The sequence below is a fragment of the Amycolatopsis sp. NPDC058340 genome (assembly GCF_042723975.1).
In the GTDB taxonomy this organism is placed as follows: domain Bacteria; phylum Actinomycetota; class Actinomycetes; order Mycobacteriales; family Pseudonocardiaceae; genus Amycolatopsis.
Genome location: NZ_JBHXIB010000018.1, coordinates 1 through 57671 on the forward strand (window position 1 = coordinate 1; position 57671 = coordinate 57671).

Genomic DNA, 57671 nt, shown 5'->3' on the forward strand with positions numbered 1-57671 from the left:
GCGGGGGCGCGCCCCGGGGCTTCCCCCCTACCCCCGGGCGGCGCCGGCGGGGGGGGCCCCACCCCCCCGCGTCCGCTGTGACTACGGCAGCCGCCCCAGCCACTCCCGGACGGCGTCGGCGGTCGTCGCCGCATGCGCCTCCAGCATGGTGAAGTGATCCCCCTCGACGTCGACCGTGTCATGCGGCAACGCCCAGCCGGACCGCCATCCGTCCCGATCACGCCACGCTTCCAGCGGCTCCGCCGCCCGCACCAGCAACGTCGGCACCTCGGTCGGCGCGGGCACGTAGCCGGCGAACAGACGCAGGTAAGCGCCCATCGCGGTGAGCCGCGTGTCGTCACCGAGGTCGCCGGTGAGCCGGTCGCGGATGCCGTCCAGTGCGTGTTCGTCCTGCGGGTAGACGTCGATCAGCACGAGCGCGCGGGGCGCGGCGCCCGCCTCCTCCAGATGCCTCGCCAGCGCGTGGGCGAGCGGGCCGCCCGACGAGTGGGCCACCAGCACCACCGGGTCGCCGGCTTCGCGGAGGATCGCGTCCGCCTGCGCGTGGAGGACCGCCTCGATCGAGTCCGGCAGCGGCTGCCCGTGCCCGAATCCGGGCACCGGAACGACGGAAACGTCCTGCACGTCCCGGAACGGCGCGGCGAAGCGCGCGTATTCGTGCGCGCCCGAGCCGATCAGCAGGGAGGGGACGCAGACCAGTTCCGGGCCGGACGGGCCTTTCGCGAGCCGGACCGGTTGCAGGTTCTGGTCCGGCGCGGTGTCGACGGTGAACGACGGCCGGTAGCGCGACGCCTGCGCGGCCAGCGCGACGAATTGCGCGACCTCGCCGAGTTCGACAGCGCGGGCGAACATCGCGCCGAAGACGCCCGTGGCCGGTGTCTCGGGCTGCCGGCCGGGGGCCGAGAAGTCACCGGAGATCCGTTCCGCGACGGCGAGCGGCGTCGGGTGGTCGAAGACCAGCGACGGCGGCAGCCGCAGGCCGGTCGAGGCCGCCAGCCGGTTGCGCAGGTCGACGGCGGTGAGCGAGTCGAAGCCGAGTTCGAGGAAGGCGGCCCCGGCGTCGATGGCGCCGGCACCGTCGTGGCCGAGAACGGCCGCGACCTGGCCGCGCACCAGTTCCAGGATCTCCTTGTCACGGGCGTCCGTGTCGAGTGCGGCGAGCCGTGCGCGGAACGCGCCGCCACCGTCGGGCGCGCGCCGGGCACGAGCACGGACGAGTCCGCGCAGCAACGGCGGGATCTCCTCGGCGCGGAGCGCGGTGAGGTCGAGCCGCATCGGGACGGACAGCGTCCGCCCGGTGGCGAGCGCGGCGTCGAACAGATCCAGACCCTCCTCTGTGGACAGTCCGGTGAGCCCGGCCCTCGCCATCCGGTCGACGTCGGCGGAACCGGTCATGGCGCTGGTGGTCGCCCACAGGCCCCACGCCAGCGACGTCGCGGCGGCGCCGTCCGCCCTGCGGCGTTCCATCAGCGCGTCCACGAAGGCGTTGGCCGCGGCGTAACCGGACTGACCCGGGTTGCCGAAGACCCCGGCCGCCGAGGAGAACATCACGAACGGCGCGGCATCGGGCAGGAGTTCGTGCAGGTTCACCGCGGCGTCCACCTTCGGCGCGAGGACCCGGTCGAGCCGCTCAGGAGTCTGCGCGGTGATCAGGCCGTCGTCGAGGACACCGGCGGCGTGCACCACACCGGTCACCGGATGCGCGGCCAGCACCTGGCTCAGCGCCTCCCGGTCGGCCGCGTCGCACGCCAGGATCCGGACCTCGGCGCCCAGCCCGGCGAGTTCGTCCGCCAGCTCCGCCGCGCCGGGCGCGGACGCGCCGGAACGGCTCAGCAGCACGAGCGAACGCACGCCGTGCGTCACCACGAGATGTTTCGCGACGGCCGCGCCGAGAAGGCCGGTGCCGCCGGTGATCAGCACGACGTCGCTCTCGCTCCACGGCCGCGCCGGGCCGGGCTCGGGGACCCGGACGAGCCTCGGGACGAAGCTGACCCCGTCGCGAACCACGACCTGCGCTTCCCCGGCGGGCAACGCGGCCGGGACGTCACCGTCCACGAGCACGAACCGGCCGGGGTGCTCGGACTGCGCCGAGCGCACGAGCCCCCATACCGCGGCCGCCACCGGATCCGGGCGCTCGGTGGCGATCCCGCCTCGGGTGGCCATCACGAGCGGCCCGTCCCCGGGTTCGTCGAGCCACGTCCGGACGCGTTCGAGCGCCGCGGCCAGCACGGTGCGGAGATCCCCGGACTCGCAGTGCCACACCGTCGCGTCGTGCGGTTCGGTCGCGCCCGCGGGCACCCAGTCCAGGCCGAACAGGGACTCGCGATACCCGCCGAGACCGGAGACGGACACCGGCCGCAGCAGCAGGCCGTCCACGTCGGCGACCGGCAGGCCTTCGGCGTCGGCGACGGTCAGCGCGACGCCGTCCGCCGACGGCCGCAGCCGCACCCGCAGGGCCGTCGCGCCCCGCGACCACAGCCGGACCCCGGAGAACGCGAACGGAAGCCGAAGCCCCTCCGCGTCCTCGGGAAGCACACCCAGCGCGATCCCGTGGAGTGCGCCGTCCAGCAACGCGGGATGCAGGCCGAAGGCCGGAGCGTCGCCGGTCTGGGCCTCAGGCAGGTCGATTTCGGCGAAGACCTCGTTCTCGCGACGCCAAGCGGCGCGAAGTCCTTGGAACGCCGGGCCGTATTCGAGGCCCGCGTCCGCGAGTTCGTCGTACAGCGCCTCGACGCCGACGCGTTCCGCCCCGGACGGCGGCCACTCGGCGAGCGGCGTGGGCACGCCGTCCGTTTCGGGCAGCAGTACGCCGTGGGCGTGCCGGGTCCAGGGCTCGTCGCCGCGGCGGGAGTACACGCCGGCCTCGCGGCGGCCGTCGATGTCCGCGTCGCCGAGTTCGACCGAGAGCCGGACGTCGGTGCCTTCTTCGAGCACGAGCGGGGCTTCCAAGGTCAGTTCGTCGAGCATCGTGCAGTCCACCTGAGCACCGGCGGCCAGCGCGAGCTCCACGAAGGCGGTGCCGGGCACCAGCACCGTCCCGGACACGGCGTGATCGGCGAGCCAGGGATGGGTTTCCAGCGAGATCCGGCCGGTGTACAGCAGGCCGCCGGTCCCGGGGACCGCGACGACCGCGCCGAGCAGCGGGTGGTCCACCACGGTCTGCCCGAACGCCGACGCGTCCCCCGCGGCGGTTCCGGCTTCGAGCCAGAACCGCTTGCGCTGGAACGGATACGTCGGCAGATCGACCCATTCCGTCGCCGGGAGGATCGAAGACCACTCCGGGCTCAGACCGTGCACATGCGCTTCGGCCAGCGACAGGACGAACCGCTCCGCACCACCCTCACCCCGGCGCAAACTCCCCAACGCCACAACATCTTCACTGATCCCAGGCACCAAAACCGGATGCGGGCTCGTCTCCACGAAGAACCGGAAACCGTTCTCCACCAACCGATCCACCGTCCGCGCGAACTGAACCGTCCCCCGCAGATTCCGGAACCAATACGCCGCGTCCACAGCCTCATCGAGAGGCTCACCCGTCACCGTCGAATAAAACGGAATCACCGGAGCCTGCGGCGAAATACCGCCCAACGCCGACACCACATCGTGTTCGATCGCGTCGACATGCGCCGAATGCGACGCGTAATCCACCGGAATCCGCTTCGCCCGCACATCCAGCAGCTCACACCGCTTGATCAGCGCATCCAAACCAGCGACATCCCCCGACACCACCACCGACGCGGGGCCATTCACCGCCGCCACCGACACACCCTCGGGCAACAACTCCCGCACCCGGCCCTCCGCCGCGGCAACCGACACCATGCCACCAAGACCCGACAACGCCAGAATCGCCTTACTCCGCAAACAAACCACCCGCGCCGCGTCATCCAACGACAACGCACCCGCCACACACGCAGCAGCGATCTCACCCTGCGAATGACCCACCACCGCAGCAGGCTCCACACCACACGCCCGCCACAACCGCGCCAACGACACCATCACCGCGAACAAAACAGGCTGCACCACATCAACCCGCTCCAACGCAGCCGCATCCGACAACACCTCGGACAACCGCCAGTCCACAAAGGACGCCAAAGCCTTCTCACACTCGGCCATCGACTCCGCGAACACCGGAGCCGACAACAAAAGCTCCTCCGCCATCCCCGCCCACTGCGAACCCTGACCCGGGAACACAAAGACGGCCTTGCCCGACTGCGCGACACCTTCGGCCAGAAGGCTCGACGGCTCTCCGGCGGCGAGCGCGTCCAGTGCGGCGCGCGGGTCACCGACGATGGCCGCCCGGTGCGCGAACAGCGGCCGCGCGGCCAGCGTGGCGGCGGCACCCGGAAGCTCCACAGAGGACCGAAGCTGAGCGGCACGCGCCCGGAGAGCTTCCGGTGTCCGGGCCGACAGCAGCCACGGCGTCGCACCGGTCACCACCGGCTGCCGGGGTTCGGCCTCTTCCGCGGCCGGGGCGGCTTCGAGGACGACGTGCGCGTTCGTGCCGCTGATACCGAACGACGACACGGCGGCTCGGCGAGGACGGTCGAGTTCGGGCCACGGCCGCGCCTCGGCCAGCAGGGAGACCGCACCCGCGCTCCAGTCCACATGCGACGACGGCGTCTCCGCGTGCAGGCTCCGGGGCAGGATCCCGGTTCGCAGTGCCTGCACCATTTTGATGATCCCGGCGACCCCGGCCGCGGCCTGCGTGTGCCCGAGGTTCGACTTGATCGACCCGAGCCACAGCGGCCGATCGGCCGGCCTGCCCTTGCCGTAGGTCGCGAGCAACGCCTGCGCCTCGATCGGGTCGCCCAGGGTGGTGCCGGTTCCGTGCGCCTCGACGACGTCGACGTCCGCCGTCGTCAGCCGGGCGTCGGCGAGCGCCTCGCGGATCACCCGCTGCTGGGACGGGCCGTTCGGGGCGGTCAGGCCGTTCGACGCGCCGTCCTGGTTCACCGCCGATCCGCGCAGGACCGCGAGAACCGGATGGCCGTTGCGCCGCGCGTCGGAAAGCCGCTCCACCAGCAGCATCCCGACGCCCTCGGCCCAGCCGGTGCCGTCCGCCTCTTCGGCGAAGGGTTTGCAGCGGCCGTCCGGGGCCATTCCGCGCTGACGGCTGAACTCCACGAAGGTTCCAGGGGTGAACATCACCGTCACCCCGCCGGAGAGCGCGAGGTCGCACTCGCCCCTCCGCAACGCCTGCGCGGCGAGATGCAGGGTCACCAGCGACGACGAGCACGCGGTGTCCACGGTGAGCGCCGGACCTTCGAACCCGAAAGTGTAGGAAACCCGCCCGGACGCGATACTGCCGGAGTTCCCGGTGCCGAGATAGCCACCGACCTCGTCGGGGATCTCGGTCAGCCCGGAAACGTAGTCGTGGTACATCAGCCCGGCGAACACCCCGGTCCGGCTGCCCTTCAGCGAACCCGGATCGATCCCCGCCCGCTCGATGGCCTCCCACGACGTCTCCAGCAGGAGCCGCTGCTGAGGATCCATCGCGAGCGCCTCGCGCGGTGAGATCCCGAAGAACGCCGGGTCGAACTCGGCGACGTCGTGCAGGAAACCGCCCTGCGAAACGTAACTCGTGCCCTGCTTGTCCGGGTCCGGGTCGTACAGCGCTTCGAGGTCCCAGCCACGGTCGACGGGGAATCCGCTGATCCCGTCGCCGCCGGTTTCGACCATCCGCCACAGGTCCTCGGGCGAGGTGATCCCGCCGGGATAGCGGCAGGCCATCCCGACGATGGCGATCGGTTCGCTGCCCGCGGATTCGGTTTCCTTCAAGCGTTTGCGGGTTTCGTGGAGATCCGCGGTGACCTGCTTGAGGAAGTACCGGAGTTTGTCCTCGGTGTCTTTCATTTCCGCCCCCAAGTCAGGAGATCCCGAGTTCCTTGCCGATGAATTCGAACATTTCGTCGTCCGAGGCGTCTTCGAGCCGATCCGCCACGGATTCGGTGCCCTCGCCCGGATCGCAGGCCGCGAGCAGGGCGCGCAGCCGGTCCTTGACCTTGCCGCGGATCGCGTCGTCCGGGGTTCCCCCGGCGAACGCGGCCTCCAGCCGGTCGAGTTCCGCCAGCACCCCCAGCGGCGGTGGCGCGTCGTCCACGACGATCTCCGCGCCGACCAGTTCCGCCACCGCGGCGGTGGTCGGATGGTCGAAGACCAGTGTGGCGGGCAGCCGCAGGCCGGTGGCCTCGTTGACCCGGTTGCGCAGTTCGACCGCGGCGAGCGAGTCGAACCCGAGTTCCGTGAACGCCTTGTCCGGGTCGACCTGCTCGGGACCGGCGTGCCCAAGGACCGCGGCGACGTGGGTCGCGACGAGGTTCAGCAGTGCCGCGGCGCGTTCCTCCCCGGTCATCCCGGCCAGTTCGGCCTTGAGCGCGTCCCCGGTCGGCGAACCGGCGGTCTCGGCGCGTTTGCCGGTACCGCGGATCAGGCCGCGCAGCAGGGGCGGGACGTCGGTGCCGAGGCCTGCCCGCAGGGTGGCGAGGTCCAGCCGCATCGGCAACAGGACCGGTTCGGCCGCCGTCACCGCGAGGTCGAACAACGCCAGTCCCTCCTCTGTGGACAGTGCGCCCGCGCCGGAGGCCGTCATCCGGTCCAGGTCGCGTCCGGACATGCCGCCCGCCATCCCGTCACCGGCCCAGAGGCCCCAGGCGAGCGACGTCGCGGGCAGCCCCTGCGCACGGCGATGCCGGGCGAGCGCGTCGAGGAACGCGTTGGCCGCCGCGTAGTTCGCCTGTCCCGGATTGCCGAAGGTGCCCGCCGCGGAGGAGAACAGCACGAACTCGTCGACGTCGCCCGCCAGTTCGTGCAGGTTCACCGCGGCGTCGACCTTCGGCCGCAGGACGGCGTCGAGACGTTCCGGGGTGAGTCCGTCGAGGACGACGTCGTCGAGCACACCGGCGGCGTGCACGACTCCGGTCACCGGATGCTCGGCCAGAAGGCGTTGCAGCGCTTCGCGGTCGGCCGCGTCGCAAGCGACCACCGCGACCTCGGCACCCAGGCCGCGTAGTTCGTCGGCCAGTTCGCCCGCGCCCGGCGCGTCCGGGCCGCGGCGTCCGGCGAGCACCAGCCGGGTCTTCCCGTGCGCGGTGACCAGATGCCGGGCCAGTGCCGCGCCGAGCGCCCCGGTGCCGCCGGTGATCAGCACGGCCCCGTCGGTCGGCGCCTTGTCTTCCGCGGCCGTCACGGCCGGTTTGACCAGCCGCGGCGCTTTCACCGCTCCCTCGCGCAACTCCAGCTGCGGTTCGCCGGAGGCGAGGGCGGGCAGCAGCACACGATACGACGCGTCCTGTTCGTCGAGGTCGACCAGCACGAACCGGCCGGGATGTTCGGACTGCGCCGAGCGGACCAGGCCCCAGATCACCGCCTGCGCCGGTTCGTCGACCGCGCCGCCGGTGACCAGCACCAGCCGGGAACCGGCGAACCGGTCCTCGGCCAGCCACGCACGGACCAGCTCCAGCGCCCGGTGGGCGGCGGTGTGCGCGGCGTCGGCCAGCCCTTGGCGGTGGTCCGGCGCGCAGGACACGAAGACCAGTTCGGGCACGCGGTCCATCGCCCCGGCCAGGGCGGCGAGATCCGCGTAGGCCTGTCCGCGATAGCCGGCGGCCGTGAGCGCGGCGTCGAGTTTGTAGTCGTCGACACCGACGACGGCCCAGCTCGCGGCCACCGCGGCGGTGGGATCGAGCGCGACCGGCGCCCAGGCCAGGCCGAACAGCGACTCGTGGACGCCCTGTCGCCCGCCGATCTGTTCCAGCGAGACGGGGCGCAGCGTCAGAGCGTCCACAGTGGCCACCAGCCTGCCGGTCTCGTCCGCGGCGACCAGGGAGACCGCGTTCTCCCCCGCCGGGGACAGCCGGACGCGCAGGGCACGCGCACCGGAGGCGTGGAGCCGGACGCCGGACCAGGCGAACGGCAGGCGCACGCGGCCGGCCGCCACATCGGCCTCCTGCTGGCCACCTTCCGCGAAGCCCAGGGCGTGCAAGGCGGCGTCGAGCAACGCCGGATGCAGGCCGAAGCCGTCGGTCGTGGTGTCCTCGGGGAGGTCGACCTCGGCCCAGATGTCGTCGCCTCGCCGCCGGGCGGAGCGGAGTCCCTGGAAGACCGGGCCGTACTCGAGCCCGGCGGCGGCCAATCCGTCGTAGAGGCCGTCGGTTTCGACGGTCTCGGCGTCGGCGGCCGCCCATGCCGAGAGATCGAACGGCGCGCTCGCCGCCAGGGGCGACACGGTCCCGGTGGCGTGGCGGATCCAGTCGCCCTCGTCGGGGCGGGAGTAGACGTCCAGCGCGCGCCTGCCGGACTCGTCCGGTGCGGCGGCGACGATCCGCAGCGCCGTGCCGCCGTGGTCCGGCAGCACCAGCGGCGCTTCCAGGGTCAGTTCGTCGATGGCCGCGCAGCCGGTCAGCTCCCCGGCCCGCAACGCGAGTTCGACGAACGCCGTACCCGGCAGGAGGGTCGTCCCGGCGACGACGTGGTCGGCCAGCCACGGCTGGTCCTGCACCGACAGCCTGCCGGTGAACAGCACCGCGTCGCTGTCCGGCGCCTCGACCGCCGCACCGAGCAGCGGATGCCCGGCGGGCGACTGCCCCAGCCCGGTGACGTCGCCGACCGCGGGCGCGGCGGGCCGCAGCCAGAACCGCTCGTGCTGGAAGGCGTAGGTGGGCAGATCGATCTTCCGGCCGGGGAGCGCCTTCGCCCAGTCGACCCGGGCACCGTCGACGTGCAACCGCGCGAGCGCGGTGACGAACGACTCGACGTCGGATCGCCCGGCGCGCGCCGACGGCACGAACAGCGGAGCGTCCACTGTGGACTCGTTCGTGACGCAGTGCTCGCCGAGGGCGGTCAGCGGCGCGTCCGGGCCGAGTTCCAGATAGCGCCGGACGCCGTGCGCCTCCAGGGTCCGGACCGCGTCGCAGAACCGGACCGCGTCCCGCACGTGCCGGACCCAGTACTCGCTCGATCGTGCCTGGTCGCCGGTCAGCGGCTCGCCGGTCAGCGTGGACACCACCGGGATCTCCGGTTCGGCGGCCTGGATCCCGTCGAGCACGGCGCGGAATTCGCCGAGCATCCCGTCCATGAGCGGCGAGTGGAACGCGTGGCTCACGGTGAGCCGTTTGGTCTTGCGGCCGCGTTCGGCGAACCCGGCGGCCAGCGCGGTCACGGCGGCGTCTTCGCCGGAGACGACCACCGACACCGGGCCGTTGATCGCGGCGATCGACACGGTCTCGTCGTCGATCAGCGGCCGGATCTCCTCCTCGGTGGCCTGGACGGCGATCATCGCGCCGCCCGGAGGCAGCGCCTGCATGAGCCTGCCGCGCGCGGCGACCACGGTGCAGGCGTCCTCCAGCGACCAGACCCCGGCGACGTGGGCCGCCGCCAGTTCCCCGATCGAATGCCCCGCCAGGAAGTCCGGCCGGACGCCCCGGCTTTCGGCGAGCCGGAACAGCGCGACCTCGAAGGCGAACATCGCGCACTGGGTGTATTCGGTGCGGTCGACCAGGTCACCGGCGAGCGCCTCGCGCAGCGGACGGTCCAGCAGGGCGTCGAAACGCGCGCAGATCTCGTCGAAGGCTTGAGCGAAGACGGGGAAGGCGGCCGAGAGCTCGTCGGCCATCCCGGCGCGCTGGCTGCCCTGGCCGGTGAAGAGGAACGCGAGTTTCCCGCCCGGTTTCGCGACCCCGGTGACGAAGCCGCCCGGTTCTCCCCCGGCCAGCGCGGCCAGCGCGTCGAGCAGTCCGTCGCGGTCCCCGGCGGTGACCACCGCGCGGTGCTCGAAAAGTCCCCGTGTCGCGAGGGTGTGCGCGACGTCGGCGAGTTCGGGCGCGTCTCCGGTCAGCAACCGGGCACGCACCCTGGCCGCCTGGCCACGCAAAGCGTCCTGGGTCTTGGCGGACAACGGGAACGCGAGCACGTCCGGCCGCTCGACCGGCGCCGCGTCCTCGACGCCGTCCACTTCGAGGACGGCGTGAGCGTTGGTCCCGCTGATCCCGAACGACGACACCCCGGCCCGTCGCGGGCGTCCGGTGTCCGGCCACTCCCGTGTTTCGGTGAGCAGGGAAACGGCGCCTTCGGTCCAGTCCACATGGGACGAAGGCTCGTCGACATGCAACGTCCTGGGCAGCACGCCGTGGCGCATCGCCTCGACCATCTTGATCACACCCGCGACACCGGCGGCGGCCTGTGTGTGGCCGAGGTTGGACTTCACCGAACCCAGCCACAACGGCTCCTCACGATCCTGCCCATAGGTGGCCAGCAGGGCCTGTGCCTCGATCGGATCACCGAGTGTCGTCCCGGTCCCGTGCGCCTCGACGGCGTCCACATCGGACGGACGCAAGCCAGCCTGTGCCAGTGCCTGACGGATCACGCGTTGCTGCGACGGCCCATTCGGCGCAGTGAGCCCGTTCGACGCGCCGTCCTGGTTCACCGCCGTGCCCCGCAGGACGGCCAGCACCCGCCTGCCGTTGCGGCGGGCGTCCGAAAGCCGTTCCAGCAGCAGCATGCCGACGCCTTCACCCCAGGCCGTGCCGTCCGCCGTTTCGGAGAACGCCTTGATCCGGCCGTCGGGCGCCATCCCGCGCTGGCGGCTGAACTCGATGAAGGTGTCCGGAGTGGACATCACCGCGACACCGCCGGCCAGTGCCAGGCCGCATTCGCCCTGGCGCAGCGCCTGCGCCGCCAGATGCATCGCGACCAGCGACGACGAACAGGCCGTGTCGATGCTGACCGCCGGACCCTCCAGCCCGAAGGCGTAGGCGAGGCGCCCCGAGATCACGCTGCCCGAGTTCCCTGTGCCGAGGTATCCCTCCAGATCCGCCGGGATCTCGGTGAGCCGCGAAACGTAGTCGTGGTACATCGCCCCGGCGAAGACGCCGGTCGCGGAACCGCGCAGGGTGGCCGGGTCGATCCCGGCGCGTTCGAAGGCTTCCCAGGACGTCTCCAGCAGCAACCGCTGCTGCGGGTCCATCGCCAGCGCCTCACGCGGCGAGATCCCGAAGAACCCGGGGTCGAAGTCCCCGGCGTCGTGCAGGAATCCGCCGTACCGGGTGCAGGAGGTGCCGGGCCTGCCGACGTCGGGGTCGTACAGGCCTTCGACGTCCCATCCCCGGTCCGCCGGGAACGGCGTGATGCCGTCGCGGCCTTCGCTGACCAGACGCCAGAGGTCTTCCGGCGAGCGGACCCCGCCGGGGAACCGGCAGGCCATGCCGACGATGGCGATCGGTTCGTCGACCGGTGCCGTGGTGACGGCGGCGGCCGTTACCGTGCCGCCGGACAGTTCCTCCCGCAGCCGGGAGACCACCGCGTCGGAGCTCGGGTGGTCGAACACGAGGGTCGCGGGCAGGCGCAGCCCGGTCGCGGAGTTCAGCCGGTTCCGCAGGTCCACCGACGTGAGCGAATCGAAGCCGAGTTCGGTGAACGCCCGGTCCGACGGAACGTCCTCCGGGCCGGAGTAGCCCAGCACCGCGGCGACCTGTGTCCGCACGAGTTCGAGAAGGCGCGCGTCACGGTCCTCTTCGGACAGTCCCGCGAGCTGCCGCTTCCACGCCGACGCCCCGGCGGAGCGCCGCGCGGGCGCCTTGATCAGCCCGCGCAGCAGGGACGGCACGTCGGAGCCGAGTTCGGCGCGGAGCGCGGCGACGTCGAGCTTCATCGGCAGGACGACGCCGTCACCCGCGGTGTCGAACAGGCGCAGCCCTTCTTCGGTGGTGAGGCCGGAGCCGGTGAGCCTGGCGACGGCGGCGGAAGCGTCCATCCCGTCGTCGGTGTCCCACAGGCCCCAGGCCAGTGACCGGGCCGGGAGCCCGTTGGCCAGCCGGTGCTGTGCCAGCGCGTCGAGGAAGGCGTTCGCCGCGGCGTAGTTCGCCTGCCCGGCGTTGCCGAACGTGCCCGCCGCCGAGGAGAACAGGACGAACTCGTCGACGTCACCCGCCAGCTCGTGCAGGTTCAGCGCCGCGTCGACCTTGGGCCGCAGGACGGCGTCGAACCGTTCGGGGGTCAGGCTGTGGAGAAGGCCGTCGTCGAGGACACCGGCCGCGTGCACCACGGCGGTGAGCGGATGCCCGGGGTCGATCCCGGCCAGCAGCTCCGCTAGGGCTTCCCGGTCGGCGACGTCGCAGGACTCCAGTACCGCGGAGGCGCCGAGCCCGGCCAGTTCGGCCAGCAGGTCCTCGGCGCCGGGGGCGGTCGCCCCGCTGCGGCTGACCAGGAGCAGGTGCCGCACGCCGTGTCCGGAGATCAGGTGCCGGGCCAGCGACCGGCCCAGCGCGCCGGTGGCCCCGGTGAGCAGGACGGTCCCCGCCGGGTCGAAACGCGGTGTGGCACTGGAAGGCACGCTCTTCACCAGACGCGGCGCCCACAGCTTCCCGTCCCGGACGGCGAGCTGCGCTTCGCCGGTGGCGACGGCCTCCGCCAGGTCCGCCGTGTCTGTGTCGGTGTCGGTGTCGACGAGTACGATCCGGCCCGGGTGCTCGGACTGCGCCGACCGCACCAGCCCCCAGACGGCGGCGCGGGCGAGATCACGCGGGTCCTCCCCCGCCACCGACACGGCGCCGCTGGTAAGGACGACCAAGGTGGCGTCGCTTTCGTCGGCGAGCCAGGATTGGAGCGCCGCAAGCGTTTGCGCGGTCGCTTCATGCACGTCTGACGCAGTGTCCACTTCGGACCGGACGACATATGCGCTGTCCGCGGCACGGGCGCGGACCGGGACCCACTCCACCCGGAACAGCGAGTCGGCGCCGCCACCGAACGCGGCGGGGTCGACCCGGCGGACGGTCAGCCCGGCGACGGTCGCCACCGGCGCCCCCGCCCCGTCCGCGATCGCCAGGGAGAGCGTGTCGTCCTTCGCGGTGAGCCGGACGCGCAGGCTCGTGGCGCCGAGCCCGGTGAACGAGACACCCGACCACAGGAAGGGCAGCCGGGCCCCGCCTTCGGTGCTCAGCGCGCCGAGCCCGGCGGTGTGCAGGGCAGCGTCCAGCAGCGCCGGGTGCAGGCCGAACCGGGCGGCGTCGCCGTGGTGACGTTCGTCGAGGTCGATCTCGGCGTACACCGTGGTGCCGTCGCGCCAGGCGGCGCGGACACCTTGGAACACCGGGCCGTAGTTCAGGCCCGCACCGGCGAGCGCGTCGTACAGGCCGTCGACGTCGGTCTCCTCGGCGGCGGGCGGCCACGACGTCAGGTCGGTGGGGGCGGCGCCGGTGTCCTCGGTCAGCGTCCCGACCGCGTGGCGGATCCAGGGTTCGTCGTCGTCGGCGCGGGAATGCACGCTGACCGCGCACGCGCCGGTGTCGTCCGGTTCGCGGACCCACACGCGCAGCTCGACACCGCCGTGCTCCGGCAGGACCAGCGGGCTCTCCAGGGTGAGTTCGTCGAGGACGACGTGGCCGTGCCGCCGTCCGGCGGCGAGCGCCAGATCGACGAACGCGGTTCCGGGCAGGAGCACGGTCTCCCCGACGGCATGGTCGGCGAGCCAGGGCTGGGCCGAGAGCGACAGCCTGCCGGTGAAGACGGTCCCGCCGGAATCCGGCAGGGTCACCGCGCCACCCAGCAGCGGATGCCCGGCGTCGGCCAGTCCCGCCGCGGTCAGATCGCCGGCCGCGGCGCCCGCGTCGAGCCAGAACTCCGTGCGCTGGAAGGCATACGTGGGCAGATCCACCCGGCGGGCACCGGCGCACAACGGGCCCCAGTCGACGTCGGCGCCGTGGACGTGCAGTCCGGCCACCGCCGTCAGCAGGGTCGTCACCTCGGGTTTGTCGCGTCGCAGGGCGGGGACGACGACCGCGTCCTCCAGGCTGTCCTGGGCCATCGCGGTCAGCACGCCGTCCGGACCGATCTCCAGGAACCGCGTGACACCCTCGGCTTCCAGGAACTTCACCGAATCGTGGAACCGCACCGCGTCACGGACGTGACGGACCCAATAGTCCGAAGTGGACACATCGACAAGAGCACCCGACACGATCGGAATCCGCGGCGCCGCATACGACAGGCCGTCGGCGATCACGCGGAACTCTTCCAGCATCGGCTCCATCAACGGCGAGTGGAACGCGTGACTCACCACGAGCCGTTTGTGCTTCCGGCCCTCGAACCGAGAGACCACAGCGGCGACGGCGTCCTCGTCACCCGAGACGACCACCGACTCCGGACCGTTGATCGCCGCCAACGACACCCGATCGGTAAGGAAAGGTGTCACCTCGGCCTCGGTCACCCTCAGCGCCACCATCGCGCCGCCCGTGGGCAAGGCCTGCATCAACCGGCCCCGCGCCGACACCAGCTTGGCGGCATCGTCGAGGGAAAGCACACCCGCGACATGAGCCGCCGCGATCTCCCCGACCGAATGCCCGGCCAGGAAGTCCGGCCGGATGCCCCAGCTCTCCACCAGTCGGAAGAGCGCCACCTCGATCGCGAACAACGCGCACTGCGTGTTCGCGGTCTGATTCAGCTCCTCGGCCGTCAGTTCCTTGATCGGCCGCTCGAACCGCGACGAGACCTCATCGAAGACCTCGGCGAACACCGGGAAACGCTCGGCCAGCTCACGACCCATCCCGAGCCGCTGGCTGCCCTGACCGGTGAACAGGAACGCCGTCCGGCCGGTGTGCCGCGCCGTTCCCCGGACGATCCCCTCGGCGGTCTCGCCGTGCGCGAGCGCGTCCAGGGCGGCCAGGAGACCGTCGCGGTCACCGGCCACGAGCGCGGCCCGGTGCTCCAGGTCCGCCCGCGCCGCGAGGGAGAGCGCGACGTCCGCCGCGCTCAGGCCGGGAGTGGCCAGCAGGTGGTCGTGGAGGCGGGCCGCCTGCGCGCGCAACGCTTCCTCGGTCTTGCCGGACAGCGGCCACGGCGCGACATCCGGGCTTCCGGACGCGGCGGCTTCCGGCTCGACGGCCTCGATGATGGTGTGCGCGTTGGTCCCGCTGATCCCGAACGACGACACCCCGGCGCGTCGCGGGCGTCCGGTGTCCGGCCACTCTCGCGGTTCGCTGAGCAGGGAGACCGCGCCATCGGACCAGTCCACATGGGACGAAGGCTCATCGACATGCAGCGTCCGGGGCAGGATGCCGTGACGCATCGCCTCGACCATCTTGATCACGCCCGCGACACCGGCGGCCGCCTGCGTGTGCCCGAGGTTCGACTTCACCGAACCCAGCCACAACGGCTCCTCACGATCCTGCCCGTAGGTGGCCAGCAGGGCCTGCGCCTCGATCGGGTCCCCCAGAGTCGTTCCCGTACCGTGCGCCTCGACGGCGTCCACATCGGACGGACGCAAGCCAGCCTGTGCCAAAGCCTGACGGATCACGCGCTGCTGCGACGGCCCGTTCGGCGCCGTCAAGCCGTTCGACGCGCCGTCCTGGTTCACCGCCGAGCCGCGGACCACGGCCAGCACCCGGTGGCCGTTGCGGCGGGCGTCCGACAGACGCTCCAGCAGGAGCATGCCGACGCCCTCGCCCCAGCCGGTGCCGTCCGCGGCCTCGGCGAAGGATTTGCACCGGCCGTCGGTGGCCATCCCACGCTGTCGGCTGAACTCGACGAAGGTGTTCGGTGTCGCCATCACGGTCACACCGCCGGCGAGCGCGAGCGAGCATTCACCCTGCCGCAGCGCCTGCCCGGCGAGGTGCATCGCGACCAGCGAGGACGAACAGGCCGTGTCGATGCTCACCGCGGGGCCTTCCAGCCCGAACGTGTAGGCCAGCCGTCCCGAGATCACGCTGCCCGAGTTGCCCGTGCCGAGATAGCCCTCGACGTCCTCCGGCACGGAATTCAGCCGCGCCGCGTAGTCGTGGTACATCACCCCGGCGAAGACGCCGGTCTTGCTTCCCCGCACCGCGTGCGGATCGATCCCGGCGCGTTCGAAGACCTCCCACGACGTCTCCAGCAGCAACCGCTGCTGCGGATCCATCGCCAGCGCCTCGCGCGGCGAGATCCCGAAGAACGCCGCGTCGAATTCGCCCGCGTCGTGCAGGAACCCGCCCTCGCGGGCGTAACTCTTGCCCGCCTTGCCGGGGTCCGCGTCGTAGACGTCGTCCCAGCCCCGGTTGACCGGGAACGACGAGACCCCGTCCCGGCCGGCGGCCACGAGATCCCACAGCTCTTCGGGAGAAGTGACCCCGCCCGGGTAGCGGCAGGCCATGCTGATGATCGCGATCGGCTCGTCGACCGGGCTCGTGCGCACCGGCACGTCGGGTGCCTCGGCGAGTCCGCCCCCGGCGAGCCCCTCCAGCAGGTGCTCGGCGAGCACGAGCGGTGTCGGGTAGTCGAAAACAAGGGTCGCGGCCAGCCGCAGGCCAGTGGCCTCGGTCAGCCGGTTGCGCAGTTCGACCGCCGCCAGCGAGTCGAAGCCGAGCTCCTGGAACGGTTTCCCGGCATCGATCGCCTCCGAACCGAGGTGGCCCAGCACGATGGCGACGTGCGTCCGCACGATCTCCAGCAGTTCCCGGCTCCGTTCGGCCGGGGCGAGCGCGGCCAGCCGGTCGGCGAGCGCGCCGGCCGAACCGGTGACGGCGGCGCGGCGGGTGGGCCGGATCAGGCCGCGCAGCAACGGCGGCACGTCGCCGCCGAGCCGCGCACGCAGCGCGGGCAGATCGAGCCGGATCGGGACGAGCGCGGCGTCGCCGAGCGCCGTCGCGGCGTCGAAGAGCGCCATGCCGTCCTCTGTGGACAGAGCAGGGAAGCCGGGGCGGGAGGCGAGCGAGTCGCCCATTCCGGCGGCCCACATCCCCCACGCCAGTGCCGTGCCGGGCAGGCCGTTCGCGTGCCGATGCCGGGCGAGGGCGTCGAGGAAGGCGTTCGCGGCGGCGTAGTTCGCCTGTCCTTCGTTGCCGAACACTCCGGCGGCGGAGGAGAACAGGACGAGCTCGGTGTCGCCGAGCAGCTCGTGCAGATGTACGGCGGCGTCCACTTTGGACTTCAGGACGGCGGTGAGCCGATCCGGCGTCAGGTCACCGAGGAGGCCGTCGTCCAGCACACCCGCCGCGTGCACGGCGAGGGCGATCGGCTGATCGGCGAGCAGGGCGGCGAGCGCGTCCCGGTCCGCAGCGTCGCAGGCTTCGATCCGGACGTCGGCGCCGAGCGCGGTCAGCTCACGGACGAGGATGTCCGCACCGGGGGCCGCCGCACCGCGACGGCTGGTGAGCAGCAGCCGCCGCACACCGCGCGACCGCACCAGATGCCGGGCGAGGTCCGCGCCGAGCGCGCCGGTGCCGCCGGTGACCAGCACCGTCCCCGCGATGTCGCCGGGTTCGGCGGAGGCACGCGAGGCGCGGACGAGCCGGGCACCGGACAGGACGCCTTCGCGGAGCATGAGTTCGGGTTCACCGGTGGCGACGGCGGCCGCGACGAGTTCGGACGTGGGCTCGGTGTCGATGTCGAGGAGGACGAACCGGTCCGGGAACTCTTCCTGCGCGGTGCGGACGAGACCCCACACGGTGGCCTGCGCCGGATGCGGCACGGCGTCCCCGACGGCACCGCTGGTCAGGAAGACGAGTTTCGGGCCGCCTTGATCGGCACGCACCAGTTCGAGCGCGCGGACCGCGGCCGCGTGGGCGTCGCCGAGCAGGTCGCCGGTGTACCCGGTGAACGAGGCCACGACGTGTTCGGCCGCTTCGGCGGGCATGGCGAGCGGCTGCCAGTCCACCCGGAACAACGCGTCGCGTACCGGGTTCCGGGAGGTGAGAGCGCCCGACGGGACCGCGCGGACGAGGAGGCCGTCGGCGGTGAACACCGGCCGCCCCTCCGGATCCGCGACGGCCAGCGCGATCGTGTCCGGCCCCGCGGGGGTCAGCCGCACGCGGATCGTCGTCGCTCCGAACGCCCTCAGGCTCACGCCGGACCACGAGAACGGGAGCCGGGCTTCGGTGGCGTCCAGTGCGCCGAGTCCGGCGGCGTGCAGGGCCGAGTCGAGCAGGGCCGGGTGGATCCCGAAGCGGGCCGCGTCGGTCTTCTCGGCATCGGCCAGCTCGATTTCGGCGTAGACGGCCGATTCATGGGTCCAGGCGGCGCGGACGCATTGGAAGGCGGGCCCGTAGTCGAGGCCGACCTCGGCGAGCGCGCCGTACAGGCCGTCGATCGCGACCGGCTCCGCGCCTTCGGGCGGCCACGCGGCGAGGCTGAAGTCGGTGTCGGGGAAGCCGGGGGCGAGGACACCGGTGGCGTGGCACGACCATTCGGCGTCGGCGGCCTCGGGGCGGGAGTGGACGCCGACCGTGCGCCTGCCGGTCTCGTCCGGCGCGCCGACGACGAGTTGCAGGCTGAGCGCGTCGTGTTCGGGCAGGACGAGGGGTTCGCGCAGGGTCAGTTCCTCCACGATCCCGCAGTCGACCTTGTCCCCGGCGTGCAGGACGAGGTCGACGAACGCGGTGCCCGGCAGCAGGACGTGTCCCGCGACCACGTGCCCGGCCAGCCACGGCTGCGCGGCGAGGGAAAGCCGCCCGGTGAGCAGCACACCGTGCGCGTCGGCCATCGTGACGACGGCGCCGAGCAGCGGGTGATCGGTGGCGCCCAGGCCGAGGCTCGCCGCGTCACCCTCGGCGTTCAGCGGGCCGTCCAGCCAGAACCGGCGGTGCTGGAAGGCATAGGTGGGCAGGTCGACGCGGCGGGCACCGGCGAGCAGCGGCGTCCAGTCGACGGCCGCCCCGTGGACGTGCAGCGTGGAGACCGCGGCGAGCAGCGTGACGTCTTCCGCGCGGTTGCGGCGCGTGGCCGCGACGACGACCGCGTCCCCCGCGCTTTCCTTGGCCATCGCGGTCAGGACGGCGTCCGGCCCGATCTCCAGGAACCGGGTGACCCCTTCGGCCGCCAGGAACTTCACCGAATCGTGGAACCGCACCGCGTCACGGACATGCCGGACCCAATAGTCCGAAGTGGACACATCGACCTTGCCACCGGACACGATCGGAATCCGCGGCGCCGCGTACGACAGGCTTTCGGCGACCGCGCGGAACTCGTCGAGCATCGGTTCCATCAGCGGAGAATGGAACGCGTGACTCACGGCGAGCCGCTTGTGCTTGCGGTCCCCGAACCGGGACACCACGGCGGCGACAGCGTCTTCGTCGCCGGAAAGGACCACGGACTCCGGGCCGTTGATCGCCGCCAGCGAAACCCGGTCCGTCAGCAGCGGGACGACCTCGGCCTCGGTCGCCTGCAACGCCACCATCGCGCCGCCGGTGGGCAAAGCCTGCATCAGGCGGCCTCGCGCCGACACCAGCTTCACGGCGTCATCGAGACTGAACACGCCCGCGACATGGGCCGCCGCGATCTCGCCGATCGAGTGGCCGGCCAGGAAGTCGGGCTTGACGCCCCAGCTCTCCACCAGCCGGAACAGCGCCACCTCGAAGGCGAACAACGCGCACTGCGTGTTCGCCGTCTGGTTCAGCTCCTCGGTGGACAGTTCGTCGACCGGCAGCTCGAACCGGGCACACAGCTCGCGGAAGGCCTCGGCGAACACCGGGAACCGCTCGGCCAGTTCCCGGCCCATCCCGCGCCGCTGGCTGCCCTGACCGGTGAACAGGAACGCCGTCCGGCCGTCGGCGGCGGCGCCCTGGGCGACCCCGGACGTGGTGGCGCCGGCGGCGAGGATGTCCAGCCCGGCCAGTAGCTGGTCCCGGTCGGCCGCGACGATCGCGCCCCGGTGCTCGTGCAGGACACGGGTGGTGGCGAGCGAGGCGGCGATGTCGGCGACGCTCAGCTCCGGCCGGGCGAGGACGTGCGAGCGCAACCGCGTGACCTGGTCACGCAGCGCGTCCGCGGTCTTGGCGGACAGGATCGCGGGCAGGGCGCCAGTGGGCGGCACGCCCGCGACGTCTTCGCTCTCGGGGGCCTGCTCGATGATGGTGTGCGCGTTGGTGCCGCTGACCCCGAACGAGGAAACGCCGGCGCGGCGGGGCTGCCCGGTCTCGGGCCACTCGCGTGCTTCGGTGAGCAGTTCGACGGCACCGGCCGACCAGTCCACTTTGGACGAAGGATCGTCCGCGTGCAGCGTGCGCGGCAGGACTCCGTGCCGGATCGCCTGCACCATCTTGATCACGCCACCGACGCCGGCGGCGGACTGGGAATGCCCGATGTTCGACTTCAGCGAACCCAGCCACAGCGGCCGGTCCGCGGATTTCTCCCGGCCGTAGGTGGCCAGCAGCGCCTGCGCCTCGATCGGGTCGCCCAGGGTGGTCCCGGTGCCGTGGCCCTCCACGACGTCGACCTGCCCGGCCGAAAGCCGCGCGTTCTCCAGGGCCTGCCGGATGACCCGCTGCTGCGACGGGCCGTTCGGCACGCTGAGACCGCTGCTCGCCCCGTCCTGGTTGACCGCACTGCCGCTGACGACAGCGAGCACCGGGTGGCCGAGCCGCTGCGCGTCGGACAGCTTCTCCACCAGGAGCATCCCGACGCCCTCGGCCCACGACGTGCCGTCCGCTCCGTCCGAATAGGACTTGCAGCGGCCGTCCGCGGCGAGCCCGCGCTGGCGGCTGAAGTCGACGAAAGTGTCCGGTGTGGACATCACCGCGACGCCGCCGGCGAGCGCCATCGTGCATTCGCCCTGCCGCAGCGCCTGCGCCGCCAGATGCAGCGCGACGAGCGAGGACGAGCACGCGGTGTCGATCGTCACCGCCGGGCCCTCCAGCCCGAAGGTGTAGGCGACCCGCCCGGAAACGACGCTGCCCGAGTTCCCGGTGCCGAGGTAGCCCTCGAGCTCCTCCGGGATGGCGGCGAGCCGGGAGACGTAGTCGTGGTACATCACCCCGGCGAACACCCCGGTCCGGCTGCCCCGCAGCGAGCCGGGGTCGATACCCGCGCGTTCGAAGGTCTCCCAGGAGATCTCCAGCAGCAGCCGCTGCTGCGGGTCCATGGCGAGCGCTTCCCTCGGCGAGATCCCGAAGAAGGCCGGGTCGAATTCGCCCGCGCCGTCGAGGAAACCGCCTTCGCGGCAGTACGAGGTGCCGGGCTTCTCCCCCGCCGGGTCGTACAGCGCGGACAGGTCCCAGCCCCGGTCGGCCGGGAACCCGGAGATCCCGTCGCGACCCTCGGCGACCAGCTCCCACAGATCCTCCGGCGACCGCACGCCACCGGGGAACCGGCAGGCCATCCCGATGATGGCGATCGGCTCGTGGCCGCGGTCCTCGGCCTCCTTCAGCCGTCGCCGGGTCTCCCGCAGGTCGGCGGTCGCGCGCTTGAGGTAGTCGAGGTACTTGTCTTCGTTCGCCACGGAAGGGTCTCCCAGTATCAGGCGGGTCAGGACGCGCCGAGTTCGTGATCGAGCAGGTCGAACAGTTCGTCCGCGGTGGCCGACTCCAGCGAGTCGTCCGCCTCGGCGGCGGGCTCGCCGGTCCACGCCGCCAGCAGCGTGCGCAGGCGCGCGGTGACCCCGGCGCGGTCCCCGTTCGCCGGGGCCGCGGTGGCCAGCAACGCTTCGAGCCGGTCGAGCCCGGCGTGCACCGACGCGGTGGTGGCCACCCCTTCGGCGGGCAGTTCGGCCGCGAGGTGCCCGGCGAGCGCGGCCGGGTTGGGGTGGTCGAACACCACCGTCGTCGAGAGTTTCAGCCCGCTCAGCGCGCACAGCTGGTTGCGGAGTTCGACCGCGCTCAGCGAGTCCATCCCGAGTTCGACGAAACCCTTGCCCGGATCGATCGCACCGGCGCCCGGATGACCGAGCGCGGCGGCGACCTGCTCGCGCACCACTTCGAGGACCGCGTCGCCGCGTTCGGCGCCGGTCAGGCCCGCAAGCCTGTCCTGCAACGCCGGACCGGTGGGGGCGGATGCGGCACGCCGGGACGGCGTCCGCACCAGTCCGCGCAGCAACGGTGGCAACGACACGGGATCCACGTCGCGGAGCGAGGACGGCGTCAACGCCATCGGCAGCACCACCGGACCGGCGCCGGAGGCCGCGTCGAACAGGGCGAGCCCGGCTTCCGGGGTCAGCGCGGCGATACCGGTGCGGCCCATCCTGGCCAGGTCGGTGTCGCTCAGTTCGCCCGTCATGCCGCCGTCGGTCGCCCACAGACCCCAGGCGAGCGACGTGGCCGGAAGCCCCTGGGCATGGCGGTGCCGGGCGAGCGCGTCGAGGAACGCGTTGGCCGCCGCGTAGTTCGCCTGCCCGGGGTTGCCGAACGTGGCCGACGCCGAGGAGAACAGGACGAACTCGTCGACGTCGCCCGCGAGTTCGTGCAGGTTCAGCGCCGCGTCGACCTTCGGCCGCAGCACCTTCGCCAGCCGCTCCGGGGTCATCGAGGCGACCAGACCGTCGTCGAGCACGCCGGCCGTGTGCACGACGGCGGTCAGCTCGTGCCCGGCGACGGCCGCTTCCAGCGCCGCGCGGTCGGCGACGTCGCAGGCTTCGACGGTGACGTCGGCACCCGCGGCCGTCAGGTCCGCCACCAGGTCCTTGGCGCCCTCGGCTTCCAGCCCGCGCCGGGACACGAGCAGCAGACGGGTCACGCCGCGCGCGGTCACGAGATGCCGGGCCACCAGCGCGCCCAGCGCTCCCGTGCCGCCGGTGACCAGCACCGTTTTGGCGGGATCGAGCGCGATCGGAGCGGCCGCGGCGGTCTTGCGGACCAGCCTCGGCGCGTACGCGACACCGTTCTCCAGCCGCAGTTCGGGATCGTCGGCCGACACCCGCACCGGCTCCCCGGCGGTCTCGGCGATACCGAACCGTCCGGGGTGTTCGGACGAGGCCGACCGGAACAGTCCCCGCACCGCGGCCTGGGCCAAATCGGTGCCGTCGGTCAGCAGGACGAGCCGGTGCGCGTCGAGGCGTTCGTCGGCGAGCCAGTCCCGCACCTGGCGCAGCGCCCACGTGGTCGCGTCATGCACCGCCTCGGCGGTCTCGCCGGGCGGGCAGACCAGCAGCGCGACTTCGGGTGTCTTGGCGGCAAGCAGCGTCGCGACGTCCACATAGGACTCTCCCGCGCCAACCCGGACGTCCTCTGTGGACACTTCGTCGGCGGGCACCTCGGTCCACTCGACGTGGAACAGCGAGCTGCTCCCCTGCCGGTTTCCGAGCTGCTCCGGCGAAACCCGCCGGAACACCAAGGAATCCACGGTGGCCGCCGGGGAACCTTCGCCGTCGGCGAGCAGCAGCGAAATCGTTTCCGGGGCGGGCGAGGACAGCCGCACCCGCAGCGTCCGGGCACCGGTCGCGGCCAGCGAGACACCCTTCCACGTGAACGGCAGGAAAGGTCCCTCGCTGTCACCGTCCAGCCGCAGCTTCGAAGCGTGCAGCGCGGCGTCCAGCAGCGCGGGGTGGACGCCGAAACCTTCGGCGTCACGGAAACGGTCCTCAGGCAACGAAACTTCGGCGTAGACGTCGTCCCCGGCCTTCCATGCCGCGCGCAGGCCCTGGAACAACGGCCCGTATTCGAAACCGGTGCCGTCGAGCCGGTCGTAGAAGTCCTCGACCGGGATCTCGGTGCCTTCCGGCGGCCAGCTGTCCAGATTCCCCTTGTCGGCGGGGTTTCGGGCGGCCAGGAGGCCGGTGGCGTGCCGCGTCCACGGCTCGTCGTCCGCGGCGTTCCCGGCGCGGGAGTGGATCTCGACCGTGCGCTCGCCGTCCTCGCCAGGCTCGCCGACGGTGACGTGCAGCCGGACGTCGCCACTTTCCGGCAACGCCAGCGGGGCTTCCAGGGTCAGCTCGGCGACGGTTCCGCAGCCGGCGCGGTCACCCGCGTGCAACGCGAGGTCGACGAAAGCGGTGCCGGGCAGCAAGGCCGTTCCGAGCACGACGTGCTCCGCGAGCCACGGCTGAGCCCGCAGGGAGAGCCTTCCGGTGAAGGAGATCCCGCTCCCGCCGGGAACCGGGACAGCCGCGCCGAGCAGCGCGTGCCCGGCCTCGCCGAGCCCGAACGCGGCCGCGTCACCAGCCGTCGCGCCGGTGCTCGCCAGCCAGAAGTGCTGATGCTCGAAGGGATACGTGGGCAGGGTGACCCGGTTCGCCGGGACGCCGTCGAACACGCCGGTCCAGTCGATCCCGACGCCGTGGACGTGCAGGCGGCCGAGTGTGGTGGCCAGCGCGGCGACCTCCGGACGTTCCCCGCGCAGGGTCGGGATCAGCACGGTGTCGTCGTCGAGGAAGTCACGGGCCATGGCGGACAGGACACCCTCGGGGCCGAGTTCGACGAAGGCGCGCACGCCCTCGGCTTCGGCGAACCGGATCGCGTCGTGGAACCGCACGGCCTCGCGCACGTGCCGCACCCAGTACCCGGGTGAGGCGATCTCGGGATCGGGACGGCCGGTGACCGTGGACACGACCGGGATCCGCGGCTCGGCGAAGGAAAGCCCGGACACGACACGGCGGAAGTCCGCGAGCATCGGTTCCATCAACGGCGAGTGGAACGCGTGGCTGACCACGAGCCGTTTGTGCTTGCGGTCCGCGAACCGGTCCACCACGGCGGTGACGGCGTCCTCGTCCCCGGACAGCACCACCGCTTCCGGGCCGTTGACGGCGGCGAGCGACACGAGCTCGGTGAGCAGCGGGGACACCTCGGCTTCGGTGGCCTGCAAGGCGATCATCACACCGCGGGAGGGCAGAGCGCCCATGAGCCTGCCGCGTGCCTCGACGAGCGTGGCGGCGTCCGGCAGCGACAGGACCCCGGCGACATGCGCGGCCGCGATCTCGCCGACCGAATGCCCGAGCACCAGTCCCGGCCGGACTCCCCAGCTCTCCAGCAGCCGGAACAGCGCGACCTCGACGGCGAACAGGGCACACTGCGCGAACGCCGTATCGTGCACCCGCTCGGTTTCGAGGACTTCGCGCAGCGGGAGTTCGAGGTGCGGGTCCAGATGGGCGCACACCTCGTCGAACGCGGCGGCGAACACCGGGAAACGGGCCGCGAGTTCCCGGCCCATCCCGGGTTTCTGGCTGCCCTGCCCGGTGAACAGGAACCCCGGCGCCCCGGCCGTGAGCGCGCCGCGCAGCACGGCCGCGCTCGGCGTCCCCTCGGCGAGGAGGGCCAGTTCGCGCAGACGGTCCGCGCCGGTCACCGCCGCCCGGAACTCCAGTCCCGCGCGGGCGGTCGCCAGCGTGTACGCGACGCCGGAATCGTCCTCGGGGTGCTCCTCCAAGTGCGCGTGCAGCCGGGAAGCCTGGGCCCGCAACGCTTCCTCGGTCTTGGCCGAGAGCACCCACGGAATCCACGTGTCTCCGGCGGAGGGCGGTGCCGCGCTCTCCGGGACCTCTTCGATCAGCGTGTGCACGTTGGTCCCGCTGACGCCGAAGGAGGAGACGCCCGCCCGGCGCGGACGGCCGGTGTCCGGCCAGTCCACCGGTTCGGTCAGCAGCCGGACGTCGCCCGCCGTCCAGTCCACCTCCGTGGTCGGCGCGTCGACGTGCAGGGTCGGCGGCAGGACGCCGTGCCGGATCGCCTGCACCATCTTGATCACGCCCGCCACACCCGACGCCGACTGCGTGTGCCCCAGGTTCGACTTGACCGAACCGAGCCACAGCGGATGATCGCGTTCCCCGCCGTACGCGGCGAGCAGGGCCTGTGCCTCGATCGGATCGCCGAGACTGGTACCGGTCCCGTGTGCCTCGACGGCGTCCACATCGGACGGTGCCAGACCGGCGTTCGCCAATGCCTGCCCGATCACCCGCTGCTGCGACGGCCCGTTCGGCGCGCTCAGCCCGTTCGACGCGCCGTCCTGGTTCACCGCCGAACCGCGCACCAGCGCCAGCACGGGATGGCCGAGGCGGCGCGCGTCGGAAAGCCGTTCCACCAGAAGGATCCCGGCGCCCTCGGACCACGCGGTGCCGTCGGCGGCGTCGGCGAACGCCTTGCAGCGCCCGTCCGGCGCGAGCCCGCGCTGACGGCTGAACTCCACGAACGCCGCCGGGTTCGCCATCACGGTCACCCCGCCCGCCAGCGCCAGCGAACATTCGCCGCGCCGCAGCGCCTGCGCCGCGAGATGCAGCGCCACCAGCGACGACGAACAGGCCGTGTCGATCGTCACCGCCGGGCCTTCCAGCCCGAAGGTGTAGGAGAGACGGCCGGAAACGACGGCGGTGGCGGTTCCGGTGAGGAAGTAGCCCTCGGTGCCTTCGGGCGCGTCGGCGGCGTCCAGCCCGTAGTTCTGGAAGGAAGCGCCGACGAACACGCCGGTCGCGCTCCCCCGCAGGGTCGCCGGGTCGATGCCTGCCCGCTCGAACGCCTCCCACGACGTCTCCAGCAGAAGCCGCTGCTGCGGATCCATCGCCAGCGCCTCACGCGGCGAGATCCCGAAGAACGCCGCGTCGAAACCGCCCGCGTCGTCGAGGAAGCCGCCTTCACGGGCGTAGGTGGTGCCGAGATGCGCGGGGTCCGGGTCGTACAGCGCGTCGAGGTCCCAGCCGCGGTCGTCCGGGAACGCGGCCATCGCGTCCCCGCCGCCCGCGACGAAGTCCCAGAATTTCTCCGGATCGGTGATCCCGCCGGGGAACCGGCAGCTCATCGCGACGATCGCGATCGGCTCGTCGTCGGTCACCGCGACGGCCGGGGCGGCCGGGGTGCCGGTGACGTCGCCGGTGAGTTCGGCGACGAGGTGCCCGGCGAGCGCCGAGGCGGAGGGGTGGTCGAAGACCAGGGTCGCGGGCAGCCGCAGACCGGTGGCGGCGGCCAGCCGGTCGCGGACCTCGACCGCGGTCAGGGAATCGAAACCGAGGTCGCGGAAGGCCCGGTCCGGCTCGACGGCGGCTGCGCCACCGTGGCCGAGGACGGCGGCGGCCTGCGCGCGGACCAGGTCGAGCACGATCCGGGCCCGGTCGGCCTCGGGGGCGGCCAGCAGTCCGGCGGCGAATTCGGAACCGCCTTGTCCGGCGGTGTCGGCGGACAGGGCCTCGCGGACCTCGGGCAGCGCGTCCAGCAGCGGCCGGGGCCGGGCGAGGGCGAATCCGGGGGCGAAGCGCGCCCAGTCGACGTCGGCGACCGCGACGAAGGTCTCATCGTGCGAAACGGCCTGGACGAGCGCGGAGACGGCGAGCGCCGGGTCCATCGCGGCCAGCCCGAGCCGGCGCAACCGGTCGACGTCGTCCTGACCGGCCAGCCCGCTGCCACCGCCCCACAGGCCCCACGCCACCGAGGTGGCGGGCAGTCCCCGGGCACGACGACGTTCGGCGAGCGCGTCCAACGCGGCGTTCGCGGCGCCATAGGCCCCCTGCCCTGCGCCGCCCCAGACACCCGCGTTGGAGGAGAAGAGCACGAAGGCGTCCAGTTCGGTGCCTTCGAGAAGTTCGTCGAGGTGGATGGCGCCGCCCGCCTTGGCGGCAAGCGCGTCGGCGAGTTCCGCCGGGCCCGTCTCGGCGAGCGACGCGGTGGTCCCGACCCCCGCCGCGTGCACGACGGCGTTCGGCGGATACTCGGCCAGCACCACGGCCAGTGCCTCGCGATCGGCGACGTCACAGGCGGCGAACGTCACCCTGGCGCCGAGCCCGGCGAGTTCTTCGCGCAACTCCGCGGCGCCTTCGGCCGCCGCACCGCGCCTGCTGGTGAGCACCAGGTGTTCGGCGCCGTTCCCGGCGAGCCATCGCGCGACATGGGCGGCCACCGCGCCGGTGCCGCCGGTGACCAGCACCGTCCCGCGCGGCCGCCATTCCGGCGCGACCGCGTCCCCGAGCGGCGCCCGTACGAGCCGTCGCAGGTAGACACCGGACGACCGCACTGCGACCTGGTCCTCGTCGCCGGTGGCGAGCACTCCGGCGAGCCTGGCCGCTGCGCGTTCGTCGAGTTCCGCGGGAAGGTCGACGAGGCCGCCCCAGCGTTCGGGGTGTTCGAGACCGACGGCCCGGCCGAGCCCCCAGACCGCGGCCTGCGTGTTCGGCGCTTCCGACCGGCCGACGGCGACCGCGCCGAAGGTGGCGATCCACAGTGGAGCATCGAGCCCGTCGAGCTTTCGGACGAGATCCGCGGTCGCGGCAAGTCCGGCGGGGACCACCGGATGCTGCCGTTCGTCCAGCGCCAGCAGGGAAAGCACGCCGTCGACCGGCTCGCTCGGCAGTTCGTCATCGGCGCCTGCGACCAGGACACGGGCACCGAGGCGGGTGAGCCCCTCCGCGACGGGCGGCACCGGACCGGACGGGACCACCAGCAGCCACGTCCCGTCGAGGGTTGCCGCTGATGTCCCGGTGGCCGGGATCCAGTCGATCCGGTACCGCCAGCTGTCCACTGTGGACTTTTCGAGGCCGGAGCGGCGCCAGGCCGAAAGCGCGGGAAGCACCGCGTCCCAGGCGCCTTCCCCGGCGGGGACGGCGGCGTCCAGCGCTTCGGTGTCTGCCTGGTCGACGGCTGCCCAGAAGCGCAGTTCGGCCGCCGTCCCGCCCTGCCTGGCGACGACGGCGTCGAGCCAGTACGGCACCCGCTGGAAGGCGTACGTGGGCAGGTCGATCCGGGTGGCGCCGGGCCACAACGCGGCCCAATCCGGGCGGAGGCCACGCACATGCGCCTCGGCCAGCGAGGTCAGGAACCGTCGGACGCCGCCCTCGTCGCGACGCAGCGAACCGAGCGCGACCGCGTGGGCGCCGCGTTCCTCGATGGTTTCGGTGACGCTGCCGGTCAGCACCGGATGCGCACTGGCTTCGACGAAGAACCGATGGCCGTCGTCGAGCAGCCGCTGGACGGACCGGTCGAACCGGACGGTGGCCCGCAGGTTCCGGAACCAGTACTCCGGGGTCAGACCGGCCGTGTCGAGGGGTTCGCCGGTCACCGCCGAGTAGAACGGCACCGTGGACGCGCGGTGCTCGACGCCGGCGAGCAGGCCGAGCAGCTCCTCGCGCAGAACGTCCACCTGCGGCGAATGCGAGGCGTAGTCCACCGGGATCCGGCGGGCGCGCACGCCGTCCGCCTCACAGGCGGCGATGAGACCGTCGAGCGCCTCGGGGTCGCCGGAGACCACGACCGACGCGGGTCCGTTGACCGCGGCCACGGCGACCCGGTCGCCCCATTCCGTCAGCCGAGGGAGCACGTCGTCGCGACCGAGCGCGACCGCGACCATGCCTCCGTCCCCGGACAGCGCGAGGATGGCCTTGGCCCGCAAGGCGACGACTTTGGCGGCGTCGGCCAGCGACAGCGCACCGGACACGTACGCGGCGGCGATCTCGCCCTGGCTGTGCCCGGTCACCGCGTCGGGTTCGACCCCGCACGCCCGCCACAACGCCGCCAGCGACACGTTGACCGCGAAGAGCGCGGGCTGGACGACGTCGACGCGCTCCAGCGCCGTCGCGTCGCCGAGCACGTCGGTGAGCTTCCAGTCCACAAAGGACGAAAGAGCGCGCTCGCAGTCGAGCAGCGCGGCCAGGAAGACCGGCGAGGAGTCCTTGAGCGCCAGGGCCATTCCGGCCCATTGCGAGCCCTGCCCGGGAAAGACGAACGCGACCTTGCCCGGCGGCAGGGCGACACCTTCGACCAGCCCCGCCGCTGGCGCCCCGGCGGCCAGGGCGTCGAGCGACGCGTCCGCTTCCGCCACGACGACGGCGCGGTGCTCCAGCGCGGCGCGGGACGTCGCGAGCGAGAAAGCGGTGTCGGTCAAGGACTCCGTACGGCGAAGGTGCTCACGCAGCCGGGCGGACTGCGCGCGCAGAGCCTCGGCGCTCCGGGCGGACAGGACCAGCGGTGTCACCCCGTCGCCGACCGGTGATCCGCCGCCGCGCTCGGCGGGCTCGATCTCCGGCGCCTGTTCGACGATCACGTGCGCGTTGGTGCCGCTGACCCCGAACGAGGAGATCCCGGCGCGACGTGCTTCACCGGTTTCCGGCCACGGGTGGGCCTCGGTGAGCAGTTCGACCGCACCGGCTTCCCAGTCCACTTTGGACGTCGGAGTGTCGATGTGCAGGGTCTTCGGCGCGATCCCGTGCCGGATCGCCTGCACCATCTTGATCACGCCGCCGACCCCGGCGGCCGCCTGGGTGTGCCCGACGTTCGACTTCAGCGAACCGAGCCACAGTGGACGGACGCGCTCCTGCCCGTAGGCGGCGATCAGGGCCTGCGCTTCGATCGGGTCGCCCAGCGTCGTTCCCGTGCCGTGCGCCTCGACGACGTCGACCTGGTGCGGCGCGAGCCCGGCGCTGTCGAGCGCCTGCCGGATCACCCGCTGCTGCGACGGGCCGTTCGGCGCGGTGAGCCCGCTGCTCGCGCCGTCCTGGTTGACCGCGGTGCCGCGGACCACGGCGAGTACCGGATGCCCGTTGCGACGGGCGTCGGAGAGCCGTTCGAGCAGCAGGATCCCGGCGCCCTCGGCCCATCCGGTGCCGTCGGCCGCGTCGGCGAAGGGTTTGCAGCGGCCGTCGGGCGCCATCCCGCGCTGACGGCTGAACTCCACGAAGGTCTCCGGTGAGGCCATCACGGTCACCCCGCCCGCCAGCGCGAGCGTGGATTCCCCGCGCCGGAGCGACTCGGCGGCGAGATGCAGCGCGACCAGCGAAGACGAACAGGCGGTGTCGATGGTGACGGCGGGACCTTCGAGGCCGAAGGTGTAGGCGACGCGGCCGGAGGCGACGCTCCCGGCGCTGCCGTTGCCGAGGTAGCCCTCGAACTCACGCAGTTCCTCGGCGCGGGGGTCGAGCCTGGAGCCGTAGTCGTTGTACATCACCCCGGCGAACACGCCGGTCCGGCTGCCGCGCACCGAAAGCGGGTCGATCCCGGCGCGTTCGAAGACCTCCCAGGCGGTCTCCAGCAGCAGGCGCTGCTGCGGGTCGACGGTGAGCGCTTCGCGCGGGCTGATGCCGAAGAACGCGGCGTCGAACTCGTGCGCGTCGTAGAGGAAGCCGCCCTCGCGCGTGTAGGTCTTGCCGTGCCGGGCGGGGTCGGGGTCGTACAGGGCCTCGACGTCCCAGCCCCGGTCGGTCGGGAAGCCGCCCACCGCGTCGGTGCCCGCGGCCACGAGGTCCCACAGCTGCTCCGGGCCGCGGACCCCGCCCGGGTACCGGCAGGCCATCCCGATGATCGCGATCGGCTCGTGCTCCCGGGCCTCGGCCTCACGCAACTGGGCACGAGTCCGATGCAGGTCGGCCGACACCCGCTTGAGGTAGTCGCGCAGCTTCTCCTCGTTCAGCATCAGTAGCCAACCTCTTCGCGCCGGGAAAAACGAAATGCCACTCGAAGAAAAGCTAGGTGAGCTGCGAAGAGACGGACAACCCCTAGCCGCCCCTAGGTCCCCTTAGGCGAAGGCGGCGTGTTGCGAAAGCCACTTTCGCAACGTTGAAGGTTGCGAAAGTGGCTTTCGCAACGTCGGGCGACAGGCGGGTCAGGCCAATCGCAAACCGTGCAAACGGGACCATTCCGTAAGTGTCCTTTGTGGACAGTGGGGCTTCGCCGCCTGCCCGAACTGTGAGTCGCCGCGACGAGTTGCCTGTTCGGCTTCTTTCGCTTGCCCGAACGGGCCTCGACGCGGCGAAAACGACCCACGGACCCGTGCGATCACTACTTTGGTGTTCGTCGCACAAAAAGCGCGACGCCGGCAGCGGAAGGCTGCTCGGGCCCACGGTGTGGGAAGGAATCCCGATGGTGTCGGCTACCGCGAGCCATCCGTCCATGTCGCCGAGACGGGCGCGGTTCGTGCGGAACTGGACCGGCCGGCTGGTCGCGTTCGGCGAGTTCATCGACGGTTACGACCTGCTGGTCATCGGAGCCGCGGTCCTGTTCCTCAGGCCGTCGTTCCACCTCACCACGTTCCAGGTGGGGCTCGTGACCGCGGCGGCGTTCGTGGGTACGGCGCTGGGCCTGGTGGTCTTCGGCGACTTGTCCGACCGGTTCGGCCGTCGGCTGATCTTCATGGTCAACCTGGCGTTCTTCGTGGTGGCGTCGTTGGCCGCCGCGTTCGTCCAAGACGTGTGGCAGCTGGTCGCGGCCAGGTTCGTGCTCGGTGTCGCGGTGGGGATGGACATCCCGACCTCGCACGCGTTCCTCGCCGAGATCGCGCCCAAATCCCGCCGGGGCCGGATCGCGGGCAGCCTGCCCAACCTGATGTGGCTGAGCGGCGCGATCACGTCGGTGCTGCTCGCACTGGCGCTCCAGCCGGTGTTCGGCGACGAGACGTGGCGCTGGCTGTTCGGCCTGGCCGCGCTGCCCGCGGCCGCGGTGCTGGTGGCGAGGCAGTTCCTGCCGGAGTCGCCCCGCTGGCTGAGTGCGCGCGGTCGCGTCGAGGAGGCGCGACGGATCTACGACGCACTAGGACTGGAACCCCCGAAACGCGAGGTCTCGGAGAAGCGGAGCTACCGGATGCTGTTGGCCGGCGGTGCGTGGCGCCGGCTGGCGACGGTCACGGCGTTCTTCGCCATCCAGGCCTTCGGCGGCGCGGTGGCGACGGTCGCGGGACCGTTGATCATCAGCAGCACCGGTATCGGGGTCTCCAACACCTTGTACTTCTCCCTGCTGGGTTTCGTGGTGGGGCTGATCGCCGTGGTGGCGGGCGCCGCGGTCATCGACCGGATCAACCGCCGCTGGCTGGGCGTGTGGACCTGCCTCGGGGTGTTCGCCGCCGGCTTGGGCATCGCGTTCACCGGCGAGCGGGCGGGCGTCGGGCTGGTCGCCTTCTGGGTCGTGTACGCCATGCTGACCTGGTTCGGCCCGGGCGTGTTGTCCTGGGTGTGGAGCACCGAGGCGTTCCCCACTTCGTTGCGGGGCCTCGGCTCCGGTATCGCCCAGTGCGTGACCCGTCTCGCGATCGCGCTCAACGTGTTCCTGGCGCCCATGCTGGCGCAGAAGCACGGGATCACGGTCGTGGCGTGGTACGCCTGCGCGTTCCTGGTCAGCGCGGTGATCGTGCTGGCGGCGCCGTGGCTGGCCACGACCGGCGTCGAACTCGAGGAGACCAACAGCGTCGAGTCCGGGAAGCCGGCGTGACGATGAACCGACCAGGCCTCAGCGGAACCCAGCCGCGCCGTGCCCGGCAGGCCAACACGGCCGCCGTGCTCCAGTTGCTCGTCCAGCGTGGCCCGCTGGCGCGCAGTGACATCGCGAAGGAGCTGTCCCTCAACCACGGCAGCGTCAGCAGGATCATCGAGCCGTTGCTGGCCGTCGGTATCGTCCGTGAACTCGTCGGGCGGTCCACGCGGCTCGGCAGGCCACGGGTCCCGGTGGAGCTGGACCCGTCCAGCCGGTACGCGGTCGGCGTGCATCTCGGCCTCGAACGAACCACGGTCGGGCTGATCGACCTGGCGGGTCACAGTGTCCGCACCTACGCCGAAAACCGTGATCCGGCGGACAGCGCCGCCACCGTGGGGCGCGCCGCCGAATTGGCCGCCGAGATGGCGGGTTTCGCGCCGGGGCCGGTGCTGGGCGTCGGAGTGGCGGTCGGCGGGGAGGTGGACCGGGCGGGCGGCCGGGTCGTCCGCAACGAGGTACTGGGGTGGGCCGACGTCCGGATCGCCGGCCCGTTGCGCGACCGGACCGGGCTCGAAGTCATGGTGGACGCCAACGTGTGCGCGCTATTGGGCGCCGAGCTCACCTTCGGCACCGGGCTGAACGGGCACAGCGCGCTGTACCTGTTCATCGGGAACGTGGCGGAAACCGGGTTCCTCGGCAGGCCGGAGACGGGACCGGACGGCGTCGTCCAAGGCACCTTCGACCGCATCCTCGTACCCGGTCTCGCCGGCCGCGGTCACGCGCGCTTCGGTGAGTGCGGGACGGATGTGGCACTGCTCGCCGCGGCCCGGGCCGCCGGGCTCACGGTGTCTTCGCTGGCGGACCTGATCCGGCTGGGGGACACGGATCCCGTCGCGATCGGGCTCCTCGAGGCGCGCAGCGCCCAGGTGGCACTGGTGGCGGACACGGTTCACGACCTGATGCGCCCGCACACGATCGTCCTCGGCGGCAGCGGCGCGCCATCGGAGCGATGGCTCGAAGCGGTGCGCGACAAGGTCGAGACGACGCCGCCGCGGTCTTTGATTCTTCCACGTTCCGGCGACGACTCGCTGGTCGTCGCGGCGGCGGGACTCGTCGTGCGTGCTTTCCTCACCGCCGGGACCGCCCGATGAGAAAGGGGAAGTGGCCATGAGTGGTGTGGTGGTGCTCGGCGGCGCGGGCGGTATCGGCTCGGCCGTGGTACGAGCGCTGTCGGAGGAGGGAAGGCAGGTCGCGGTGGTCGACATCGCGCCACCGCCGCCGGAACTGGCAGGTCTGCCGTGGATCTGTGGTGACGCGACCGATCCCGCCACGGTCGGCGCCGCGTTCGACGCGCTCGGCGGCGTGACCGGGCTGGTGCACTGCCTGCTGAGTGAGCATCGGGCCCCGTTCGCCGAGCAGACGGCGGACGCGCTGCGCAGGGTGCTGGACATCGGCGCGGTGTCCGCGTTGGAGCCGTTGCAGCAGCTGGCCGCGCGTGCCGGGGGAAAGCCGTGCGCCGCGGTGCTGGTCAGTTCGATCCACGCGGGTCTGGCCTGGGGCGGGCAGGCGCCGTACGCGATGGCCAAGGCCGCGTTGGAGGCGCTCGGCCGCGCGGCCGCGGTGGAACTGGGACCGCGCGGGCTCCGGTGCAACGTCGTCCGGCCCGGGTTCGTCATGGTGCCGCGTAACGCGCATCGCTGGCAGGACACGGCGACTCGCGACGCGCTGACCACGCTTCAGCCGCTCGGCGAGCTCGCCCGGCCGGACGACATCGCGCGGGTGGTCGCCTTCCTGCTCGGCGATCAGGCGCGGTTCGTCTCCGGTGAGACCGTCACCGTCGACGGCGCGATGACCGCGGTCCTGCCCGAGCCGTCCGCGTAATCCACCTTCACGCCGTCACGGGCACGCATTCGGCGAGAAGGCCGACGATGTCGCGCCAAGCCCGCTCCGCGTGCCGCGCGTGGTAGGCGACGCCGGGGAGCACGGCGTGGCCGACCGTCGGATGGTGGAACGCGTGCTGCGCACCGCCGTAGACCACGAACCGCCAGTCGACGCCAGCCTCCTGCATTTCGGCGGTGAACGCTTCCCGTTGCGCGGGCGCCATGATCGGGTCTTCCGAACCGACCCCGGCCCAGACCGGGCAGCGGATACGTGCCGTTTCGCCCGGCAGGCCGGTGGAGAGCCCGTTGACCGTTCCGATCGCGCGCAGGTCGACGCCGTCCCGGCCGAGTTCCAGCGCGATGATGCCTCCGGTGCCGTAGCCGATGGCGGCGATCCGGCCCGGGTCGGTCCGCGGCTCGGCGCGCAGCACGTCGAGGGCCGCGTGGCCGATTTCCCGCATCCGGCCGGGGTCGTCGAGCAGCGGCATCACATACGCCAGCATCTCGTCGGGGTCGCCGAACCAGCGCCCGCCGTTGATGTCGAAGGCCAGCGCCACGTAGCCCAGTTCGGCGAGGGCGTCGGCCCGGCGACGCTGGAAATCGTTCAGCCCCGGCCCCTCGGGGCCGATCAGGACCGCGGGCCGTCGTCCGGTCCCGGAGGGGAGCGCGAGGTGCCCGACCATCGTCAGTCCGTCGGCGGGGTATTCGACCGTGCGTGTGGTGACCGGCATGGACCGGACTCTAATGATCGTCGAGCCCCGTCGGGCCGGTGTTCACGGACAGCGGAACGGCGTTCTCGCCGCGCGATCCGTCCATTGTGGACTCGGTGGGGCGGGAGGGGACCAGCCGGAACAGGGCCATCGCGCTGACCATGCTGACGCCGCAGATCGCGGCCAGGTACCAGGTGATGCCGGTGGTCGAGCCGGTGGCGTTGAGCACCGCGGTGGCGATCATCGGGGCGAGCCCGCCGCCGAGGATCGCGCCGCCCTGCAGCAGCAGCGACATACCGGAGAACCGGACGTTGACCGGGAAGGTGTCCGCGATGATCGCGCCCTGCACGCAATGCGTGATCGGGACGACCAGTCCCATCCCCGCCAGCGCGAGCATCGCGAACCCGGTCTCGCCGGTGTTCAGCAACGGGAAGAAGGCGAGGCACCACAGCAGGAGCGCGGCCGACCCGGCGACGAACATGGTGCGCCTGCCGTGGCGGTCGGCGATCCGGGTCCAGAGCGGGATGGTGGCGAACCACAGCACCGCCGATCCGGTCACCGAGAGGATCAGGAACTGACGGTCGTAGTGGAGGCTCTGGGTTCCGTAGGACAGGGTGAAGACCATGAACACGTAGGCGACCGCCGAGTTCGCCACGCCGACCAGCAGGGTCAGCGCGAGCCTGCCGAAACCGACCTTGAACGCGGCGCCGAGCGGGAACCGGACCACCTTGTCGTCCTGGGCGACCCGCGTGAACGAAGGTGATTCGGTGATCCGCAGCCGGATCATCAGGCCGATCGCGACCAGCACGAAACTCAGGAGGAACGGGATCCGCCAGCCCCAGGCGGCGAACGCGCTCGCGGGCATCACCGCGCTGCTGCCGAGGAACAGCAGATTCGCCAGCACCAGCCCGGCGGGCGTGCCCATCTGCGGGAACCCGGCGTACCGGTTCCGCTGGCCGGCGGGCGCGTGCTCCATCGACATCAGGGTCGCGCCCGCGCCTTCGCCGCCGAGCCCGATGCCCTGCACGATCCGCATCGCGACCAGCAGGACCGGCGCCCAGATGCCGATCGCCTGGTAGTTCGGGATCAACCCGATCAACGTCGAGCCGACGCCCATCAGCATCAGCGAGACCACCAGCGTGGACTTGCGGCCGATCCGGTCGCCGAAGTGGCCGAACACCAGACCGCCGAGCGGGCGGGCGATGAAGCCGACGGCGAAGGTGCTGAAGGCGGCGAGGGTGCCGACCGCGGGGCTGAGCGAGGGGAAGAACTGCTTGTTGAAGATCAGCGCGGACGCGGTGCCGTAGAGGAAGAAGTCGTACCACTCCAGGGTGGTTCCGGCGAGGGTGGCGGCGGCGATCTTGCGGGGCGCGGGTGCGTTCATCTGCGATAACCCAATCGAGTCGGGCGACAGCCGAGCGCGGCTGCTGGCGATTGGGCAGAAGCCTGACACCGTGAGGCATAGGCCACAAATGCCGAATCGCCGGTCTGTTATGTCCATTTGGGTATAGCTGGTCGGGTCGCCTCTCGTTCGGCGCGTGAAGGCGGCCTTGCGATGCCGCGGCGCGTTGCGAAAGCCACTTTCGCAACGTTGAAGGTTGCGAAAGTGGCTTTCGCGACACGATGGCTGGGTCGGTTGCCCGCCCTCCGGACTTTGATCAACGGAAGATCGCGGACGTCGAGTGTTCCCAAACCTCCGTTGATCAAGGTGCGGGGAACCCAGGCGCGGGAGGGTGGCGAACCTGGCACAGTCCCCTTGTGGCGTTGGACGATCTGCCGGGCTGGCTGCCGGTCTGGTGTGCGGGGCAGTTGGGAGCCGAGCCCGTCGGCGTCCGGTTCGAGCTGCGGTCGATGTCGGCGGTGTTCGGGCTGCGGCTGGCAGACGGGCGGGACGTCGTGGTGAAGGCGCGAGAGGACGACGGGCGGGCCGCGTCCTGTGTCGCCGCGCAGACCTGGCTGGCGGACAAGGGGTTTCCCTGTCCGCGGCCGCTCACGGCCCCGGTCGGGGTAGGTGTGCTGGCCGTGCACGCCGAGGAGTTCCGGCCCGGCGGCGAGCCGCTGCCCGGTGACTCGCCGGACGTCGCCGTGGCCTACGCCGAGGTGTTCGCCGGGCTGATGAGTGGGCTGGCAGGTTCGGCCGTCCCGCCGCCGTTGCCGAATCCGCGCTGGTCGCGGTGGGATCACCGGGATTCCGGGGTGTGGCCGTCGATCGGCTCTCTCGACGAACTGGATCAGCGCGCGGTGCCCGCTTACGTCGTCGATACGGCACGCCGGGTGCGGGAGCGGTTGCTGGCCGCGGATCTGCCGTGCGTGCTGGGCCACGCCGACTTCGAAGCGCAGAACCTCTGCTGGCACGGCACGGAGGTGTGGGCGGTGCACGACTGGGACAGCCTGGCGTGGCAGCCGGAGGCGGCGCTGGTGGGCGCGGCCGGCGGCGCGTTCCCCAAAACCGGGCCCGCCACGCTGCCGCCGATCGAGAGCTCCGCGGCGTTCCTGGCGGCCTACCAGGATCACCGCGGGCGCCGGTTCAGCGAGGAGGAGCAGGAGGTGGCATGGGCGGCCAGCCTGTGGACGGCGGCGCACGACGTCCGCTGGGAAGCCCTGCACGGCAAGGCGCCGAACGCTGACGACGCTCTCCGTACACAGGCGGCCGAACGTCTTCGGCGAGCGAACGCCTGACCCTGGGATATGTTCATTTCGCTATAGCAGGGGAGCGGATACGCATTTGTTCCGCATGGCCCGGCGGGCCACAGTGGACGGCATGACAGAGCCAGTGCGGTGGATCCGCAACTTCGTGGACGGTGGGTTCGCCGAGCCGGACGGGCCGGGGTTCCCGGCGATCGATCCGGCGACCGGTGCGGAGTTCGCCCGGGTGCACGAGGCGGACCGGGAGCTGGTGCACCGCGCGGTCACCGGCGCCCGCGCCGCGCTGCACGGCGGCTGGGCGGACACGCCGGTGCGGGAGCGGACGGCGTTGCTGCGCCGGGTGGCCGACCGGATCGAGGCCCGGTTCGAGGAGTTCGTCGCGGCCGAGGTCGCGGACACCGGAAAACCGGTCACGCAGGCCCGTGAGCTGGACGTCGCCCGCGCGGTGGCGAACTTCCGCGCGTTCGCCGACGTGATCGCGGCCGCCGGACAGGAATCGTTCGTCACCGATCTGCCGGGCGGGGCGCAGGCGCTGAACTACGCGGTGCGCAAACCGCTCGGCGTGGTCGCGGTGATCGTGCCGTGGAACCTGCCGCTGCTCTTGCTGACCTGGAAGGTCGCGCCCGCGCTCGGCTGCGGCAACGCCGTCGTGGTCAAGCCGAGCGACCAGACCCCGTCCACCGCGACCCTGCTGGCCGAGGTACTGGCCGAGGCCGGGTTGCCCCCGGGTGCCTACAACGTGGTCCACGGGTTCGGCGGCGGCTCGGCGGGGCAGTATCTGACCGAGCATCCCGGTATCGACGGGGTGACGTTCACCGGCTCGTCGGCCACCGGCACCCAGGTGATGCGCACGGTCGCGCCCCGGGTCCGGCCGGTGTCGTTCGAGCTCGGCGGGAAGAACGCCGCCATCGTGTTCGAGGACGCCGATCTCGACGAGACGCTGGCCGGGCTGACCCGGTCGGTGTTCGCGAACACCGGGCAGGTGTGCCTGTGCACCGAGCGGGTGTACGTGCAGCGCTCGGTGTTCGAGGACGTGGCGGCCGGGCTGGTGGAGCGGGCGCGCGGGCTGCGGCTCGGCGACCCGAAGGCGGAGCGGACCACCACCGGCCCGCTGATCTCGCCGGAGCACCGGCGCAAGGTGCTGGACTACCTCGCGCTGGCCGAGGAGGCCGGAGCAAAGACCCTGACCGGCGGCGGGATCCCCGAGCTGGGGCCGGAGCTCGACGGCGGCTCGTGGCTGGAGCCGACCCTGTGGACCGGTTTGACCAACAAGGACCGGCCGGTGCGGGAGGAGATCTTCGGCCCGGTGGCCGCGCTGATCCCGTTCGACACCGAGGACGAGGCGATCGCGCTGGCCAACGACACCGAATACGGGCTGGCGTCCTCGGTGTGGACTCGGGACCTGAGCCGGGGACACCGCGTCGCGCAGGCCATGCACGTCGGCATGTCGTGGGTGAACACCTGGTTCCTGCGCGACCTGCGCTCGCCGTTCGGCGGGATGGGGCTTTCCGGTATCGGCCGGGAGGGCGGCGCGTCTTCGCTGCACTTCTACACCGAGCCGACGAATGTGTGCGTGCGGCTGTGACCCCGCCGATCGAGGCGGCCGCCGCGCGGCTCACGACCGCGGCGAGCACCACGACGCCGTGCCCGCCGGTCCGGGAATTCCTTGGCACACAAGACATCGATGCGGCCTACGCGGTGCAGCGCAGACTGTGCGACGAGCGCGTCGCGGCGGGTGCCAGGGTGGCCGGGGCGAAGATCGGGCTGACCGCGCCCTCGGTGCAGCGCCAGTTCGGCGTGTACCAGCCGGATTTCGGCGTGCTGTTCGGCGACATGCTGTACGCGCACACCGAGCCCGTTCCGTACCGGCGGTTCCTGCAACCGCGGGCCGAGGGCGAGATCGCGTTCGTGCTCGGCCGCGATCTGGACGTGCCGGGTGCTTCGGTCGCGGACGTGCTCCGGGCGACCGAGTTCGTGCTGCCCGCGATCGAGATCGTGGACTCCCGGATCGACGCCTGGGACCTGTCCATTGTGGACACTGTGGCGGACAACGCGTCCAGTGGCGCGGTGGTGCTGGGGTGCACGCCGTTCTCGTTGACCGGCCGGGATCTCGCCTCGACCGGGATGACGTTGGAGCTGGACGGTGAGCCGGTGTCCTTCGGCGCGGGCCACGCCTGCCTCGGGTCGCCGGTGGCCGCGGTGGCCTGGCTTGCCCGCGAACTGGCCGCCCGCGAACAGCCGTTGCGCGCCGGCGACGTGGTGATGTCCGGGGCGCTCGGTCCGATGGTGCCGGTCACGGGCGGCGGCCGGTTCCGGCTGCGGCTGGACGGGCTCGGCGAGGTCGACGCGGTGATCGAGGAGGAAACTCAGTGACCGCAACGGTTCCGGTGGCCGTCATCGGCTCCGGCAATATCGGCACCGATCTGATGATCAAGGTGCTGCGGTTGTCGAAGACGTTGCGGATGGCCGCGATGGCGGGTATCGATCCCGCGTCGGACGGGCTGGCCAGAGCGGCCAGGCTGAAGGTGGCCACCACCCACGGCGGTATCGACGGCCTCACCCGCCTGCCAGAGTTCGCCGACGTGCGGGTGCTCTTCGACGCGACCTCCGCCGGCGCGCACCGGCGGCACGCCGAGGTGGCCGAGGCGCACGGCAAGCTGATGATCGACCTGACCCCGGCCGCGCTCGGCCCGTTCGTGGTGCCGCCGGTGAACCTCGACGAGCATCTCGCCGCGTCGAACGTGAACATGGTGACCTGCGGCGGACAGGCGACGATCCCGATGGTGGCAGCGGTGTCCTCGGTCGCTCCGGTCGCGTACGCGGAGATCGTCGCCTCCATTTCGTCCCGCTCGGCAGGGCCCGGGACCAGGGCGAACATCGACGAGTTCACCGAGACCACCGCGGCCGCGATCCGCGAGGTCGGCGGCGCCGCGACGGGCAAGGCGATCATCGTGCTGAACCCGGCCGACCCGCCGATCGTCATGCGGGACACGGTGTACTGCCTGGTCGAAGGCGAGCCGGACCGGGAGAAGATCGCGGCGTCGGTCCGGCAGATGGCCGAACGGGTGCGCGAGTACGTGCCGGGCTACACGCTGAAACAGGAAGTGCAGTTCGACCCGGTGGACGGGCAGTGGGTGCCCGAAATCGGCCGGGAGATCTCCGGGCTCAAGGTCTCGGTGTTCCTCGAAGTGCTCGGCGCGGCCCACTATCTGCCGGATTACGCGGGAAATCTCGACATCATGACCTCGGCTGCGCTGCGCACGGCCGAGCGGATCGCCGCATTGAGGGGGTGGCTCGGATGAAGGTCTACCTGCAGGACGTGACCTTGCGCGACGGAATGCACGCGATGGGGCACGCGTACACAGTGGACCAGGTCCGGCGGATCGTGTCCGCCGTGGACAAGGCCGGCGTGGCGGCGATCGAGGTCGCGCACGGCGACGGGCTCGGCGGGTCCAGCGCGACGTACGGTTTCGGCGCGCACAGCGACGAGGAGTGGATCACCGCGGCCGCCGAGGTGATCGAGAACGCGACGCTGACCACGTTGCTGCTGCCCGGGATCGGCACCATCGGCCGGCTGCGCCGCGCCCGCGACCTCGGGGTGCGCAGCGTGCGGATCGCCACCCACTGCACCGAGGCCGACGTGGCCGCGCAGCACATCGCCTGGGCCCGCGAACACGGTATGGACGTGTCCGGATTCCTGATGATGAGCCATCTTTCGCCACCGGCCGCGCTCGCCGAACAGGCCAGGCTGATGGAGTCCTACGGCGCGCAGTGCGTGTACGTCACCGATTCCGGCGGGCGGCTGACGATGAACGGGGTCGCCGAGCGGATCGACGCGTACCGGCAGGTGCTCGACCCGCGGACCGAGATCGGCATCCACGCGCACGAGAACCTTTCGCTCTCGGTGGCCAACAGCGTGACCGCGGTCGAGCACGGCGCGTACCGGGTGGACGTCGCGCTGGCCGGGCAGGGCGCCGGGGCGGGAAACTGCCCGGCCGAGCCGTTCGTCGCGGTCGCCGACCTGCTCGGCTGGGAGCACGGCGCGGACCTGTTCGCGTTGCAGGACGCGGCGGACGACCTGGTCCGCCCCCTGCGGGAGCGGCCGGTCCAGGTGGACCGGGAGACGCTGACCCTCGGCTACGCGGGGGTGTATTCGAGTTTCCTGCTGCACGCCGAGCGCGCGGCGGCCCGCTACGGGCTGGACACGCGGCGGATTCTCACCGAGGTCGGCAGGCGGAAGCTCGTCGGCGGGCAGGAGGACATGATCGTGGACATCGCACTCGACCTGGTACGGAGCGGCACATGACGGCCATCGCGGCGCTCGCCGAGCGCCTGGACACCGCGCAGACGACGCGTGTGGACACGCCGAGCCTCGCCGACGACCACGCGCTGGACATCGCCGACGCGTACGCGATCCAGGCCGCGCTGGTGGCTCGCCGGGAGGCGCGTGGCGAGCGGGTGCTCGGGGTGAAGCTGGGGCTGACCAGCAAGGCGAAGATGGCACAGATGGGCGTGTCCGAGGTGATCGCCGGCAGGCTCACCGACGCGATGCGGGTCGCCGACGGCGGGGAGGTCTCGCTGTCGCGCTTCATCCATCCGAAGGTGGAGCCGGAGGTCGCCTACCGGCTGGCCCGCGATGTCGACCTCGCCGACCCCGTGTTCGACGTGGAGTCCATTGTGGACGCGATGGCCCCGGCGATCGAGATCATCGATTCCCGGTACCGGGATTTCCGGTTCACCCACACCGATGTGGTCGCGGACAACACTTCCGCCGCGGGATATGTGCTCGGGCCGTGGCGCGCGTTCGGCGAAGTGGCGAACCGTGCGGTGCTGCTGCGCTCCGGGGACCGGGAGGCGATCGGCTCGACGTCGGCGATCCTCGGCGATCCGGTGCGCGCGCTGCACGCGCTGGTCGAGCTGTGCCGGAAACGGGACATCCCGTTGCGGGCCGGGCAGGTGGTGCTGGCCGGGGCGGCGACCGAAGCGGTGCCGTTCGCACCCGGCGTCGCCGAGGCGGACATCGCCGGGCTCGGCCGGGTTTCGGTGCGGGGGCTGGTATGAACGGGCGCGTGATCTCCGGGTTGGCCAGGCCGAGGGGCCGTTTCCCGCATGTGAAGGTCGCGGGAGAGCTGATCTTCGTGTCCGGGACCAGTTCCCGGCGCCCGGACAACACGTTCGAGGGTGTCGAGGTGGACGAACTCGGCACCACGAACCTCGACATCCGCGCGCAGACCCGCGCGGTGATCGAGAACATCCGCGGCATCCTGCACGAGGTCGGCGCCGATCTCGCCGACATCACGCAGATCACCACGTTCCTGGTTTCGATGAACGATTTCGGCGGCTACAACGAGATCTACGGCGAGTACTTCGACGAAACGGGCCCTGCCCGCACCACGGTCGCCGTGCATCAGCTGCCGCATCCGCATCTGCTGATCGAAATCCAGGCGATCGCCCATCTACCGAAAGACACGGAGGTTCCGCGATGACCGGCATTCCCGAGGTCGTCAATTTCCAGGCCTGGATCGCCGAGCACGAGCATCTGCTCAAACCGCCGGTGAACAACCGGACCATGGCACTGGGCAAGGATTTCATCGTGCAGATCGTGGGTGGGCCCAACCAGCGCACCGATTTCCACGTCGACCCCTACGAGGAATGGTTCTACCAGCTCAAGGGCAACATGCACGTGAACATCATGACCGAAGAAGGTCAGAAGACCGTTCGCATCTCCGAAGGCGACACCTGGCTGCTGCCGGGTGACATCCCGCATTCGCCGCAGCGCCCGGAGGCGGACTCGATCGGCCTGGTCATCGAGCGCGTCCGCGAGGAGGGCACGCTGGAGAAGTTCCAGTGGTACTGCCTCGACTGCGCGTCGCTGGTGCACGAGGTGGAACTCCAGGTGCGCGACATCGTCGAGGATCTGCCGCCGGTCTTCACCGCGTTCTACGGCGACGAGCAGGCCCGCACCTGCGGAAACTGCGGCGCGCTCCACCCCGGGAAGGGCTGAGATGACCGGCCTGATCGACATCCACACGCATTACGTGCCGAACGGCTGGCCGGATCTGCGTGCGGACGCCGGACCGGAAGCGCCGTGGCTGCGCGCGGAAACCGAGTCCGAGGCGATGATCATGATGGGGGACAAGGAGTTCCGCCGGATCGGCGCGGACTGCTGGAACGCGGAGACCCGGCTGCTGGACATGGACGCCGACGGTGTGCGAACCCAGGTGGTCTCCCCGACACCCGCTTTCTTCAACTACGGCCGGACCGGCGAGCAGGCGGCCCGGATCGCCCGGATCTTCAACGACCTGGCGCTGGAGATCGTCGCACCGGCGCCGGAGCGGCTGATCCCGTTCTGCCAGGTTCCGTTGCAGGACACCGACGCCGCGTGCCGTGAGCTGGAACGCTGCCTGGCGGCGGGGCATCGTGGGGTGGAGATCGGCAACCACGTCGGCGACCACGATCTGGACAGTGCCGGGGTGGAGACCTTCCTGCAGCACTGCGCGTCGCTCGGGGTCCCGGTGTTCGTGCACCCGTGGGACATGGACGGTTCGCCCCGGCTGGACCGGTGGATGGCGCGATGGCTGACCGCGATGCCGGCGGAAACGCATCTGTCGATCCTGGCGCTGGTGCTCGGCGGCGTCTTCGACCGGATCGACGCGAGCCTGAAGATCTGTTTCGCGCACGGTGGCGGATCGTTCGCGTTCTGGCTCGGCCGGATGGAGAACGCCTGGCACCGGCGGAACGACGTGATCGGCACCTCGGAGTTCCCGCCGTCGCACTATCTCGACCGGTTCCACGTCGATTCGGTGGTCTTCGACGAGCGGGCACTGCGGCTGCTCGTGGACACGCTCGGCGCCGAGCGGGTGATGGTCGGCAGCGACTACCCGTATCCGCTCGGCGAACGCCCGGTCGGTGAGGTGGTGCGCAAGAGCGGCTTCCTCACCGAGGCCGAGCGGCGGCTGATCACCAGCGGGAACGCCGAACGCTTCCTTTCCCTGCCGTGACCGTCCTAATGCGACATCCCGGTGGCGACGTCGGTCAGGCTGCGGATCAGCGCGTCCACCGACGGGCTGAGCGTGCGCTGGGCGGGCAGGGTGAGCCCGACGCTGTGCCCGATGGGTTCCAGCGCCAGCGCGACCCGGGTGATCCTCGGATCGTCCTTGGTGATCAGGCTCGGCAGCGCGGCGATCACGTCGGTCTCCAGCAGGAGCTGCCGCACGGTGAGGAACGACGTGGTCTCCACCCGGTTCGCGGGCAGCGGGAAGTCGTTGCGGGTGAACAACTGTTCCAGCTCGCGGCGCAGCGCGGTCTCCGCGCCGGGCAGGATCCACGGGTACTGGGCGAGGTCGGCCAGCGCGACCTCGGTCGCGCCCGCCAGCGGATGCGCGGTGCGCACCACCAGATCCACCGACTCGTCGTACAGTTTGCGCCGCTCGATCCGCTCGTCCGACGGCGCGGTCAGCCTGCCGATGATCAGGTCGACCCGGCCCGCCTCCAGCTCGACCAGCAAGGCTTCGGGAGAACCCTCCCGTACCACGATGGTGAGGTACGGCCGCTCGGTCTTGATCGCGGCGATGGCGCGCGGCAGCAACATGTTCGACCCGGCGAGATGGGTGCCGACCACGACCGTGCCGCGTTCCGCGTCGGCCAGCTCGGCGACGTGCCGTCCGGCCTGTTCGAGCTGGGCGAGTACCGCGCGGGCATGTCCGGTGAACGCCTCGCCGAACACGGTCGGGGTGACGCCGCGCGGGCCGCGTTCGAACAGCCGCACGTCGAGGATCTCTTCGAGCTCGTGCAGACTTCGGGTCGCGACCGGCTGCGTCACGTGCAGCTCGGCGGCGGCCCCGACCACGGTGCCCTGCCTGGCCAGCGCGTCCAGCAGGACGAGATGGCGGAATTTCAGTCGGCCGTCCAGCAGGCGAGGCAAGATCACCGGCCGATCCTACCCGTGAGGTGCGTATGACCACGATTGTCCGAACCGGACCGATCCGCTACGCCACGGCCGGGCGGTTCGCGCCGCCGGTCGCCGTTTCGGCGGAGACGCCGTCGAGCGGGGAGATCTGCCCGCAGCCGCCGTCGCGGCTGGACCACGTGATGGGACCACCGCGCGACCGGCTCCCGCAGGGCGAGGACTGTCTCAACCTGACGATCAGCACGCCGGGCCTGGATGACGGACGCAGGCCCGTGCTGGTGTGGCTGCACGGCGGCGGATTCTCCAGCGGTGGCGGGTTGCTGGACTGGTACGACGGAGGCGCGCTGGCCGCCGAGGGCGACCTCGTGGTGGTCGGCGTCAACTACCGGCTCGGCGCGCTCGGCTACCTGTACCTGGACGGGGTCAGCCCCGGCAACCTCGGGCTGGCCGACCAGCTGGAGGCGCTGCGCTGGGTGCGGGCCAATATCGCGGCCTACGGCGGGGATCCGGAGAACGTGACGGTCGCCGGGCAGTCGGCGGGCGGTATCTCCATCCGGCTGCTGATGGACCTGCCCGAGGCGCGCGGCCTGTTCCGGCGGGCGATCCTGCAGAGCGCGCCGCTCGGCCTCGCCACCCGCGCACCCGAAGAGGCGGCCAAACTCGGCCAGGTGTTCGCCGACGCGCTCGGCACCGATCCGCGCACCGCCGGGATCACGGAAATCCTTGCCGCGCAGAGGGAAACCGCGCTGACCAACCTGCGGCTCAGCGGCGACCCGATGGCACCCGCGTTCGTTCCGGTGGACACCCTCGACAAGGCGATCTTCGCGGACAACGTGCGCGACCTCGATGTGCTGTACGGCTGGAACGCCGACGACATGACCGCGTTCCCCGGCGCCGCCGGGACCGACGAGATCTACGTCGGACCGCTGGCCGATTTCGGCGACCGGCTGCGCTCGGCGGGAGCCGGTGTCTCGTCGTATCGCCTGGACTGGCGGCCCGAAGGCGCCGAGTTCGGTGCGACCCACTGCCTGGAGCTGCCGCTGCTGCTCGGGACCAGGCAGGCCTGGCAGGACAGTCCGATGCTGGGCGAGGTCCCGTGGGAGGAGGTCGACGCCTTCGGTACCGCGCTCCGCGCCGTCTGGTCGACCTTCGCCCGTACTGGGACGCTCGACCCGGCTCCGGTCTCGGGCCGGCCGATCGGGTTCGGTCTGTGACACCTATCCGGTCCCGGTGGTGATCGCAGTCGGCGACGATGGGGGAATTGGGACACTGAACGTCCTGATTCCTGCATTGTCGGGTGCTGGACGCGACCGTGACCGGGTCCGGGCCTTGATCGACGGAGGATCGGGGAGACCCAACGTCCGAAATCTTCCCTGCGCGTGGGTATCGGTTCCGCGACGCGGCACGGCCGGGTTTCCTTTGCCGCGTCGGATGGGGTGAAGGGAGCCTTGGGCGTCGTCGGTGACGATGTGGGAATTGGGACACTGAACGTCCTGATTCCCACATCGTCGGGTGCTGGACGCGACGTGACCGGGTCCGGACACGACGTAGCCGCCCCAGACGGGCGCAGTGAAGGAGTCCCCGTCTTGAAGCTTCGGCCCCGACACGAACCACCGGACTTGCGGCGCTAGGGGACCAGGTCCGGCCGGACTCTCGCGATCTCCTGGGTCAACTGCCGGACGATGGTGCTGTTCGGCAGTCTCAGTTCCACGTCGGGACCAGGTGTGGGCGGGCGCGTGAACAGCTTCGTGTGGCGGTTTTCGAAGTGCGGGTTCTTGGGGGTGAACACCAGGGCCGGCAGGACGGCCTTCGAGTTCGGGTCGCTCTGGTCCCGCGGGACCAGTTCCTGGCCGCGAACCGCACGCAGCTCGTCCCACGCGATCAGGTCGGATTTGCGACCGGCTCGCCACCACAGACCACGTTCATCGGCCGCGAAGCGAATCATGTGGGGGACCGAGCCGATCGCCGTCAGCAGACCGCCTACCGCGAGCGCGCCGAAGATGAAGGCCGCGGGTTCCGCGGGCATCTTGACTTTGCGCGACGACGACGAGTTCCCGGCCTCCGGGAAGAGGGCGGCCAAGCCGAAGAAGACCAGCATGGCCAGTCCTCCGAAGAACAGCCATCGGCTGGACCGGTACTCGACTTCGGGCGTCCCTGGCTTGGGTGACCATGTCTGTTCGGGCACGACCGGCACTGTAACCGACGACGCGTCCGGCGACGGCGATGCGGGTGCGGCCAGGTGTGTTGCCCGTACGGGCAGCCTGGCGTACCCGAAGGTCTGCCGCTGCGCGGCTGGCCGGTCGGCGCGGCCGCGATCATCGTGGGGAGACCGCTGTCCGAGGAGGTCCGCAGTGATCCATGAGGTCGACGAGGCGCTGCGGCGGCTGGTGCGGGGCGAGACCCGGCGCGGCAGCGAGATCGAGGTCGCGTTCGACGCGCCCAACAAGGAATGGGCGTCGCGGCGCAACGCCCCCACGGTGAACGTCTATCTTTACGACGTCCGCGAGGATCTGCGACGCCGCTCGCGGGGCCTGCTCAACGAGTACGACCAGCTCGGCAAGGTCTCCGCGCGGCACCTCCCGCCGCGGCACATCAAGCTGTCCTATCTGGTCACCGCGTGGACGCAGCGCCCGGAGGACGAGCATCGCGTGCTGTCCGACCTGCTGCTCGGCCTGCTCGCCCACGACGCCGTCCCGGAGTCGGCGCTCACCGGGTCGCTGGCCGAGATGGGCCTGCCGGTGCCGATGACGGTCGCGTTGCCACCGCCCGAGGACCGCGCCTTCGCCGACGTCTGGACCGCCCTGGGCGGCGAACTGAAACCGTCGCTGGACGTCGTCATCTCCGCACCGGTCCACAGTGGACGGGTGTACCCGGCCGAACAGCCGCCGAAGGAAGGCCTGAAACTCGACACCCACGAAGGCGACCTGATCGGGCACCACGTGGCGGAGAGCGGGGCGGTCGAAGGTCAGCGCCGGGTCGCGATGGCGCGCACCCGCCGGAAGCCCCGATGAGCCTGGAGTACCTGTTCGAGCGGCTGGCCCGGCTCGAACAGCGGATCCGGGACGCGGTCGAGAGCCGCCGGGCGGCCGACCCGAACCCCGACGACCCCTTCCGCGGGCTGTACCTGTCGAACGAGACGATCGACGCGCTGCTGGAGGGCCACCGTGAGCCGTTCCCGCCGTTCACGGATTCGGTGCCGGGAGGCCGTCTGTATCCGCTGGCGGAGCGCGCGGGACTCACCGGTGTCGACGTCGAACTGCTGCTCGTCGCGCTCGCGCCCGACCTCGACAGCCGGTTCGAACAGTTCTACGGCTACCTCAACGACGATGTGACCCGCCGCCGGGCGACGGCGGGGCTGGCCTTGCGCCTGTGTGGCGTCCCCGAAGCGTCGGCCGCCGGCCGGGCGCGGCTCGACGCCGACGCCCCGCTGGTCACCTGCGGCCTGCTCACCATGGAAGAGGAGGAACGCCCCTTCCTGTCACGCACGCTCCGGGTACCCGACCGGGTGGTGAACCACCTGCTGGGCGACGACCGGCTCGCCCCGGAACTCGCCGGGTGCGCACGGCTCGGCACGGAGTTCACCGACGTGGCCGGTGCCGATCGGCTCGCGCGGGCGATCAGGGGCAAGGTCGGGCTGGTCTATCTGAAGGAGCATCCCGGCGGAGGCGCCGAAGAACTCGGTGTCGCGGCACTGGCGGGCGCGGGCTTTCCCGCGCTGGTGGTCGACGCGGCACGATGGCAGGCGGAATCCCGCCACGGCGAGCTCACCGGTTCGCTGGTGCGGGAGGCGTTGCTGCGGGGTGCCGGGCTGGTGCTGGGCCCTGTCGACGACTCGCCGCGGCTGGAGCGGCTCGCTCATCCGGCGGTCCCGTTCGTCGTGCACGGCACCGGGGCCTGGGACCCGCGGTGGAGCGCCGTCCCGCCGTTGCAGCTCGACGCGTTCCCCCTGCCCGCGGCGAGCAGGGTGGATCTTTGGCGCGGCCATCTCGACGGCAGGCTCGCTCCGGACGTCGATCCGGGGGAGGCGACCGCGCATTTCGTGCTGGGGCCGGGGCAGATCGCCCGCGCGGCGAAGGCGGCGTCGGTGACGGCGCTCGCCGACGGCGGGCCGGTGCGGACGTCGCACCTGCGTGCGGGCGCGCGGAGCCAGAACGCGGCCGGTCTGCAGCGGCTCGCCCGGCGGATCGAACCCGCGGTCGGCTGGAGCGACCTCGTGCTGCCCGCGGGCGTACTGTCCCTTTTGGACGAACTGGCCGCGCGGGCCCGCTACCGGGACCAGGTGCTCGACGAGTGGCGGATGCGGCCGGGCGGCGGCCGCGGCCGGGGTGTGACGGGGCTCTTCGCCGGGGATTCGGGCACGGGCAAGACGATGTCCGCCGAGGTCATCGCCGCCTCGCTGGGGCTGGATCTCTACACCGTGAACCTCGCGACGGTGGTCGACAAGTACGTGGGCGAGACGGAGAAGAACCTGGAACGGATCTTCACCGAGGCCGCCGGGGTCAACGGAGTACTGCTGTTCGACGAGGCCGACGCGATCTTCGGCAAACGGTCCGAGGTGCGCGACGCGCACGACAGGTACGCGAACATCGAGAGCGCGTACCTGCTGCAGCGGATGGAGACCTTCGACGGTATCGCCGTGCTGGCCACCAACCTCCGCGCGAACCTCGACGACGCGTTCACCCGGCGGCTGGACGTGATCGTCGACTTCCCGTTGCCGGACGTCGAGTTGCGGCGTCAGCTGTGGGACCGCTGCCTCGGCGATCGGATGCCCCGCGCCGGCGACCTGGACCTCGGGTTCCTCGCGGAGGCGTTCGAGCTGGCGGGCGGGCATATCCGCTCGGCCGCGGTGACCGGCGCGTATCTGGCCGCGGAAGCGGGCCGCCCGGTGGCGATGACGGATCTGGTCGGCGCGGTCGCGCGGGAGTACCGCAAGCTGGGCAGACTTTGCCTCGACCGCGAGTTCGGCCCGTACCTGGCGATGGTGACCGATGGCTGACCTGCCCGTTCGGGCAGCCGATACCGCCCTTCCGGCCGCGCATCGCAGCCTGGCGCGCGGCGCGGCGACGGCGCAAGCTGGACGGGCGGCGTAGCGACCGAGGGAGCGGACCATGCGCGGGCACAGTCACGAAAACGACCTTGAACCGAGCCTGCGGCCGAAGGGCGACCGGGCGGACCGGGACGAGGGCGGTCTCCTGGGCCGCGCCGCCGCGGCCGGGCGCACCGACGTCCTCGGCGCCGCCGGCCTGCTGGACCTGCAGCGCGCGGTGGGAAACGCGGGAGTGGGCACGCTGCTCGAAGAGGAACGTTCGCCGGTGCACGACGTCGTCGGCTCCGGCGGCGGCGCGCCGCTGGACGCCGCGACGCGCGCGGACATGGAGGGCCGTTTCGGGCACGACTTCGGCGACGTCCGGGTGCACACCGACGGCGCCGCGCACGATTCGGCGAAGTCCGTGAACGCGCAGGCCTACACGGTGGGTTCGAACATCGTGTTCCAGCGGGACAAGTACGACCCAGGTTCCGACGCGGGCAAGCATATGCTCGCGCACGAGCTGACCCACGTCGTCCAGCAACGCAGCGGCCCGGTCGAGGGCACGGACGCCGGTGGCGGGGTGAAGGTTTCGGATCCCTCGGATCGGTTCGAACGCGAGGCCGTCGCGAACGCGGACCGGCTGATGTCGGCTCCCGCCCCAGCCCCGGCCGTGCAGCGCTGCGAGGACGGCGGCGAGGCGCACGTCCAGCGTGAAGAAGCTCCTGAAGCCGAGGAAGGCGAAGCGGAGACGATGGCGCAGACGTACGTGCAGCGCGAAGAGGAAGCCGAAGAAGAGGCTTAGGCGGCGGCGTGAGGCCGGCCGGCACCTCGCTTCACGGAACTCGCGTGATCGGAGCCGGGACTCGCGTGATTGGGGCCGGAACTCGCCCGGTCAGTCGACTGGCCGCCACGGCAGCCGGTTCGCGAGCGTGCGCTTTTCCCACTCCGGCAGGTGGACGTCCCAGCGGTCGATCGCGATGGTGTCGTCGGCGTCGACGCGCCAGGTGCAGAAGGCCAGTGAGCCCTTGGTTTCGGTGACCGGGGCGGTGAGGCCGTCGATACCCGCCGCGGCTCCGGGGCCCACGACGCGGTCGAGTTCGGCGACGTCGTCCAGAAGGTGCGCTGGGCCGCCGTGGTAGCGGGTCAGCAATGAAGCGATGTCTCGTGCCGCCAGCGACATGCCGACGAGACGGAAGAACTCCGACAAGCCCGGACGGTCGTCCAGCCGCAGCACCCGTCCGTCCGTGTCGACGGCGAAGCCGTAGGGCGCCATCGGCGGGTCCGTGAAGAGATCGAGTTCCACGTCGTAGAGCTTCCAGTCCGATGTGGACACCGGCGCGGGTGTCATCCGCCAGCGCCACTCGTGGCTCTCGACGAGGACGCCGTCCGAGCCTTCGCGGACGCTCTCGATCTCATCGCCCGCTGACAGGAGATGCTCGGCCACGACCCGGCGCGCGTGCTCGACGGTGCTCAAAGCCCGAACTCCCGTTTGACGAGCCGCTTGATCAGCTGGACGTTCGCGCGTTGGTCGAGCATGCCCTTGACCTCGAAGTTGTATTTGCCCTGCACGAAGTCTCGGAGTTTCTGGTCCGTGTCGCAGCGGAGCAGGGCCTTGTAATTGTCGGACAGTTTTTCCTGGGCTCCGGGGCTCAGGCGCAGCAGGAAGGTCCGCTGCACGCTGAAGGCCTGGAATTCCTTCTCGAACCGGGCCATGTCGCCGCCGAACCGTTCCTGCAACGAGTGAGTGCTCTCGTGGATGATGCTGGACGACACCTCGTTGATCGACCGGCCCATCTTGACGAACATCTGGTTGCGTTTGCCATCGTAGAGCCCGTTGCCCTCCAGCGGCTTCGCCGGGTGGTTGATCAATCGTGTCGCCTCCTCCCGGCCGTAGACGGCGATCAGCGATTCGCGGCTCAACGTCCAGATGTTGGGGCCGAGCGTGACGACGAACTCACGCCACGCCGGTCCCATGTGCCGCTCGATCTGCATCCGGATGAGCGCGATGTCGATGGCGGCCAGACGTTTCTGGTTGGCCGCGACCTCCGCGGCGCGGACGGTCGCCTCCACGTCGTTGGCCGGGTCGAGGTCGTCCAGATCGCGTGCGTTGAACCGGTTTGCGTACTCGACCACCATGGTCCCGAGCTGCGCCAGCTGGCTTTCGAGCTTTTTGGCGGCGGCGTTGTCTCCTCGCGTCGCCCGGACGCCGGTCTTCTCGACCATGATCGCGAATTCGCGCAGCTTCGCGAGCGCGTCGAGCTGGTCGGTGGCCTGCGGCGCGCGACGCCGGAGCTGGGTGGCGGCGAAGTCGATGCGGCCGACCATGCGGCCCGGGTTGTCCGACGCCATCGTCAGCTGGAACGGGGGCCCCGGCGCCGCGGTGAGTTCGTGGGAAGCGCCTTTCATGCCGGCGTTCTTCTTCACCGGCGCGAACAGTGACATGACCTTGTCCTTGGCGTCGCGCCCGGCGCCTTTGACCTTCGACCAGATCTTCTTGCCCGCCTTGACGATCGTCCCGACCACCGTGTCGATCACCTTGGCGACCGGGGCCTGGACCTTCTCCAGGATCGACTTGATCTTCTCCGAGATCCCGCCCAGCCCGAGCAGGCTCGCGAGGAACCCGAGCACCATCGGCAGCGCCTTCGCCAGCGTGCGCTCGATCAGCCCGGCCACCGCGCCCGCGCCGCCCCGGGCGATCGACTCGACCGAGTCCAGCACCGACGAGACGAACTCCTTGATCTGCGCGGCCTTGTCGACGAAGAACATGACGATGTCGTAGATCGCCTTGCAGGCCTTGATGAACGCGGCCGCCGGGTTGAGCATCGAGATGATCCAGGTGATCCCCGCCTTGACGATCTTCTCGATCACGAATTCCTTGATCTGGCCGAGCACCAGTTCCTTGAGGTCGCCCAGCTTCTCGACCACCCAGCGCCAGAGCCCCGGAACGCCTTCGGTGATCAGGATCTTGACCACCTCGAACGTCTGCTCCAGCTTGGCGAGCACGGGTTCCGGGATGAAGCGGAGGATCCGTGCGCGGACACTCGCCCAGGTGAGCCCGAGAAGCGACATGATCATCTTCAGGATGCCCTTGGCGTCCAGCGTCTCCGGGATCTCGATACCCGCGCTGGCCAGGTTTCCGAGCAGCCAGGCCTTCAGGCCGTCTTTGAGGTGCTGCACGATGTTCGCGCCGAAGTTCACCACGCCGGTCTTGACCGCGCTGACCAGGTTGCCGAGGAATTCGATCGGTTTGGCGATGATCAGGCCGACCGCGTTCGCCGCCCGGGACAGCACGCCCAGCAGCATGTCCTTCAGCTTGAGGATCGTGTCGATCGCGCCGCCGATCGCCTCCTTCGCCTTGTCCCACAGGCCTTTGTTCTCCGCCTGAAGTGCCTTGATCTCCTCGTCGACCGCGTTGCGGGCCTCGCTGTACTTCTGTGCCAGATCCTCGACCAGCGACTGCTGCTTCTCGTCGACGGAGCTCTCGAGTTCGTCGAACTGGCTCCCGAACTCTTTGGCGGCCTCGCCCGCGATCTTGCGCAGGGCGGGGGACTGCGAGTCGACCTTCTGCCGCACGCGCTCCCGGCCTTCGGCGATCAGCCGTTTCGCCTCGGTCAGCTGCTGCCCGACGAAATCGGCGATCTCGCCGATGACGGTCTGCATCTTCGACTCGTAGACCTTCTTGGCTTCGAGGAAGAGGTTGTTCGCCTCGGCGGGCAGGCCGGCGAACAGGTCGTAGGTCCAGCGGGCCGCACCGGTGACGCCGTCGTAGCGTTCGTCCTTGTACTTCTTCATCCGGGCCTGGTGGTCGGCGGTGAACGCGGCCTTCGCCGCCGCCTCGCCGGTCTCGAACCGTTTGGCCACCTGGTCGTCGAGCGCGCCGAGGACCCCTTCGACCTTCGTCTTGGTCTCGTCGAAGATCGTCTTGATCTCCGCGATGATCCGCGCCCGGTCCTGTTCGTCCTTGGCCTTCGTGGCCGACTTCGCCGCCTGCCCGCGTTGCCCGGCGGACGACCGCGCGCCGGTCATACCCGCCATCGCGGCCTGCCCGGACGCCTGCGCCGCGCCCGTGACGGATGCCAACCGGCCCGCCTCCGATTCCCGGACCGCGGCGGGCGCCGACGCCGTGTGCTGTTCGCCTTCCTGTTTCGCCGCGAGCGCGCCGGTGAACTCGGGTTCGTTGGACTGCGCCAGCTGCTGGTCGGTGACCCCGGCCTCGGCCATTTTGCCGTGGGTTTCGCACTGGTCGGCGCGAAGATCGGTCTGAGCGGGCGGGGCCTTGTCCGGCGTGGCCTTGCGTGGGTCCGGCGGGGACAACGCGGGCGGCGGCGGGGTTTCCGGCAGGGGTTTCACCGGTTTCTCGGTGGCCCTGCTGGTGTCCGGCGCTTCTTTGGTGCGGTCGGTGACGTCCTTGGCGGAGGTGTCCTTGCCGCTGGTGACCTTGCCCATCACTTCGGACTTGATCTGGTCCGCCTTGCCGGAGGAGGCGAACTTGTCGGCCTCGTCGAGATTCTTCGGCGCCTGCTTGGCCACCGCGGCGTTCACCGCGGCGATGAAGGCGGCCTTGTCGAACCCGGCCGGTTTGGCGGCGGCCATCTTGTCCGCCTGCGCCGCCTTGGCTTGGGCTTCCTTGTCGTCGGCGGGCGCGACCGCGGCGTCCTGCGCCTTCTTGACCTCCGCGGAGGCGGGCGGATGCGCTTTGGCCGCCTTCGCCTGCCCGCCGACGTCCTTCTTGAGCGACCCGAATTTCGGGTCCGACGCGGGCGTCACGCCGGTGGGCGCGACCGGGGGAGCGGGGCAGCTGCTGCGCTGCAAACCGACGAGCCGGGTCACCGCCGCGTTGCCCGCGGCGGCCTGTAGCCGCAGCAGCGCCGGCGGGGTGGCCCGGCGCGCGGGTCTGGCCGGCCGCGCGGGTTGCGTGGCCGGGGTCTGTGCCACCTTGTCCCGGCCCGACGGCATGTCTTCACTGTCGGCTTCGCCGGGCCGGTTGCCAACAGCCGGAGGGGCGGGCCCGGCTGCCCGAACGGGCAGCTGCCTTTTCGGGCAGAGATTGGTTCCCGCCGACCTATCCGCTTGGTCGTTTCGCCGCGCGCGCCCACACCGGAGCATCGCCGATGACAGAGAGTGCGCCGACAAGGGGAGGCACGCATGCCCACCTATCTCACGCCGGGTGTGTACGTCGAGGAGATCGAGGCCGGCGCCCGGCCGATCGAGGGTGTGGGCACCGCCGTCGCCGCCTTTGTCGGCTTCGCGGCGGACGGCCCCTTCAACACGCCCACCCTGGTGTCCAACTGGACCCAGTTCACGCAGACCTTCGGCGATTTCGTCGAAGGCTGCTATCTGGCCCAGTCGGTCTACGGCTATTTCCTCAACGGTGGCGCCAACTGCTACATCGTCCGCATCGGTGGCCCGCGGGGGCAGGAGAACGGTGCGGCGCCGAAGGCACAAACGCGCCAAGCGGTGCTCGGCGGCTACCGGTTCGTCGCGAAAGAGCTGGAGAGTGGCGGACAGACCGGGGAGCTCACCGTCGAGGTCGCCGAACCGGCCGGCGAGAACCCCGGCGACGACCGGTTCACCGTGCTCGTCAAGAAGGACGGCAAGGTCGTCGAGACCCATAACGTGACCACCAAGCGCACCAAGGAGAACGTCGTCACGCTGGTGCGCGAGAAGTCGAGCTTCATCACGATCGAGGAGCTCGCGACCGGTGGCGCGGTGGCGAAACCGGACCGTGGCACCGCGGTGCTCACCGAGCCGCCGCAGCCACCGCCCGTCCCGCGTCGCATCGCGGCCGACGACTACGTCGGCGACGTCGCCGACCGCACCGGTTTCGGTGGCCTGGAGGCGATCGACGAGATCACCATGGTCGCGGTGCCGGATCTGATGGCCGCCCACCAGCGCGACCTGATCGACCTCGACGGGGTCAAGGCCGTGCAGCTGGCGATGATCGCGCACTGCGAGCTGATGGGCGACCGGATGGCGATCGTCGACCCGCCGCCCGGGCTCAACCCGCAGGAGGTCCGCTCCTGGCGCATGGACCAGGCCGGGTACGACTCGAAGTACGCGGCGATGTACTACCCGTGGGTCCAGGTGCTCGACGCCGCCAGCGGGACCAACACCTACGTGCCGCCGAGTGGCTACATGGCGGGCGTCTGGGCGCGCACCGACGCGACCCGCGGTGTCCACAAGGCACCGGCGAACGAGGTCGTCCGCGGCGTGCTGGCGCTCGAAACCCATCTGACCAAGGCGGAGCAGGAGCTGCTCAACCCGATCGGCGTGAACTGTGTCCGCTCCTTCGCGGGCAAGGGGATCCGGATCTGGGGCGCGCGTACGTTGTCGAGCGACCCGGCGTGGCGCTATCTCAACGTGCGGCGGCTGTTCAACTACCTCGAGGAATCGATCCTCAACGGCACCCAGTGGGTCGTGTTCGAGCCGAACGACGACGCGCTGTGGGCCCGCATCCGGCGCACGATCAGCGCGTTCCTGGTGATGGAGTGGCGCAAGGGCGCGTTGTTCGGCCTCACTCCCGACGAAGCCTTCTTCGTGAAGTGCGACCGGGAGACCAACCCGGCCGAGGGGATCGATCTCGGCCAGGTGATCTGCGAAGTGGGCATCGCGCCGGTGAAACCGGCGGAGTTCGTGATCTTCCGGCTGGCGCAGATGTCCGGCGGCACCAGCCTGGTCAACGAGTAGTGAAAGGGCTCCGAAATGGCACTTCCCGATCTTGACAAGGCCGTCGGCCACTCCTTCGGA

General features: G+C 71.3%; 26 protein-coding genes and 4 pseudogenes (1 of these 30 running past the window's edge). 18 read left to right on the top strand and 12 right to left on the bottom strand.

Annotation, left to right across the window (positions count from 1 at the left end; genetic code table 11):
* Positions 1-81 precede the first annotated feature (81 nt).
* The 6 genes and pseudogenes from ACFWIW_RS21170 to ACFWIW_RS21195 all read right to left on the bottom strand — a co-directional run.
* Positions 82-804 (bottom strand): alpha/beta fold hydrolase, encoded by a 723-nt coding sequence (locus ACFWIW_RS21170; RefSeq protein WP_378370071.1) that lies wholly within the window; start codon positions 802-804, stop codon positions 82-84.
* Positions 793-5865: pseudogene (locus tag ACFWIW_RS21175) on the bottom strand (type I polyketide synthase); the annotation flags it as partial. The gene ACFWIW_RS21170 and the pseudogene ACFWIW_RS21175, both read right to left, overlap by 12 nt.
* Position 5866: 1 nt before the next feature.
* Positions 5867-21964 (bottom strand): SDR family NAD(P)-dependent oxidoreductase, encoded by a 16098-nt coding sequence (locus tag ACFWIW_RS21180; protein ID WP_378369997.1) that lies wholly within the window; start codon positions 21962-21964, stop codon positions 5867-5869.
* Positions 21965-21969: 5 nt separating this feature from the next.
* A pseudogene (locus ACFWIW_RS21185) lies at positions 21970-26421 on the bottom strand (SDR family NAD(P)-dependent oxidoreductase); the annotation flags it as partial.
* A gap of 66 nt (positions 26422-26487) precedes the next feature.
* Positions 26488-30861 (bottom strand): annotated as a pseudogene (locus ACFWIW_RS21190) (type I polyketide synthase); the annotation flags it as partial.
* Positions 30862-30930: 69 nt separating this feature from the next.
* A pseudogene (locus ACFWIW_RS21195) lies at positions 30931-30981 on the bottom strand (polyketide synthase docking domain-containing protein); the annotation flags it as partial.
* A gap of 446 nt (positions 30982-31427) precedes the next feature.
* On the opposite strand from ACFWIW_RS21195, the gene ACFWIW_RS21200 reads away from it, so the two are divergent.
* Genes ACFWIW_RS21200 through ACFWIW_RS21210 form a run of 3 tightly spaced genes read left to right on the top strand, consistent with a single transcriptional unit; the run spans position 31428 to position 34631 of the window.
* Positions 31428-32768 carry an MFS transporter gene (locus ACFWIW_RS21200; protein ID WP_378369998.1) on the top strand — a complete coding sequence of 447 codons (1341 nt, stop codon included), beginning with the start codon at positions 31428-31430 and terminating at the stop codon, positions 32766-32768.
* Between the two features lie 2 nt (positions 32769-32770).
* A complete protein-coding gene (locus ACFWIW_RS21205; RefSeq protein ID WP_378369999.1) occupies positions 32771-33901 on the top strand; it encodes an ROK family protein in 1131 nt (376 codons plus the stop codon).
* A 16-nt stretch (positions 33902-33917) separates the two neighbouring features.
* Positions 33918-34631, top strand: coding sequence for an SDR family NAD(P)-dependent oxidoreductase (locus tag ACFWIW_RS21210; RefSeq protein ID WP_378370000.1), 714 nt, complete (start codon positions 33918-33920; stop codon positions 34629-34631).
* Positions 34632-34638: 7 nt separating this feature from the next.
* Here ACFWIW_RS21210 and ACFWIW_RS21215 read toward each other — a convergent pair whose 3' ends face one another.
* Positions 34639-35361 carry a dienelactone hydrolase family protein gene (locus ACFWIW_RS21215; RefSeq protein ID WP_378370001.1) on the bottom strand — a complete coding sequence of 241 codons (723 nt, stop codon included), beginning with the start codon at positions 35359-35361 and terminating at the stop codon, positions 34639-34641.
* A gap of 10 nt (positions 35362-35371) precedes the next feature.
* The gene (locus tag ACFWIW_RS21220) at positions 35372-36724 is read right to left on the bottom strand and encodes an MFS transporter (protein ID WP_378370002.1); all 1353 of its coding nucleotides are present in this window, start codon (positions 36722-36724) and stop codon (positions 35372-35374) included.
* A gap of 374 nt (positions 36725-37098) precedes the next feature.
* Here ACFWIW_RS21220 and ACFWIW_RS21225 point away from each other — a divergent pair, with 374 nt between their 5' ends.
* The 9 genes from ACFWIW_RS21225 to ACFWIW_RS21265 all read left to right on the top strand — a co-directional run bounded on the left by ACFWIW_RS21225 (position 37099) and on the right by ACFWIW_RS21265 (position 44987).
* Positions 37099-38019, top strand: a complete 921-nt coding sequence (locus ACFWIW_RS21225; protein ID WP_378370003.1) for a hypothetical protein — start codon at positions 37099-37101, stop codon at positions 38017-38019.
* A gap of 82 nt (positions 38020-38101) precedes the next feature.
* Positions 38102-39571 (top strand): 2-hydroxymuconic semialdehyde dehydrogenase, encoded by a 1470-nt coding sequence (locus ACFWIW_RS21230; protein ID WP_378370004.1) that lies wholly within the window; start codon positions 38102-38104, stop codon positions 39569-39571.
* The gene (locus tag ACFWIW_RS21235; protein ID WP_378370005.1) at positions 39568-40359 is read left to right on the top strand and encodes a 2-keto-4-pentenoate hydratase; all 792 of its coding nucleotides are present in this window, start codon (positions 39568-39570) and stop codon (positions 40357-40359) included. Before ACFWIW_RS21230 ends, ACFWIW_RS21235 begins: the two co-directional genes overlap by 4 nt.
* On the top strand, positions 40356-41288 hold the full coding sequence (locus tag ACFWIW_RS21240; protein WP_378370006.1) for an acetaldehyde dehydrogenase (acetylating): 933 nt from the start codon (positions 40356-40358) through the stop codon (positions 41286-41288). Before ACFWIW_RS21235 ends, ACFWIW_RS21240 begins: the two co-directional genes overlap by 4 nt.
* Complete coding sequence (gene dmpG / locus ACFWIW_RS21245) at positions 41285-42292, top strand: 4-hydroxy-2-oxovalerate aldolase (RefSeq protein ID WP_378370007.1); 1008 nt, start codon at positions 41285-41287, stop codon at positions 42290-42292. Before ACFWIW_RS21240 ends, dmpG begins: the two co-directional genes overlap by 4 nt.
* The gene (locus ACFWIW_RS21250; RefSeq protein ID WP_378370008.1) at positions 42289-43047 is read left to right on the top strand and encodes a 2-keto-4-pentenoate hydratase; all 759 of its coding nucleotides are present in this window, start codon (positions 42289-42291) and stop codon (positions 43045-43047) included. The genes dmpG and ACFWIW_RS21250 overlap by 4 nt, the downstream gene beginning before the upstream one ends.
* A gap of 8 nt (positions 43048-43055) precedes the next feature.
* Positions 43056-43472, top strand: coding sequence for a RidA family protein (locus ACFWIW_RS21255; protein ID WP_378370009.1), 417 nt, complete (start codon positions 43056-43058; stop codon positions 43470-43472).
* Positions 43469-43990, top strand: a complete 522-nt coding sequence (locus ACFWIW_RS21260) for a 3-hydroxyanthranilate 3,4-dioxygenase (RefSeq protein WP_378370010.1) — start codon at positions 43469-43471, stop codon at positions 43988-43990. Before ACFWIW_RS21255 ends, ACFWIW_RS21260 begins: the two co-directional genes overlap by 4 nt.
* Position 43991: 1 nt before the next feature.
* Positions 43992-44987, top strand: coding sequence for an amidohydrolase family protein (locus ACFWIW_RS21265; protein ID WP_378370011.1), 996 nt, complete (start codon positions 43992-43994; stop codon positions 44985-44987).
* Between the two features lie 5 nt (positions 44988-44992).
* Here ACFWIW_RS21265 and ACFWIW_RS21270 read toward each other — a convergent pair whose 3' ends face one another.
* On the bottom strand, positions 44993-45916 hold the full coding sequence (locus ACFWIW_RS21270; RefSeq protein ID WP_378370012.1) for a LysR substrate-binding domain-containing protein: 924 nt from the start codon (positions 45914-45916) through the stop codon (positions 44993-44995).
* A 26-nt stretch (positions 45917-45942) separates the two neighbouring features.
* Here ACFWIW_RS21270 and ACFWIW_RS21275 point away from each other — a divergent pair, with 26 nt between their 5' ends.
* Positions 45943-47109 carry a carboxylesterase family protein gene (locus ACFWIW_RS21275; protein WP_378370013.1) on the top strand — a complete coding sequence of 389 codons (1167 nt, stop codon included), beginning with the start codon at positions 45943-45945 and terminating at the stop codon, positions 47107-47109.
* A 413-nt stretch (positions 47110-47522) separates the two neighbouring features.
* On the opposite strand, the gene ACFWIW_RS21280 is transcribed toward ACFWIW_RS21275, so the two are convergent.
* Positions 47523-48080, bottom strand: a complete 558-nt coding sequence (locus ACFWIW_RS21280) for a hypothetical protein (protein ID WP_378370014.1) — start codon at positions 48078-48080, stop codon at positions 47523-47525.
* Between the two features lie 166 nt (positions 48081-48246).
* Between ACFWIW_RS21280 and ACFWIW_RS21285 the strand changes: the two genes are divergently transcribed.
* The 3 genes from ACFWIW_RS21285 (at position 48247) to ACFWIW_RS21295 (ending at position 51726) form a co-directional block, all read left to right on the top strand.
* Complete coding sequence (locus ACFWIW_RS21285) at positions 48247-48906, top strand: DUF4255 domain-containing protein (RefSeq protein ID WP_378370015.1); 660 nt, start codon at positions 48247-48249, stop codon at positions 48904-48906.
* The gene (locus tag ACFWIW_RS21290; protein ID WP_378370016.1) at positions 48903-50891 is read left to right on the top strand and encodes an ATP-binding protein; all 1989 of its coding nucleotides are present in this window, start codon (positions 48903-48905) and stop codon (positions 50889-50891) included. The genes ACFWIW_RS21285 and ACFWIW_RS21290 overlap by 4 nt, the downstream gene beginning before the upstream one ends.
* A gap of 112 nt (positions 50892-51003) precedes the next feature.
* Positions 51004-51726 carry a DUF4157 domain-containing protein gene (locus ACFWIW_RS21295; protein ID WP_378370017.1) on the top strand — a complete coding sequence of 241 codons (723 nt, stop codon included), beginning with the start codon at positions 51004-51006 and terminating at the stop codon, positions 51724-51726.
* 90 nt (positions 51727-51816) lie between these two features.
* Here ACFWIW_RS21295 and ACFWIW_RS21300 read toward each other — a convergent pair whose 3' ends face one another.
* A complete protein-coding gene (locus ACFWIW_RS21300; RefSeq protein WP_378370018.1) occupies positions 51817-52398 on the bottom strand; it encodes a hypothetical protein in 582 nt (193 codons plus the stop codon).
* The gene (locus tag ACFWIW_RS21305) at positions 52395-55880 is read right to left on the bottom strand and encodes a hypothetical protein (RefSeq protein WP_378370019.1); all 3486 of its coding nucleotides are present in this window, start codon (positions 55878-55880) and stop codon (positions 52395-52397) included. Before ACFWIW_RS21305 ends, ACFWIW_RS21300 begins: the two co-directional genes overlap by 4 nt.
* A gap of 189 nt (positions 55881-56069) precedes the next feature.
* On the opposite strand from ACFWIW_RS21305, the gene ACFWIW_RS21310 reads away from it, so the two are divergent.
* Both ACFWIW_RS21310 and ACFWIW_RS21315 read left to right on the top strand, forming a co-directional pair.
* A complete protein-coding gene (locus tag ACFWIW_RS21310) occupies positions 56070-57611 on the top strand; it encodes a phage tail sheath family protein (RefSeq protein WP_378370020.1) in 1542 nt (513 codons plus the stop codon).
* Positions 57612-57626: 15 nt separating this feature from the next.
* Positions 57627-57671, top strand: the start of a protein-coding gene (locus ACFWIW_RS21315; RefSeq protein ID WP_016333590.1) for a phage tail protein. 399 nt of this gene lie beyond the right edge of the window; 45 of the gene's 444 nt are visible here — the first part of the coding sequence; the start codon lies at positions 57627-57629; its stop codon lies beyond the right edge, outside the window.

Bases quoted from the DNA above. Each gene is read 5' to 3' on its own strand.
- ACFWIW_RS21200 (WP_378369998.1), top strand. From the start codon at position 31,428: ATGGTGTCGGCTACCGCGAGCCATCCGTCCATGTCGCCGAGACGGGCG.
- ACFWIW_RS21205 (WP_378369999.1), top strand. From the start codon at position 32,771: ATGAACCGACCAGGCCTCAGCGGAACCCAGCCGCGCCGTGCCCGGCAG.
- ACFWIW_RS21210 (WP_378370000.1), top strand. From the start codon at position 33,918: ATGAGTGGTGTGGTGGTGCTCGGCGGCGCGGGCGGTATCGGCTCGGCC.
- ACFWIW_RS21215 (WP_378370001.1), bottom strand. From the start codon at position 35,361: ATGCCGGTCACCACACGCACGGTCGAATACCCCGCCGACGGACTGACG.
- ACFWIW_RS21220 (WP_378370002.1), bottom strand. From the start codon at position 36,724: ATGAACGCACCCGCGCCCCGCAAGATCGCCGCCGCCACCCTCGCCGGA.
- ACFWIW_RS21230 (WP_378370004.1), top strand. From the start codon at position 38,102: ATGACAGAGCCAGTGCGGTGGATCCGCAACTTCGTGGACGGTGGGTTC.
- dmpG (WP_378370007.1), top strand. From the start codon at position 41,285: ATGAAGGTCTACCTGCAGGACGTGACCTTGCGCGACGGAATGCACGCG.
- ACFWIW_RS21250 (WP_378370008.1), top strand. From the start codon at position 42,289: ATGACGGCCATCGCGGCGCTCGCCGAGCGCCTGGACACCGCGCAGACG.
- ACFWIW_RS21260 (WP_378370010.1), top strand. From the start codon at position 43,469: ATGACCGGCATTCCCGAGGTCGTCAATTTCCAGGCCTGGATCGCCGAG.
- ACFWIW_RS21265 (WP_378370011.1), top strand. From the start codon at position 43,992: ATGACCGGCCTGATCGACATCCACACGCATTACGTGCCGAACGGCTGG.
- ACFWIW_RS21275 (WP_378370013.1), top strand. From the start codon at position 45,943: ATGACCACGATTGTCCGAACCGGACCGATCCGCTACGCCACGGCCGGG.
- ACFWIW_RS21290 (WP_378370016.1), top strand. From the start codon at position 48,903: ATGAGCCTGGAGTACCTGTTCGAGCGGCTGGCCCGGCTCGAACAGCGG.
- ACFWIW_RS21295 (WP_378370017.1), top strand. From the start codon at position 51,004: ATGCGCGGGCACAGTCACGAAAACGACCTTGAACCGAGCCTGCGGCCG.
- ACFWIW_RS21305 (WP_378370019.1), bottom strand. From the start codon at position 55,880: ATGCCGTCGGGCCGGGACAAGGTGGCACAGACCCCGGCCACGCAACCC.
- ACFWIW_RS21310 (WP_378370020.1), top strand. From the start codon at position 56,070: ATGCCCACCTATCTCACGCCGGGTGTGTACGTCGAGGAGATCGAGGCC.